This is a genomic window from Streptomyces sp. NPDC048584, from assembly GCF_043199595.1.
Taxonomy (GTDB): Bacteria; Actinomycetota; Actinomycetes; order Streptomycetales; family Streptomycetaceae; genus Streptomyces; species Streptomyces edwardsiae.
In genome coordinates, this window is record NZ_JBICWF010000005.1 from 1 (window position 1) to 54,906 (window position 54,906).

Annotated in this window: 56 protein-coding genes, 1 rRNA gene and 1 pseudogene (1 of these 58 only partly in view); 25 read left to right on the top strand and 33 right to left on the bottom strand. The window is 70.9% G+C overall.

All coding sequences use genetic code 11. The annotated features are described in order from the left end of the window. Positions 1–56 precede the first annotated feature (56 nt). Positions 57–173 (top strand): 5S ribosomal RNA (rrf, locus tag ACGFR9_RS12570). A 50-nt stretch (positions 174–223) separates the two neighbouring features. Here the strand turns inward: rrf and ACGFR9_RS12575 are convergent. The 4 genes from ACGFR9_RS12575 to ACGFR9_RS12590 are packed head-to-tail and all read right to left on the bottom strand — an operon-like array spanning position 224 to position 3,896. Then, positions 224–904, bottom strand: a complete 681-nt coding sequence (locus tag ACGFR9_RS12575; RefSeq protein WP_393206341.1) for a response regulator — start codon at positions 902–904, stop codon at positions 224–226. Then, entirely contained in the window at positions 901–2,166 is a 1,266-nt protein-coding gene (locus tag ACGFR9_RS12580; RefSeq protein WP_393207493.1) for a sensor histidine kinase, read from the bottom strand. The genes ACGFR9_RS12575 and ACGFR9_RS12580 overlap by 4 nt, the downstream gene beginning before the upstream one ends. Before the next feature lie 45 nt (positions 2,167–2,211). Next, positions 2,212–2,979 carry an ABC transporter permease gene (locus ACGFR9_RS12585; protein ID WP_393206344.1) on the bottom strand — a complete coding sequence of 256 codons (768 nt, stop codon included), beginning with the start codon at positions 2,977–2,979 and terminating at the stop codon, positions 2,212–2,214. Continuing rightward, entirely contained in the window at positions 2,976–3,896 is a 921-nt protein-coding gene (locus tag ACGFR9_RS12590) for an ATP-binding cassette domain-containing protein (protein WP_393206347.1), read from the bottom strand. Before ACGFR9_RS12590 ends, ACGFR9_RS12585 begins: the two co-directional genes overlap by 4 nt. 94 nt (positions 3,897–3,990) lie before the next feature. Between ACGFR9_RS12590 and ACGFR9_RS12595 the strand changes: the two genes are divergently transcribed. Further along, the gene (locus ACGFR9_RS12595) at positions 3,991–4,536 is read left to right on the top strand and encodes a GNAT family N-acetyltransferase (RefSeq protein WP_393206350.1); all 546 of its coding nucleotides are present in this window, start codon (positions 3,991–3,993) and stop codon (positions 4,534–4,536) included. Between the two features lie 8 nt (positions 4,537–4,544). On the opposite strand, the gene ACGFR9_RS12600 is transcribed toward ACGFR9_RS12595, so the two are convergent. From ACGFR9_RS12600 to ACGFR9_RS12635, 8 genes are all read right to left on the bottom strand, one after another. Continuing rightward, on the bottom strand, positions 4,545–6,056 hold the full coding sequence (locus ACGFR9_RS12600; RefSeq protein ID WP_393206353.1) for a type IV secretory system conjugative DNA transfer family protein: 1,512 nt from the start codon (positions 6,054–6,056) through the stop codon (positions 4,545–4,547). Positions 6,057–6,068: 12 nt separating this feature from the next. Then, entirely contained in the window at positions 6,069–7,478 is a 1,410-nt protein-coding gene (locus tag ACGFR9_RS12605; RefSeq protein ID WP_393206356.1) for an ATP-binding protein, read from the bottom strand. A gap of 13 nt (positions 7,479–7,491) precedes the next feature. Next, positions 7,492–9,033 (bottom strand): SCO6880 family protein, encoded by a 1,542-nt coding sequence (locus ACGFR9_RS12610; protein ID WP_393207496.1) that lies wholly within the window; start codon positions 9,031–9,033, stop codon positions 7,492–7,494. A gap of 14 nt (positions 9,034–9,047) precedes the next feature. Continuing rightward, positions 9,048–10,364 carry a hypothetical protein gene (locus ACGFR9_RS12615; protein WP_393206359.1) on the bottom strand — a complete coding sequence of 439 codons (1,317 nt, stop codon included), beginning with the start codon at positions 10,362–10,364 and terminating at the stop codon, positions 9,048–9,050. Beyond that, entirely contained in the window at positions 10,354–11,169 is an 816-nt protein-coding gene (locus ACGFR9_RS12620) for a hypothetical protein (RefSeq protein ID WP_393206362.1), read from the bottom strand. The genes ACGFR9_RS12615 and ACGFR9_RS12620 overlap by 11 nt, the downstream gene beginning before the upstream one ends. A gap of 200 nt (positions 11,170–11,369) precedes the next feature. Then, on the bottom strand, positions 11,370–11,678 hold the full coding sequence (locus ACGFR9_RS12625) for a hypothetical protein (RefSeq protein WP_095752152.1): 309 nt from the start codon (positions 11,676–11,678) through the stop codon (positions 11,370–11,372). 234 nt (positions 11,679–11,912) lie between these two features. Then, positions 11,913–12,197 (bottom strand): DUF397 domain-containing protein, encoded by a 285-nt coding sequence (locus tag ACGFR9_RS12630; protein WP_393206365.1) that lies wholly within the window; start codon positions 12,195–12,197, stop codon positions 11,913–11,915. 63 nt (positions 12,198–12,260) lie between these two features. Next, on the bottom strand, positions 12,261–13,112 hold the full coding sequence (locus ACGFR9_RS12635) for a helix-turn-helix domain-containing protein (RefSeq protein WP_393206368.1): 852 nt from the start codon (positions 13,110–13,112) through the stop codon (positions 12,261–12,263). Between the two features lie 200 nt (positions 13,113–13,312). Here ACGFR9_RS12635 and ACGFR9_RS12640 point away from each other — a divergent pair, with 200 nt between their 5' ends. The 4 genes from ACGFR9_RS12640 (at position 13,313) to ACGFR9_RS12655 (ending at position 20,155) form a co-directional block, all read left to right on the top strand. Further along, a complete protein-coding gene (locus tag ACGFR9_RS12640) occupies positions 13,313–13,765 on the top strand; it encodes an ATP-binding protein (protein WP_393206371.1) in 453 nt (150 codons plus the stop codon). Between the two features lie 156 nt (positions 13,766–13,921). Continuing rightward, on the top strand, positions 13,922–14,869 hold the full coding sequence (locus tag ACGFR9_RS12645) for an NlpC/P60 family protein (protein ID WP_393207500.1): 948 nt from the start codon (positions 13,922–13,924) through the stop codon (positions 14,867–14,869). A gap of 211 nt (positions 14,870–15,080) precedes the next feature. Then, positions 15,081–15,782 (top strand): phosphatase PAP2 family protein, encoded by a 702-nt coding sequence (locus ACGFR9_RS12650; RefSeq protein WP_393206374.1) that lies wholly within the window; start codon positions 15,081–15,083, stop codon positions 15,780–15,782. 413 nt (positions 15,783–16,195) lie between these two features. Further along, positions 16,196–20,155, top strand: a complete 3,960-nt coding sequence (locus ACGFR9_RS12655) for a hypothetical protein (RefSeq protein ID WP_393206377.1) — start codon at positions 16,196–16,198, stop codon at positions 20,153–20,155. Between the two features lie 199 nt (positions 20,156–20,354). Here the strand turns inward: ACGFR9_RS12655 and ACGFR9_RS12660 are convergent, their stop codons facing one another. Next, entirely contained in the window at positions 20,355–20,534 is a 180-nt protein-coding gene (locus tag ACGFR9_RS12660) for a hypothetical protein (RefSeq protein ID WP_393206380.1), read from the bottom strand. A gap of 20 nt (positions 20,535–20,554) precedes the next feature. Between ACGFR9_RS12660 and ACGFR9_RS12665 the strand changes: the two genes are divergently transcribed. Further along, a complete protein-coding gene (locus ACGFR9_RS12665; RefSeq protein ID WP_393206383.1) occupies positions 20,555–21,367 on the top strand; it encodes a hypothetical protein in 813 nt (270 codons plus the stop codon). Between the two features lie 81 nt (positions 21,368–21,448). Next, positions 21,449–21,634, top strand: a complete 186-nt coding sequence (locus tag ACGFR9_RS12670) for a hypothetical protein (protein WP_393206386.1) — start codon at positions 21,449–21,451, stop codon at positions 21,632–21,634. A 17-nt stretch (positions 21,635–21,651) separates the two neighbouring features. Here the strand turns inward: ACGFR9_RS12670 and ACGFR9_RS12675 are convergent, their stop codons facing one another. Continuing rightward, complete coding sequence (locus ACGFR9_RS12675) at positions 21,652–21,984, bottom strand: metal-sensitive transcriptional regulator (RefSeq protein ID WP_037893801.1); 333 nt, start codon at positions 21,982–21,984, stop codon at positions 21,652–21,654. A 239-nt stretch (positions 21,985–22,223) separates the two neighbouring features. Between ACGFR9_RS12675 and ACGFR9_RS12680 the strand changes: the two genes are divergently transcribed. Next, entirely contained in the window at positions 22,224–22,844 is a 621-nt protein-coding gene (locus ACGFR9_RS12680; protein ID WP_030223622.1) for a DUF47 domain-containing protein, read from the top strand. Positions 22,845–22,851: 7 nt separating this feature from the next. Then, positions 22,852–23,850 (top strand): low-affinity phosphate transporter PitH, encoded by a 999-nt coding sequence (pitH, locus tag ACGFR9_RS12685; RefSeq protein ID WP_393206390.1) that lies wholly within the window; start codon positions 22,852–22,854, stop codon positions 23,848–23,850. A gap of 236 nt (positions 23,851–24,086) precedes the next feature. Here pitH and pstB read toward each other — a convergent pair whose 3' ends face one another. The 11 genes from pstB to mshD form a co-directional block, all read right to left on the bottom strand. Further along, positions 24,087–24,863 (bottom strand): phosphate ABC transporter ATP-binding protein PstB, encoded by a 777-nt coding sequence (gene pstB / locus ACGFR9_RS12690; RefSeq protein WP_311648789.1) that lies wholly within the window; start codon positions 24,861–24,863, stop codon positions 24,087–24,089. A gap of 31 nt (positions 24,864–24,894) precedes the next feature. Continuing rightward, positions 24,895–25,956: a phosphate ABC transporter permease PstA gene (gene pstA / locus ACGFR9_RS12695; RefSeq protein ID WP_393206394.1), complete on the bottom strand. Its 1,062-nt coding sequence runs from the start codon at positions 25,954–25,956 to the stop codon at positions 24,895–24,897. Further along, positions 25,953–26,957 (bottom strand): phosphate ABC transporter permease subunit PstC, encoded by a 1,005-nt coding sequence (gene pstC / locus ACGFR9_RS12700; protein ID WP_393206397.1) that lies wholly within the window; start codon positions 26,955–26,957, stop codon positions 25,953–25,955. The genes pstA and pstC overlap by 4 nt, the downstream gene beginning before the upstream one ends. Before the next feature lie 132 nt (positions 26,958–27,089). Further along, entirely contained in the window at positions 27,090–28,217 is a 1,128-nt protein-coding gene (gene pstS, locus ACGFR9_RS12705) for a phosphate ABC transporter substrate-binding protein PstS (RefSeq protein ID WP_393206400.1), read from the bottom strand. A 230-nt stretch (positions 28,218–28,447) separates the two neighbouring features. Further along, positions 28,448–28,894: an NUDIX hydrolase gene (locus ACGFR9_RS12710; RefSeq protein ID WP_393206403.1), complete on the bottom strand. Its 447-nt coding sequence runs from the start codon at positions 28,892–28,894 to the stop codon at positions 28,448–28,450. A gap of 10 nt (positions 28,895–28,904) precedes the next feature. Beyond that, positions 28,905–30,257 (bottom strand): CHAD domain-containing protein, encoded by a 1,353-nt coding sequence (locus ACGFR9_RS12715; RefSeq protein ID WP_393206406.1) that lies wholly within the window; start codon positions 30,255–30,257, stop codon positions 28,905–28,907. Next, positions 30,238–32,607: an RNA degradosome polyphosphate kinase gene (locus tag ACGFR9_RS12720; protein WP_393206409.1), complete on the bottom strand. Its 2,370-nt coding sequence runs from the start codon at positions 32,605–32,607 to the stop codon at positions 30,238–30,240. The genes ACGFR9_RS12715 and ACGFR9_RS12720 overlap by 20 nt, the downstream gene beginning before the upstream one ends. Before the next feature lie 306 nt (positions 32,608–32,913). Continuing rightward, positions 32,914–33,921 (bottom strand): ABC transporter permease, encoded by a 1,008-nt coding sequence (locus ACGFR9_RS12725; RefSeq protein ID WP_393206412.1) that lies wholly within the window; start codon positions 33,919–33,921, stop codon positions 32,914–32,916. After that, positions 33,918–34,799: an ABC transporter ATP-binding protein gene (locus tag ACGFR9_RS12730; protein WP_393206415.1), complete on the bottom strand. Its 882-nt coding sequence runs from the start codon at positions 34,797–34,799 to the stop codon at positions 33,918–33,920. Before ACGFR9_RS12730 ends, ACGFR9_RS12725 begins: the two co-directional genes overlap by 4 nt. Then, the gene (locus ACGFR9_RS12735) at positions 34,796–35,203 is read right to left on the bottom strand and encodes a GntR family transcriptional regulator (RefSeq protein WP_393206418.1); all 408 of its coding nucleotides are present in this window, start codon (positions 35,201–35,203) and stop codon (positions 34,796–34,798) included. The genes ACGFR9_RS12730 and ACGFR9_RS12735 overlap by 4 nt, the downstream gene beginning before the upstream one ends. Positions 35,204–35,339: 136 nt before the next feature. Then, on the bottom strand, positions 35,340–36,266 hold the full coding sequence (gene mshD / locus ACGFR9_RS12740; RefSeq protein WP_393206421.1) for a mycothiol synthase: 927 nt from the start codon (positions 36,264–36,266) through the stop codon (positions 35,340–35,342). Positions 36,267–36,413: 147 nt separating this feature from the next. Between mshD and ACGFR9_RS12745 the strand changes: the two genes are divergently transcribed. Further along, positions 36,414–38,240, top strand: a complete 1,827-nt coding sequence (locus ACGFR9_RS12745) for a bifunctional metallophosphatase/5'-nucleotidase (RefSeq protein ID WP_393206424.1) — start codon at positions 36,414–36,416, stop codon at positions 38,238–38,240. A gap of 60 nt (positions 38,241–38,300) precedes the next feature. Here the strand turns inward: ACGFR9_RS12745 and ACGFR9_RS12750 are convergent, their stop codons facing one another. The 7 genes and pseudogenes from ACGFR9_RS12750 to ACGFR9_RS12780 all read right to left on the bottom strand — a co-directional run bounded on the left by ACGFR9_RS12750 (position 38,301) and on the right by ACGFR9_RS12780 (position 44,217). Next, entirely contained in the window at positions 38,301–38,489 is a 189-nt protein-coding gene (locus tag ACGFR9_RS12750) for a DUF1737 domain-containing protein (RefSeq protein ID WP_393206427.1), read from the bottom strand. A gap of 50 nt (positions 38,490–38,539) precedes the next feature. Next, positions 38,540–38,928, bottom strand: a pseudogene (locus ACGFR9_RS12755) (pectate lyase); the annotation flags it as partial. 83 nt (positions 38,929–39,011) lie between these two features. After that, positions 39,012–40,433 carry a sensor histidine kinase gene (locus ACGFR9_RS12760; protein WP_393206430.1) on the bottom strand — a complete coding sequence of 474 codons (1,422 nt, stop codon included), beginning with the start codon at positions 40,431–40,433 and terminating at the stop codon, positions 39,012–39,014. Continuing rightward, positions 40,430–41,164, bottom strand: coding sequence for a response regulator transcription factor (locus tag ACGFR9_RS12765; RefSeq protein WP_030223588.1), 735 nt, complete (start codon positions 41,162–41,164; stop codon positions 40,430–40,432). Before ACGFR9_RS12765 ends, ACGFR9_RS12760 begins: the two co-directional genes overlap by 4 nt. A gap of 80 nt (positions 41,165–41,244) precedes the next feature. Further along, a complete protein-coding gene (locus ACGFR9_RS12770; RefSeq protein WP_393206434.1) occupies positions 41,245–42,252 on the bottom strand; it encodes a S1C family serine protease in 1,008 nt (335 codons plus the stop codon). 108 nt (positions 42,253–42,360) lie between these two features. Beyond that, positions 42,361–43,383: a LacI family DNA-binding transcriptional regulator gene (locus ACGFR9_RS12775; protein WP_393206437.1), complete on the bottom strand. Its 1,023-nt coding sequence runs from the start codon at positions 43,381–43,383 to the stop codon at positions 42,361–42,363. A gap of 42 nt (positions 43,384–43,425) precedes the next feature. Then, positions 43,426–44,217 (bottom strand): response regulator transcription factor, encoded by a 792-nt coding sequence (locus ACGFR9_RS12780; RefSeq protein WP_393206439.1) that lies wholly within the window; start codon positions 44,215–44,217, stop codon positions 43,426–43,428. 215 nt (positions 44,218–44,432) lie between these two features. Between ACGFR9_RS12780 and ACGFR9_RS12785 the strand changes: the two genes are divergently transcribed. From ACGFR9_RS12785 to ACGFR9_RS12820, 8 genes are all read left to right on the top strand, one after another. Next, the gene (locus ACGFR9_RS12785; RefSeq protein ID WP_393206441.1) at positions 44,433–45,284 is read left to right on the top strand and encodes an alpha/beta hydrolase; all 852 of its coding nucleotides are present in this window, start codon (positions 44,433–44,435) and stop codon (positions 45,282–45,284) included. A 39-nt stretch (positions 45,285–45,323) separates the two neighbouring features. Further along, positions 45,324–45,578 carry a MoaD/ThiS family protein gene (locus ACGFR9_RS12790; protein WP_311647553.1) on the top strand — a complete coding sequence of 85 codons (255 nt, stop codon included), beginning with the start codon at positions 45,324–45,326 and terminating at the stop codon, positions 45,576–45,578. Between the two features lie 4 nt (positions 45,579–45,582). Further along, positions 45,583–46,605, top strand: coding sequence for a hypothetical protein (locus ACGFR9_RS12795; RefSeq protein ID WP_393206444.1), 1,023 nt, complete (start codon positions 45,583–45,585; stop codon positions 46,603–46,605). A gap of 129 nt (positions 46,606–46,734) precedes the next feature. After that, positions 46,735–47,475 carry a DUF2993 domain-containing protein gene (locus tag ACGFR9_RS12800; protein WP_393206447.1) on the top strand — a complete coding sequence of 247 codons (741 nt, stop codon included), beginning with the start codon at positions 46,735–46,737 and terminating at the stop codon, positions 47,473–47,475. A 206-nt stretch (positions 47,476–47,681) separates the two neighbouring features. Next, positions 47,682–47,789 carry a putative leader peptide gene (locus ACGFR9_RS12805; RefSeq protein WP_351998383.1) on the top strand — a complete coding sequence of 36 codons (108 nt, stop codon included), beginning with the start codon at positions 47,682–47,684 and terminating at the stop codon, positions 47,787–47,789. A gap of 127 nt (positions 47,790–47,916) precedes the next feature. Continuing rightward, complete coding sequence (locus ACGFR9_RS12810) at positions 47,917–48,762, top strand: sulfurtransferase (protein WP_030223571.1); 846 nt, start codon at positions 47,917–47,919, stop codon at positions 48,760–48,762. A 45-nt stretch (positions 48,763–48,807) separates the two neighbouring features. After that, positions 48,808–49,095 carry a DUF1416 domain-containing protein gene (locus ACGFR9_RS12815; protein WP_030223568.1) on the top strand — a complete coding sequence of 96 codons (288 nt, stop codon included), beginning with the start codon at positions 48,808–48,810 and terminating at the stop codon, positions 49,093–49,095. 87 nt (positions 49,096–49,182) lie between these two features. After that, complete coding sequence (locus ACGFR9_RS12820; protein ID WP_030223566.1) at positions 49,183–49,443, top strand: DUF3099 domain-containing protein; 261 nt, start codon at positions 49,183–49,185, stop codon at positions 49,441–49,443. 19 nt (positions 49,444–49,462) lie between these two features. On the opposite strand, the gene ACGFR9_RS12825 is transcribed toward ACGFR9_RS12820, so the two are convergent. Further along, on the bottom strand, positions 49,463–49,825 hold the full coding sequence (locus ACGFR9_RS12825; protein WP_311647542.1) for a DsrE family protein: 363 nt from the start codon (positions 49,823–49,825) through the stop codon (positions 49,463–49,465). A 338-nt stretch (positions 49,826–50,163) separates the two neighbouring features. Here ACGFR9_RS12825 and ACGFR9_RS12830 point away from each other — a divergent pair, with 338 nt between their 5' ends. From ACGFR9_RS12830 to ACGFR9_RS12855, 6 genes are all read left to right on the top strand, one after another. Further along, on the top strand, positions 50,164–50,925 hold the full coding sequence (locus ACGFR9_RS12830; protein WP_393207503.1) for a hypothetical protein: 762 nt from the start codon (positions 50,164–50,166) through the stop codon (positions 50,923–50,925). After that, a complete protein-coding gene (locus ACGFR9_RS12835) occupies positions 50,922–51,758 on the top strand; it encodes a hypothetical protein (protein ID WP_393206453.1) in 837 nt (278 codons plus the stop codon). Before ACGFR9_RS12830 ends, ACGFR9_RS12835 begins: the two co-directional genes overlap by 4 nt. Further along, on the top strand, positions 51,755–52,615 hold the full coding sequence (locus tag ACGFR9_RS12840; protein WP_393206456.1) for a hypothetical protein: 861 nt from the start codon (positions 51,755–51,757) through the stop codon (positions 52,613–52,615). Before ACGFR9_RS12835 ends, ACGFR9_RS12840 begins: the two co-directional genes overlap by 4 nt. A gap of 220 nt (positions 52,616–52,835) precedes the next feature. Further along, a complete protein-coding gene (locus ACGFR9_RS12845) occupies positions 52,836–53,411 on the top strand; it encodes an FABP family protein (RefSeq protein WP_393206459.1) in 576 nt (191 codons plus the stop codon). Positions 53,412–53,512: 101 nt separating this feature from the next. Beyond that, the gene (locus ACGFR9_RS12850) at positions 53,513–53,950 is read left to right on the top strand and encodes a Fur family transcriptional regulator (protein ID WP_393206462.1); all 438 of its coding nucleotides are present in this window, start codon (positions 53,513–53,515) and stop codon (positions 53,948–53,950) included. Between the two features lie 9 nt (positions 53,951–53,959). Continuing rightward, on the top strand, positions 53,960–54,906 hold the 5' portion of the coding sequence (locus ACGFR9_RS12855; RefSeq protein WP_393206465.1) for a YgfZ/GcvT domain-containing protein. 19 nt of this gene lie beyond the right edge of the window; 947 of the gene's 966 nt are visible here — the first part of the coding sequence; it begins with the start codon at positions 53,960–53,962; the stop codon falls past the right edge of the window.

Genomic DNA, 54,906 nt, shown 5'->3' on the forward strand with positions numbered 1-54,906 from the left:
CCACGAACAACCCCATGCCTGGTCACGGTGTGGTGCGGTTGATTGTTTCATAGTGTTTCGGTGGTCATAGCGTAGGGGAAACGCCCGGTTACATTCCGAACCCGGAAGCTAAGCCTTACAGCGCCGATGGTACTGCAGGGGGGACCCTGTGGGAGAGTAGGACGCCGCCGAACAATTCTTATAGAAAGCCCCCGTGCCATTCGGCACGGGGGCTTTCTGCGTTTCAGGACGGTTCCACCAGTTTTGTGTCGTACGCCAGGATGACCGCCTGAATACGGTCCCGGGAGCCGGTCTTCGCGAGGATGCGGCCCACGTGGGTTTTCACCGTGGATTCGGCCAGGTGCAGGCAGGTGGCGATTTCCGTGTTGGTCCAGCCCATGCCGATGACCGTGAGGATCTCGCGTTCGCGTTCGGTGAGGGAGTTCAGGCGGGAATCGTGGAGCGGGGCGTCGTTCATGTCGGGATCCGTGGCGGTCGTCGGCAGATGCTGGGCGTAGGCATCGAGGAGACGGCGGGTCAGGCCGGGAGCGACGACCGCGTCCCCGGTGGCCACATTGCGGATGCCGGAGAGGAGTTCCTCGGGCTGGGCGTCCTTGACGAGGAAGCCGGAGGCGCCCGCGCGGAGGCCGGCGTAGGCGTATTCGTCCAGGTCGAACGTGGTGAGGATGAGAACGCGGGAGCGGTCGCCGGTGGCGGCGATGCGGCGGGTCGCCTCGATGCCGTCCAGGCCGGGCATACGGATGTCCATCAGGACCACGTCGGGATGCAGTTCGGCCGTCATGCGGATCGCTTCGGTGCCGTTCGCGGCCTCGCCCAGGACCGTCAGGTCGTCCTGGCTCTCCAGAAGCATGCGGAAGCCGAAGCGCTGGAGGGGCTGGTCGTCGGCGATGAGGACGGTGGTCACTGCGGGGATTCCTCCGGAAGGTGCAGATGGACGCGCCAGCCCTGCTCGGGGTGCGGGCGCGGGCCGGCCTCGAGTGTGCCGCCGTACAGGGCCGTTCGTTCCCGCATGCCGGGAAGGCCGCGGCCGCCGGTGGGGGCGCCGGCCGGCCGTACGGCTCCCGTGTCGGTGACCGTGGCGGTGACGGCGCCCTTGCCGCCGTAGACGATACGGATCTCCGAGTAGGCGTCGGGGCCGGCGTGTTTGAGGGTGTTGGTGAGGGCCTCCTGGACGACGCGGTAGACGGTGAGCTGGCGGCCCGGGGGGAGAGCGGCCCGGCCCTCGACGGTGGCCCGGACGGGGAGGCCCGCTTCGCGGACGCCGGCGATGAGCTGGTCCAGGTCGCTGAGGGCGGGCTGGGGTGCCAGTTCGGCGGGGCGGGGCTCCCCGTCGCGCAGGACGTCCAGGAGGCGGCGGAGTTCGCCGAGGGCCTGGCGGCTGGTGGTGGCGATGGCGTCCAGGGCCTGGGCGGCGCGTTCGGGGGACTTGCCGGCCGCGTACTTGCCGCCGTCCGCGAGACCCGTGATGACGGAGAGGTTGTGGCCGATGATGTCGTGCATCTCGCGGGCGATGCGGGCGCGTTCGGCGGCGGCGGCCAGCTGGGCCTGCTGGTCGCGTTCGGTCTCCAGGCGGCGGGCGCGGTCCTCCAGGGCCTCCGTGTAGTTCTGGCGGGTGCGGACCGTGATGCCGATGAGGACGGCCACGAGGATCGACGTCAGCTGCGAGCCGATCTGCTGGCTCCACTCGCCCTCGCCGTGGCGGGCCGCGGACACCAGCACGGGGGTGAGCATCAGGGCCGGGGCCCAGAACAGATGGCGCAGGGGGAGACGCAGGGCGATGTGGTAGACGACGACGAGCTGAAGGAGTGCCGCCTGGAGGGTGGCGCCGGACCACGCGTTGACCAGGGCGAACGGGGCCATGGTGAGCAGGACCGCGGCGGGGTGCGTGCGGCGCCACAGCAGGGGGACGGACAGGCCGAGGCTCAGAGCGAGGAGAAGGGGGCCGGGAGCGTCCTGGTTGTGGGTGACGTTGCGCCAGCCGTCTCCGGTGTAGTCGATGAGGGCGGCGATCACCCAGAAGCCGGAGAAGTGCAGGTCCCACAGCAGCGGGTGGCGCCGGTCGAAGGCACGCACCCGCTGGTTGGCGCGTTGCAGGTACTGGGTGAGGGGTTCCGTCGTCCGTATCCCCGTCGTCGGAGCCTGCGGGTCGTTCGTCACGGGGTCCATGGTGGTGGGTGCGTCCGGCGGAGGGAACACGGTGGACGGCATGGCTCAGACGTCCCGGCGGCGCAGGGTCGTCGCGGCCACGGCGAGGGCGGCCGCCGCCCACAGGACGAGGGCGAGCAGGGCCGTGCCCGGTGAGGCGGTGTCGGTGGCGGTGAGGGTCTGCAGGGCCTGGGCGGGGAAGTGGTCGACGGCATCGTCGACGAAGGCGTACGGGAGCATCGCCAGAACCTCCGGCAGGATCATGAGGAGGCCGATGTGCGCGCCGATGGCGAGCGGAACGGAACGGGCCACGGCGCCGAGGCCCAGCGCCAGGACGGCGAGGAGCGTGAGGCCCGCCGCGTTGCCGGCGAGGCCCCGCAGGACGCCCGGGTCGCCGAAGGAGGCCGACTGGTCGGTGTCGCCGAGGAAGGCCTGGGCGAGCGGGAACGTGAGCAGGTTGGTCCCCAGGCACAGGGGGAAGGCGACGGCGGCCAGGACGGCGGCCTTGGACCACAGGACGGGCAGCCGGCGCGGTACGGCGGTCATGGTGGCGCGGATCTGGCCGGTGGAGTATTCGTCGGCGGTGGCGAGGATGCCCAGCACGGCCAGGGTGATGGTGGCGAACTGGGTGCCGAGGAGGACGAAGACGACCGTGTCCATGCCGCCCTCGCCGGAGCCGTCGTAGGCCGCGCTGACGCCGATGCCCATGGCGAGGGTGAGGGCGGCGGTGGCGACGAGGTTGATCCAGGTGGAGCGGAGCGTCCACAGCTTGTGCCATTCGGACCGCAGGACACGGGCCGGGGTGACCCGGTGGGACGGGGCGGCGGTGGTCATGCGGCTGCTCCTTCCAGGGCGGCGGGGTACTCGACCGCGTCGTGGGTGAGGTCCATGAACGCCTCCTCCAGGGAGGCCGTGCTGGGGGTGAGCTCGAAGAGGGGGATGCCGTGGGCGGCGGCCGTACGGCCGATGTGTTCGGCGTCGGCGCCCCGCACGGTGAGGCTGCCCGGGGCGTCCGTGGTGATCGTGACGCCGGGTGCGGCGAGTCGGCGTACGAGGGCGGCGGCGTCCGGGGTGACGACCTTGACGGTGCCCGTGCCGGAGTGGCGTACGAAGTCGGTGACCGTGGTGTCCGCGAGGAGCCGGCCGCGGCCGATGATGACCAGATGGTCGGCGGTGAGGGCCGTCTCGCTCATCAGATGCGAGGAGACCAGGACCGTACGGCCCTCGGCGGCCAGGGACTTGAGGAGGGTGCGGATCCACAGGACGCCCTCGGGGTCGAGCCCGTTGACCGGCTCGTCGAGGATGACCGTGGCCGGGTCGCCGAGCAGGGCGGCGGCGATGCCGAGGCGCTGGCCCATGCCGAGGGAGAAGCCCTTGACCCGGCGGTTCGCCACATCGGTCAGGCCGGTGAGGCCCAGGACGTGCTCGACGCGGCTCTGCGGGATGCCGTGGGTGAGGGCGAGCGCGCGCAGATGGTGGTGGGCGGTGCGGCCGGGGTGGACGGAGCGGGCCTCCAGGAGGGCGCCGACCTCGGTGAGGGGTGCGGGGTGGGCGGCGTAGGCGCGGCCGCCGACGGTGGCGTGGCCGCGCGTGGGGGCGTCCAGGCCGAGGATCATGCGCATGGTGGTGGACTTGCCGGCGCCGTTCGGGCCGAGGAAGCCGGTGACGGTGCCCGGGCGGACGGTGAAGGACAGGTCGGTGACGACGGTCCGGTCGTCGTAGCGTTTGGTGAGGTCCTGTGCCGTAATCATGCTTCGATGCTCGTCCGCGCGGGGGCGGTGGGCGTCGGACCGGGGACCGTATTCGGGATGAGGGCGGTCGTACCCCGGTACTACGGTGGCGGGCATGAATGCGAGCGTGGTGACCTTCGGGGAGTGTGTGATCCGGCCGGTGCGGGCGGAGGAGTGGCGGGCGTCGAAGGAGCTGCGGCTCGTCGCGCTGCGGGATCCGGTCGCGCACCTCGCCTATCTGGACACCCACGAGGAGGCGGCGGCCCGGCCCGATGCCTGGTGGCAGGAGCGTACGGCGAACGGGGCGCGGCAGTTCATCGCCGAGGCGCCGGACGGGAGCTGGGTCGGCAATGTCGCCGTACTGATCGAGGAGGCCGGGACGACCGACTGGGCCGGGTTCGCCGTGGAGCGGCGGCAGGGGCATCTGGTGGGGGTGTACGTGGCGCCCGGGTATCGGGGGAACGGGCTGACGAGGGCGCTGTTCGACGCGGCGCTCGAGTGGGCGTGGGGGCGCGGGGTGGAGCGTGTGCGGCTCGTGGTGCATCCGGACAACGCGCGTGCGCTGGGGTTCTATCGCAAGGCCGGGTTCGTGGAGAGCGGGGTGACCGTGCCTCGGGCGGATGAGCCGGACGAGCTGGAGATGGTGGTCGAGCGGCCGTAGGCGTGGGTTCAGACGGGTAGTTCGGTGTGTGGCCAGCGGGCTCGGGCCTGTTCGCGGGAGCGGAGCAGGGCCAGTGTGGGCAGGCCGAGGTCCGTGCCGGTGGCGAGCAGGTCGGGGAGCTGGGGGAGCGGGGCCACGGCCGCCACGTCGTCGAGGACGAGGGTGAGTGGTGGGTCGAGCCGACCGGAGGATGACCGTGCGGCCATGCGCCGGCCGTGCTCGACCACGTGCGAGGCGAGGGCCGTCAGCAGGGGCATCGCGCCCGGGCTGGTGCGGGGGTCCTCGATGGATTCGCCCACGACGTAAAGCGTGCCCCCTTCATGGATGAAGGAATCCAGGGCGAGGGCATCAGTTCGGTTGGGAGTGCAGGCTTCACGCACGTTGACCGTGGAGAGGGCGGCCAGGGCACGGGTCGTCAGCTGCTGGGCCATGTCCCGGCGTTCGGAGTGTGCGGTGAGCGCGGCCTCGAGTTCGCCGGCGGAGCCGGGGGCGGCCTTGGGGTTGGTACGGAGGATGCGTACGGCGTCGTGGACCTGGATGCCCTGGGACCAGCGGTGGACGTGGCGGATCGTACGGCCGTCCACGGCGGCGGCGTGGACGTAGCTGCGGAGGAGGGTTTCCGCAGTGTCGGCGACCGCCTGGTCGAGGCGGGAGGCGGGGCGTACGGGGCTGAGCAGTGCGACTGCTCGCGCCTTGGCCGTGTTTCGGTCCTCGCAGCCGGCTGTGGGGGACCAGTGGAGGCGGGCCGGGGTGTCGCACAGGTGGGTGGGGTCGTAGAGGTGGGTGGGGCCGAGTTTGGCGCGGGCGTCCTTGGTGTCGTGCCAGAGGGTGGGGTTGGAGGTGAGGACGAGGGCGGGGCCCTCGGCGTCGCGTACGGCCTGGGTGGCTGCGGTGTGGCGGGTGGCCGGGGGGCCGTAGTGGAGCCCCGCGGTGGCCGGGGGTCCGTAGTGGAGCCCTGCGCCTTCGGCGCGGGGTGTCTCCCACCCAGCCACCCGTTCACCGTCGGCTACAGGTGTCCGTACGGGTTCTTCCGGCACCGGAGTCCGCTTCTCAGGCTCCCTCGGGGTGGGTACCTCGTGGAGCTGCTTCGGCTCCGGTTCGGGCAGAGGCTCCCGTTCCGGTTCTGGTTGCCACTGGCGTACTGCCGGCTTCCGGTCCGTCCGGCGGCGGGACCGTAGCGCCCTCCAGCGGGCCAGCGTGCCCATCACGAACACCGCCAGGACGGTCAGGATCATCAGCTGGCCGATGAACAGGCCCCAGAAGAGGCCGTAGCCCGAGAGGGCGGACTCCGGGGTGTCCGGCCAGGCGCCCGGGAGGTTGTGGGGTTCGGCGACCAGGTGGCGCATGGCCAGGGGGGTGCGGGTGAAGGTGATGCCGTCCGGCCAGTGGCCGTGGGCGAAGAGACCCGCGAGGCCGGTGGCCGTCCACACCATCGTGGTCAGGCCGAGCAGGAACGCGAGGATGCCGACCAGCAGCCCGTCCGGGATGCCGCCCTGCTCACGCCGATCGTCCGGTCTCACGCGCGCCGCCCCCTACGCCACCGTCGATTCGGAGTCGCCGACGTGCTGCTCCATGAAGGCCGCCGCCCGTTCCTCCGCCTCCAGCTCGGCGGCGCGCAGGGCATCGTCCGAGAGGTCGGCGGACGACTCCGTCATCGCGCGGTCGGTGAAGACCAGTGGGCGTTCCGTCTCCGTGACCAGGTGTTTGACCACCTGGACATTGCCGTTGACGTCCCACACCGCGATACCGGGTGTCAGCGTCGGGATGATCTCGACCGCCCATCTGGGCAGGCCGAGTACCCGCCCCGTCGCCCTCGCCTCGTCCGCCTTCTGGGCGTAGATGGTCCGGGTCGACGCCATCTTCAGGATGGCCGCCGCCTCCTTCGCCGCCGCCCCGTCCACCACGTCGGACAGATGGTGGACGACCGCGACGAACGACAGGCCGAGCCGCCGCCCGAACTTCAGCAGCCGCTGGAACAGCTGTGCCACGAACGGGCTGTTGATGATGTGCCAGGCCTCCTCGACCAGGAAGATGCGCTTCTTCCGGTCGGGACGGATCCAGGTGTGTTCCAGCCACACCCCGACGATCGCCATCAGGATCGGCATGGCGATGGAGTTGCGGTCGATGTGGGACAGGTCGAACACGATCAGCGGTGCGTCGAGGTCGATGCCGACGGTCGTCGGCCCGTCGAACATGCCCCGCAGGTCACCGTCGACGAGTCGGTCCAGGACCAGGGCGACGTCCAGGCCCCAGGCCCGTACGTCGTCTATGGCGACGTTCATCGCCTCCGCGGACTCCGGTTCCGGGTGGCGCAGCCGCTCCACGATGTCGGAGAGGACCGGCTGGCGGTCGAGGATGGTCTCGTTGACGTAGGCGTGCGCGACCTTGAGGGCGAAGCCGGAGCGTTCGTCCAGGCCGTGGCCCATCGCGACCTCGATGATGGTCCGCAGCAGGGCGAGCTGGCCGGTCGTCGTGATGGACGGGTCGAGGGGGTTGAGCCGGATGCCGTGGTCCAGGGCGGCCATCGGGTCCAGCCGGATGGGCGTGATGCCCAGCTCCTGCGCGACGAGGTTCCACTCGCCGACGCCGTCCTCGCCCTGTGCGTCCAGGACGACGACCTGCCGGTCGCGGAAGCGCAGCTGGCGCAGGACGTACGTCTTCTCCAGGGCCGACTTGCCGTTGCCGGACTCGCCGAGGACCAGCCAGTGCGGGGCGGGGAGCTGCTGGCCGTAGAGCTGGAAGGGGTCGTAGATGTAGCCCTTGCCGGAGTAGACCTCGCGGCCGATGATGACGCCGGAGTCGCCGAGTCCGGGCGCGGCGGTCGGCAGGTAGACCGCCTGGGCCTGGCCCGTGGACGTGCGTACCGGCAGCCGTGTCGTCTCGACCTTCCCGAACAGGAAGGACGTGAAGGCGTCGGTGACGACGGACAGCGGATCCCGCATAGCGGCTCAGCCCCTACCTTCGAATGCCGGTGGCGAACGGGAGTGTGTTCACGAACGCGCGGTGGTGCTCGCGGTCGCACCACTCCACCTTCAGGTACGACTTTCCGGCCGACGCCCGTATGGTCCGCTTGTCGCGGGCCAGGGCCTCCGGATTGCGGGAGGAGACGGTGATGTAGCCGACCAGGTTGACGCCGGCCGCGCCGCTGGCCAGGTCCTCGCCGCGCTGGTCGAGGCGGCCGTGGGCGGCGATGTCGCGCGGGTCGACGGTGCGGTTCATCTTGGCGGCGCGGGACGCCTCCGCCTCGTCGTTGGTCTTCTCGGTCAGCATCCGCTCGATGGCGACCTCGGTGGGTTCGAGATCCATGGTCACGGCGACCGTACGGATCACGTCCGGGGTGTGGACGAGCAGCGGGGCCAGGAAGTTGACGCCCACCGGCGTCATCGGCCACTCCTTGATCCACGCCGTGGCGTGGCACCAGGGGGCGCGGGTCGAGGACTCGCGGGTCTTCGCCTGGAGGTAGGTGGGCTCCATGGCGTCCAGCTCGGCCGGCCAGGCGTTGCGCTGCGACATCGCCTGGATGTGGTCGATCGGGTGGTCCGGGTCGTACATGGAGTGGATCAGCGAGGACAGTCTGCTCTGGCCGAGCGGCTGCCGTACGCGGATGTCGGCCTCCTGGAGCCGGGAGCAGATGTCGGTCAGCTCACGGGCCATGACGACGGCGAGCCCCGCGTCCCGGTTCACCTTGCCGCCGCCCTGGCTGCGCATCGCGCGGGCCATGGTGTGGGCCTCGGCGGCGAGTTCGCGGTTGTAGTGCATGCAGGCGACGAGGTAGGCGCGGTGCTGCTCGCTGCTGGTCGACACCATCGACTGGAGCTGCTCGTACGACTGCCGCAGCCACCCCGGTGACCTGTCGTCGCCGCGGACGGCGACGTCCTTGGCGTGGGCGTCGGGGTCGGCGGGCAGGGTGCGGGCGAGCATCTGGATGCGGGTGACGAAGCCGTCGCCGTTGGCGACGTGCTTGAGCAGGGTGCCGAAGCGGTCGACGAGGGCCTCCTGGTCCTCGGAGTCGCGCAGGCCGACGCCCGGTCCCTCGATCTCGATGGCGGCGGTGACGGTCTTGCGGTCCGCGTGCAGCAGTACGGCGATCTCGTCGGGGCCGAAGGGGGCGGCGAGCCAGGTGATCCGCCCGATGCCGGGCGGCGACCCGATCTCCACCTCGCGTCCGTCCAGGCGGGTGCCCGCCTCGGCGGCGCCGGAGCGGTAGGTGGTGTTGCGGCGCACGGTGCGCTTGAAGCTGCGGTTGATTTCGAACCACTTGTAGAAGGTGCGGCCCTTGTAGGGCACGTACACGGCGGACAGGGCCAGCATGGGCAGGCCGGCGAGGAGCACGATCCGCACGGACAGGACGGGGACGAGGAGTCCGCACATCATGCCGAGGAACGCGCCCACGACGATCAGCGCGATCTCTCCGGTCTCGCGATTACGGCCGACGATCGCGTTCGGCCGGGCGCGGCCGATCAGATACGTACGGCGGGGCGCGATCACGTGGGACATATGGGTATCGGTCGTCAACGCCCGTCACCTCCCGTGCTGTTGGTGCTGCTGTTGCGGGTGTTTCCGGCGTGGGGGGTGTTCACCGGGCTGCTGGAGCGCGGTGCGGGGGCGGCGCCGCCGCCCCCCGTCGGCCGTGAGCTGTGGGCGGCGACTCCGCCGGAGGCGGGGTTGGAGGGGCGGGCCCCGCCTCCTCCGCCGCTGTTGTTGTCGGCGCGGGTGCTGTGCGTCTTGATGCCCTGTGAGACCAGGGTCGCCGGGGAGCTGATCACGGCGGCGGCCTTGCTCTCGGCGCCCTGCATGATGCGGTTGTTGCGGGAGCCCGCGATCTCGTCGCCGAAGCCGGGCACGAAGCGGTAGATCATCGCGCTGGCGAAGATGGCCAGCAGGATGATCGACAGTCCGGAGACCACGGCGGAGAACGCGTTGGGCCCGTCCTCGGCGGACAGCGCCCCGGCGAGACCGAGCACGATCACGATCACCGGCTTCACCAGGATCACGGCGATCATGATGCCCGCCCAGCGGCGGACGTGGCCCCACAGGTTCTTGTCGACGAGGCCCGCGTAGACGACCGTGCCGAGGAGGGCGCCGACGTAGAGCAGGGCGGCGCGGATGACGAGCTCCAGCCAGAGGACACCTGCGGCGAGGATCGACACCAGCGATACGACGATCAGCATGATCGGGCCGCCGCCGATGTCGTCGCCCTTCTCGAGCGCCTCGGCGAACGAGCCGAAGAAGATGTCCGTCTGACTGCCGGTCGCCTTCGCCAGCACCTCGCTGACGCCGTCCGTCGCCGAGACGACCGTGTAGAGGATCAGCGGGGTGAACGCGGAGGCGATCACGGTCAGCCAGAGGAAGCCGATCGCCTCGGAGAGGGCGGTGGTGAAGGGGACACCACGTACGGCCCGCTTCGTGACCGCGAGCAGCCAGAGGACGAGCGTGAGGATCGCGGACGCCCCGAAGACGATGGCGTACTGCTGCCGGAACTGGGGGTTCGTGAAGTCGACGTTCGCCGTCTCCTCCACGGCCTTGCTGAGCTGCTTGATGGTGTAGGAAGCGGCGTCGGCACAGCCCTTGGCGAGGGAGGCGAGGGGGTCGAGGGTGGTGGTGGGGTCGTTGAGGGTGCTGGATGCCCCGGTGCCCTCACCGTCTTTGCCTCGTTCGCAGTACTTCTTGGCCGGACCGGCGATGAGCGAGCAGGGGTCGGAGCTCTCTGTCGGTGTTGGCGAGGGTGAGGGATCTGCGGAGGCACGCGTGGCCAGCAGGATGGCCGTCGCTTGAACGCTCGCGACGAGGCCGGTGAGCGTGAGCGCGCGGTGTCGGCTACCGGGCATAGGTGAAGCCTCCGAACTCCTGGACCGCCTTGCTGATCTCGTCAGCGCCGGTAACCGGGTTGTCCCCGGCCACGGGGGTGGGGCCGGTCTTCTGGGAGGTCTCGAGGACCTTCCAGTCGTCCCCGCGCCAGTTCAGCTTCATGGTCACGGTGAACCAGCTGTTGGTTACGGGAGTGGTCGACTTGTCACCGGCGAGACCGAAGAGGCCGTTGCACCAGACCTCGACGGTTGCGCCGTTGCCGTTGAACGTCGTGACCTTGGTACCTGCCGGAAGCGTACGGCTGACGAAGGTGCTCCCAGCGGGAGCTGCTCCGTCCTTGTCGAGCCCGACCGCACTTAGGAAGTCCGCGGAGTAGTCGGCGTCGAAGCCGGACTGGAGCTTGCCCACTGAGCCGGGATCCGCCAGCGTCTGCACGATCTCGTGCCGTCGGGTGGGGTTGAACATGCCGTCAGACCCCAGCACGACGGAGTAGTTCGCCGCCGCGCTCTCCGCCCCCTGCTTGTCGTGGGCGAAGCCCGAGGGGATGCCGGCTGCCTTGCCGTCCACCGGCTTCGTCCCCGACGCCGCCGTCGACGACGCCTTCGGGGCGTCGCCACCGCCCCCGCCCCCGCCGTCGTCCCCGGCGGAATCCCCGCCTCCACGGTTCGCGAAGGCGATCGCCGCGATCAGGAGGACCACCACACCGACCACCGTCACCAGGCTGCGCGACGAGGAACGGCCGCCTCTGCGCGAGCCGCCGTACGGATCGCCGTCCCGTTCCGGCATGCGGGTGCGGGTCTGGCCCGTGTCGTCTCCGAGACTCATACCGCGTACGCCCCCTCAGCGTCGTGCGGAAACAGCCCGTGCTCCGTGTGTTCCATGTACGACGGTAGCCGTGCCGGGCCCTGTGCGGGCGGGGTGTGGTGACTGGACATCAGGGAAACGCAACCTCAGCCGGTGGGCACGACGGGCGGGTGGGATGGAGGGGGTGCCGGGCGTGCCCGGCCGGAAGAGGGGGAGCGGCGCTACACGGCCATGCCGTACACGATGGTGAACAGCGTGCCGAGCGAGCCGATGATGAAGACGCCCGTCAGGCCCGCGATGATCAGGCCCTTGCCCTGTTCGGCGCTGAACGTGTCCCTCAACGCGGTCGCGCCGATGCGCTGTTTGGCCGCACCCCAGATGGCGATGCCCAGGCAGAGGAGGATGGCGACCGCCATGACCACCTCGATCATCACCTTGGCCTCGTTGCCCAGGCTGCCGAAGGGCCCCCAGTCCGGGGCGATCCCGCCGATAATGGTGTTGATGTCTCCCTCGTCGGCCGCGAAGAACATGTAAGTCACCGCCCCTGTATGGGTAGTTCCGCACCCTCTGCGGTCGTGCAGAGGTCAGGCCTCATTGTCGCCGAAAATGACGCCTTCGCATGTCGACTTGGCGTCATCCGTTGGCGGGTTTCGTACGAATAGCTTGCCACCGGCGCGCGCCGGTCTCCGCGAAGGGCGCGCTCCGATGGGGGAAGAGTCGTATCGTCACTCTGTTTATCACGCTGAGTGAAACTCTTGGTGACGCTACGCCACGAAGTGGTCGAACTCGCCGGCTTGGACGCCGAGCACGAAGGCATCCCAGCGGCGGCGGTCGGTGGTGACGGTGGGAGCGCCGGGGGCGTGGACGTGGACGCTGAGGTCGTCGGCGGTCGTCACGGTGAGGGCGGGGGCCCGGTGGTCCCGATGCGGTTCTGCCTTGAGGGAGCGGAGAAGGGCGCTGAACGCGTCGGGGGTGGTGGTGAGGACGGCTCCGCTGGGGTCGGCCGACTCGGTTATGTGTATCGCGGTGGGGGTCGTGGCAACGTGCACGCAGGACTCTCCCTCCCCGCAGTACGAAGACTTCTGCCAGGTGGTAGGCGGCATGACTGCCTCTCAGGTCGACTGGATGATGCTGTGAATCAGAGCGCGTGACTCCAGCTCGATCAGACTCAGGGCCGTCAGCCGGCCGAAAACTCTGCGGTACTTGTCGAGCTGAGTCTCCGCGTCGAGCAGGGCAATGCCGTGCGACTGGTCGAGCTGCACGGTGTCGAGCTGTGGCACCGGTCCGTGGACGTAGTAGATGGGCTGTCCCGCTCCTGGGTAGCCGCCCGCGTCGAACGGGATCACGTGGATCGAGATGTTCGAGTACTCGCTCATCTTGAGCAGATGCTTCAGCTGTTGCCTGGCCACGTTCCGGCCACCGAACCGCATGTGCAGAGCAGCTTCATGAATGATCGCCTGATACGGCACGGGCGCCTTGCTGAAGATCACTGCCTGGCGCTTGATGCGGAATGACGTGCGGTGCTCCACATCGGGAGGCGAGAGCTCGGGCACAACCTGGCGGAAGATCTCCCGCGCGTGGTCCGGGGTCTGGAGAAGCCCCGGGATGCCGGATGTGTGGGCGGTTTGCAGTGCGGTGCCGTGGTGTTCCAACTCGGCCAGGTCGAGTAGGGGCGCCGGGAGGATGTCTCGGTACTCCTCCCACCAGCCGCGCTTGCGCTCGCCGGTCATCCCCGCGATCGCTTCGACCAGGTTCTTGTCTGGGCACTCGTACTGGCACGCCAGCGTGCGCACGCGATCGCCGCTGACGGCGAGTCGCCCTGTCTCCATGTTGCTGACCTGTGCCTGCTTTATGCCGAGGACCCGGGCGGCCTCCGTCGATGACAGGCCCGCTCGCTGGCGCAGCTTGCGTAGTTCGGCGCCGAACCGCAGTTGCCGTGCACTCGGGTTGGTCCTCACGGGCATGCCCGTCGCTCCTCCGTACGGTAGGTCACCCAAACCGGCGATTTCCAAATTTATTATGCCGAGACGGAAGAAGAATATATTCCGAGCCGCTACGTTGAGTTTGGCGCCGCAGGTCCCAGAAGCGCACCGCTCGACGGAGCGGCAGGCCACTGGATAACCGAGATCAAGTCACCAACTCTGCACAGTGATCGGAGACTTCCGTGTCCACCGTATCCCCGACCTGGTCCTACACCCTTCACCTCGCGCGTGATGCACGCTCACCGGGGATCGCCCGTTCGACCCTGCGATCCGTACTGTCCGCCTACAACCTCGGCGAACTCGCCCCCACGGCCGAACTGCTCGCCTCGGAGCTGCTGACCAACGCCCATCTGCACACCGGCGGCCCGTACGCCCTCCACATCCGGCCGACGGAGTCCGGCCAGCTCCGGTTGGGCGTGTGGGACAAGGACCCGGCCGTCCCCTCCGGCCTGGGCGCCGGCTTCGTCCACGGCGCCATGCCGCACGGAGCCTCGGAGGGCGGACGCGGCCTGGGCCTCGTACGGGCGTACGCCGACGCCTGGGGTGCCTCCCTGCTGGGCGAACCGGGCGGCGGGAAGGTGCTGTGGGCGGAGTGCGGCTGGCGCGGCCCGACGCGGTCGGACGCGCGCACGTAGCAACCGCGCCAAAGTCACGCGTGATCATGCCGAAGAGGGGTCGCCGCCCCTACACTGACGTGCGGTGGAGGACTGCCGTACGGCGAGGGGCGGTTGACGGTGCGTAAGGCGTGGGTCGCGGCGGGGATCGCCGTCAGTTCCGGGCTCGCCTTCGTGATGCTGCTCGTCGTCGGGGTCTACGTCATCGCCGGCAACCTAGCCAACGGGGTCGCCGGCGGGACGTCCAAGTCGCTCGCCAAGGGGAGCGTGCCCGCCGCGTACCAGGCACTCGTACAGAAGTGGGGCAGCTCCTGCCCGGCCATCAACCCGGCGCTGCTCGCCGCGCAGCTCTATCAGGAGAGCGGGTTCAACCCGAAGGCGCAGAGTCACGCGGCGGCGCAGGGCATCGCCCAGTTCATCCCCGGTACGTGGGCCACCCACGGGATCGACGGGGACGGGGACGGGGACCGCGACGTCTGGGACCCGGCGGACGCGATCCCGTCGGCGGCGATGTACGACTGCTCGCTGGCGTCCTATGTGAAGGACGTCGGCGGGAATCTGACCGAAAACATGCTGGCCTCGTACAACGCCGGGGCCTACGCGGTGATCAAGTACGGGGGTGTCCCGCCGTACAAGGAGACGCAGAACTACGTCAAGCGGATCCGGGCGCTGGAGAAGAGCTTCGCCGCGCCCGTGGGGCGGGTCGATCCCTCGAAGCAGGCCGCCGGGGCGATCTCGTACGCGCAGTCGAAGCTGGGGACGTTGTATCTGTGGGGCGGTAACGGTACGCCTGAGCAGGGCGGACGGTTCGACTGCTCGGGGTTGACGAAGGCCGCGTACGAGAGTGTCGGGATCACGCTGCCGCGTGTGGCCAACGACCAGTACAACGCGGGGCCGCATCCCAGCCGGGACGAACTGCTGCCGGGCGATCTGGTGTTCTTCTCGGACGACCTCACCAATTCCCGCGCCATCCGGCATGTGGGCATTTATGTCGGAGGCGGGTACATGATCGACGCGCCCCGGACCAATGCGGTGATCCGATTCGACCCGATCGACACTCCTGACTACTTTGGTGCCACACGCGTCACCGAAGATGGCGCGAAAGCGCTCCCCACCACCGTGTGAGCGGAGCGTCAACCGCCCCCCTGAGCTGCGGAGATGCATCTCTCTTCGATAACGTCTGAGTGATCATTCGGTGGAGTGTGGAACGTATCAATGGGGACCGTGCGTTCCTGTTGTCGTAGCCGAGCGAAAGAGCGGATCTACAAACCACGGGGGTGGCAGGAGAGGCGTGCGAACGGTGCGCCGGAACATATGACGAAGGGGCCGCAGCGACATGGCTGGACTCGCCGATTCCGGGTCGAACCCCGACGTCGACCTGCTGTATGACATCAACGGCCTCGCGAAGGCCGCGCCGCCGTGGCTGGACCACCTCATGGAGTTCGTGGGGGAGTTCGGGCTGCTGTTCGCCCTGCTCGGGCTGCTGGTGTGGTGCTGGTGGGGTGTCAGGCGGCGGGGCGGCGAGGAGGCTGCGCCGGCGGTTGCGGCGCTTGTGTGGGCGCCGCTCGCGGCGGGTGTCGCCGTGCTGGTGAACGTGCCGATCCGGGGGTTCGTGGAGAGGCGGCGGCCGTTCCTCGACCATGAGGGGCTCGAGGTTCTGGTCGACGGAAAGAACGATTACTCGTTCGTGAGTGATCACGCGACGTTGTGCATGGCGTTGGCGGTGGGGCTGTTCCTGGTCAACCGGCGGTTGGGGCTGGTCGGGCTGGTGCTGGGGCTGTTGGGCGGGTTCATCCGGGTGTACATGGGTGTGCACTATCCGACTGATGTCGTGGGTGGGCTGGCGCTCGGGACCGCGGTGGCGTTGCTGCTCTCGCCGCTGGCCATGGCCCTGCTGACGCCGCTGATGCGGGCGGTGGAGCGGTCGCCTCGGGGTGGGTGGCTGGTGTCCGCCCGGCCTCGGGTCTCGCGGGGGCGGGTTGCGTCGGGGGACGCGCGGGGGTCGGCGGGGGCGGAGAAGCGGGATCTCGCGGCGTAGGCGTGCCGCAACTCCGCCCGTCCGCGGGCAGGCGTGCCGCACTCCGCCCAGCCGCGGGCAGGCGTGCCGCAGGGCGGCACGGGTGGGCGCGACGGCACCCCGCCTGCGCCGGGCCGCGCGACGTCCCCCCGCTCAGCCGTCACCCCGGGTGACTGCTGGACGGGGGTGGGTGTGCGCTCGCCCCGTGGAGGGGGTGCCGCTGCGCCCACCCGTGCCGCCCCAGCGGCACGACTGCCCGCAGCTACGGCGGGTTACAGCGGCACGACTGCCCGCGGCTGTGTGGCAGAGGCGTACGCGGGTGTGTGGGTGGGGGGTGGGAGGGTTGGGGGATGCGTCGTGGCGGAGGTTTTGGTGTGGGGGAGCCTCGGGGGTCTGAGGTCTATGTCGAGTGGGCTCGTGCTCAGGGCGCCGAGGTGGAAGCCCGTGCGCGTGAGCTGATGCGGCAGGTCGCTCGGAAGAGGGCGGGCGCCTGGGAGAAGCCCGGGCGGTTCGTGGGGGAGGCGGAGCGGGTCGCCCGGGGGCTGCCCGGGGATCATCTGCCCTGGTTCTGGGACACCGTCGGGCACTGGATGCTGGAGGTGCACCGTCGGTCCGCCGCTCGCGCCTATGCCAAGGCCCGGGATGCCGAGCGCCTCCAGTCCCTGCCCGTCGACCCCGCCCGGCGGCAGGCGAACCTCATGCTGTTCGCCCGCTACGGGGCGCTTCCCGCCACCGAACTCGGTGCCGCCCAGGCCTGGCTGACGCACCAGGAGTTCAGGACGCTGCTGGCCGTCTGGGCCGCCTCGCCCGGTGAGCTTCCGGCCGATCTCGCCCGCCGGATCCGGGACTCCGCGCGGTCCGCCGGGCTCGGCGTTGACGAGGAGGCCGGGCTGCTGGGCGAGGTGCTCGCGGCCGCCCACGGCAAGGCCGTACCGGACCGGCTGTTCGACGCCGCGCGCGGACCGCTCGCCGCCCATCCGCCGTCCGACGATCGCGCCACCGCGCTCCTCGACCTCTTCCCCGAGTCGAAGAACGACGCGGCCGCGTGGCTGCGGCTGCTCATGGACTGCGGTGCCGCGGACGCCGCCGCGGCCGGCCGGATCAGCCCGGAGGGCGGACTCGCCGAGTGGCTGCGCCGGTACGCGTCCCGGTACGCGCACCGCACGGTCGCCGGTGGCGGAGTGACCCGGCAGGCGATGCCCGCCGAACTCCTCGGCCTGGTCACCCGGTTCGCCCCGCTGCTGAAGGCGGACGGTACCCCGGTCCGGCTGCACGAGGACCGGTACCGGTGGCAGCACCTGGACGCCGACCTGCTCGATCTCTGCCTGGCCGAGGGCATACCCGTCCACGACCCCGGTGCCGGGGTCCGGCTGGAGTTCTGGGGCGAAGCCTCCCGGCGCGATCTGAGAGCGCTTGCCGCCGACCCCGTCTTCGGGCCTCGGCTGGAGGGCACCGTCCACGACGGACCGCGCCCCGGCGGCGGTACGGCGATCAGCCGGCTCCCCGACACCCCGGAGATCGCCGCCGAGGTACGCGCCCGGATCGACAAGCTGCTCGACGCGCTGCGGGGCGGCGGACTCGCCGCCGCCGACGAGGCGGTCGACGAGCTGCGCGAACTCCTCGACCGGCCCACCGCCATCGCCCTGGACGGCATCGAGGAGGCGCTCGACGCGCTGGACCTCACCGGCCCCCTCGCCCGCGCCCTGCGCGCCGGACTGCCGGAAGAACTGGGCTGGCCCGCGCTGGACCGCGCCCTCACCGAGTTCCGGCCGGACGAGACGGTGCATGTCACCTGCACCTGGCCGGTGCTCACCGTGTACGGCGACACCCGTGCCGTCGCCGTCGACCACGCCGGCCAGGTCGACGCGTACACCCTGCGACTCCCGGACGGTGCCGGACCGCACTCCGTGCACTGGGTGGGCGGCCAGTTCCTCGTCGCCTGGGAGGGGAAGGGCGATGACGCCGGCGGGGCCTACTGGTCGGGCAGCCCCTCCGACACGCTCGGGCCGCAGTACTTCTACGGGCTGCGTCCCTACGGAGGCAGCATCCAGGGCGGCCTCGGCTACCAGTTCCGGACCCCGGACGGCGGCGGCCGCTTCGACGGTGAGCGCGTCCTGCGTCCCGGCCAAGAGCCCGGTACCCACGGACGCGACTACCAGATGTACGACGGCCGGGACTTCTGGAGCGCCGATGTGTTCGCCGAGCGGCGCGGCGGCTGGGAACGCCTGGACCCGGTCACCGGGGAACCCACCGGCGACCGTACGCTGCCCGCCTTCCACGCCCCGCAGACCTGCCCGGACGGCAAGGCGCCCTTCCTCGACCACCGCATCCTCGCCGAACTGCCGCCCGGCGCACCGCCGTCGCCACTCGGCCAGGACGGCCGGCTCACCGGCTGCCGGGTGCTGCACACCGCGCCGTACTTCGGTTACTCACCCCGCGAGTTCGTGCTGGAGTCCATCGACGGACGCACCGCGTCGTACCGCACCCGCACCTGGGGACGTCGACCGTGGGGCGTCCTCGCCCTGCCCTCAGGCGGAGAGGACGCCGTCGTCGCCGGCGGCACCGCCGTCCGCTGTCACTCCGCCGTGGACGGGTCCCTGCTCTGGCAGGTCCGGGGGTTCGCGGGAAGCCGTGACCGTACGCCGATCCGCGCCACCCTCGGTGACGGGGCCGGGCCGGTGCCGCCGCCCGCGTTCTGGCACTTCCTCACTCCCCGTGACGCGTCCTCGTCCCGTGCGCTGCGCGGCGTCACCGATACGGCCGTACGCGCGCTGCTCGCGTCCGGGGGTGCGGCGGAGCTTCCCGGTGTGGCCGAACCCACGATCCGCCAGGGGGTGGCGCGTGCCGTGCGGCTCGCCGCCGATGTGCTGCGCCGGCGGCGGGAGTTGTCGCACCGGGTGGCCGTGATGCGTGCGGGGGCGGTCGTCGAACTGCCGGAGCCGGTGCCGGACACCGTGCTTGTTCCGGCACTGGACGGGCTGTCCAACCCCCGGAGTCCGTATCGGCGGGTGGCCGCGCAGCCCCGGCCCGCGCTGCTGACCTCCGTCGCCGCCGACGGGCGTCATCTGCGCGGTGAGATCGACGACGAGGCGCGGCTGCTCGCGCTGCCCGGGCCGGTGCCCGAGTGGATCGGGCTGGTCGGGACCATCGACGCCGTGGCGTGGCGGGCCGTCGTCGCGGGCACCCCGGAGGAGCGGCGGAAGGCGGTCGGGGCGCTGCTCGAGGTCTGGAGCCGGCAGCCGTTCGCGGAGGCGGGGAGCCGCTGGCGTACGGGGTATGCGCCGGAGGAGGGGCCGGCTTCGCTTCGTTCGGCGGGGGGTGTGGTGGCCTCGCATCCGGGGAGCCGGGGGATCTCCTTCTTCGTTCAGCGTGCGGGGGATGCCGCGCCCGCTGATGCGGAGGACTGCCAGGAGCACACCGTCGGGCGGGACGACGCCGTCCGGATACCCCGGTTGCTCTCCCTGATCGAGCGGCACGGGCCGGTCGTGGTGACCGACGAGGCAGTCGATCTGTTCCGGTGGCGTACGGGGGTGCCGCGGGCGGTCGCGGCGCTCGTTCTCGACGGGATCGTGGGGAGCGAGGGGCAGAACGCGGACCGTAAGGCCCTTCGTGCGAAGCCGTACCGGGCGGACCGGGCTGTCGCGAGCGCGTACTACGAACTGCTGTGGAAGCTTGGGCATGTCGGGCGTGCGGCGGTGCTGGCCGCCGCGCTGCCCGAGGATCCCGCGGAGCTGTGGGCGCCCGGCGGGGTGACCGCGGTCGCGGAGCGGATGGCGGGGGTGTGGTCTTCGCTTCTCGGGAGCACGCCGTACGTCGATGACGGCAGCCATGCCGCCGCGCTGGCCAAGGAGCACGGGCTGTCGCGGGTGTGGGCCGACACGCTGCTCACCGGGCGGGTGGAGGAGCCGCTTGACGGTGACGGGGTTCGGGACGCCGTCACCGCTGTGATCTGGGCGCTTGCCGAGCGGCCGGTGGGGGATCCGGCCGCGGAGGGGGCTCGTGCGTTGATCGGGGGGCTTGTCGGGATTTCCGACGGGCTGAGGGACGCACTGCGTGTCCTCGCGGACCGGTCGCTCCGCACGCCGGTGCCGGCGGGACAGTATGAGGCGAATCCGCTGTTCAGTGTGCCGGAGTTGGTGGATGAGGTGGCCGCGGTGCTGGAGGTCGGGCGGGACGCGGCGGCTCTGTGGCTGCAGATACGGGCGTTGGGGCGGCCGGGGGACCGGGCGGTGCGGCGGTGGAACGGGTGGAGTGTCGAGCGGCATCGGGCTGTTCGGGGGGAGCTTGCTGGCGTGAGGGCTTCTCGGGCGGGGGCGGCTGTTTCGGGGGGTCTGCCTGTGCCTGTGCATGAGCGGTTTGTGCGGGCCTGGTCGGAGGGGGTGGGGCGTGGCTGACGGCGGGCCGGGTGATCCACGGCCTCAGACGGCCCCCGGGTGGTGCTGGGCGGGGGTGGGTGTGCGCTCGCCCCGCTGGATGGGGTGCCGCTGCGCCCACCCGTGCCGCCACAGCGGCACGATTGCCCGCAGCTGCGGCGGTGTGGCTGCCCGCGGCTCTGCGGGCTCGCGTGCTGCCCTGCGGCGCGGTTGACCGTGGCTAGGCGGGATCGGTGTGGGTTTGGGCGTCTTTTCTGGCCTGGCTTCTGGCCCGGCGGGCCGGGCCTCGCCAGCCGCAGGTGCAGCGGGCCGTGCAGAAGGGGCCCTGTTCGGTGGTCGTCGTCGTGTGGGGTGGAGGGTCGTCCTCTTGGGGCACGTCGACCACGGTAACGCGGGCCATTACCGGTCGTTAATCCTGACATGGCTCGGATGCGCGGCGTGATGGCTGGATTCGGGGTGCTGTGCTGCCTCGGGGGCTGTGGGAGCAGTGGTGCCGCGACCGCGGGGACGCCTGCCGGGGATCCGGTGCGGGTGTTGCGGGAGGCCGCCGACGCGCTCGTCGCCGCCGGGAGTTCCAAGGCGACCACCTCCCTGGAGATGGCGACCGGCGGGACCCGGGTCACCATCCGGGGCGAAGGTGTCTACGACTACCGGAGGCGGCTCGGGCGGCTGAAGGTGATGCTGCCGCAGGACCCGGCGGGCGGGACCGTACGGCGGCCCATCACCGAACTGCTCGCTCCCGGTGCGCTGTTCATGAAGAACCGGGGGGCCGGCGTGCCCGCCGACAAGTGGGTGCGGGTGGACACGGGGACGCTGTCCGACGGGAACCTCGTCACCGGCGGGGCCACCGATCCGTACGCCGCCGCCGAGGTGCTGCGCGGGACCCGGTCGGCGACGTTCGTCGGGCGGACCGAGGTCGCCGGGGCGAAGGTACGCCACTACCGGGGGACCGCCGATCTGCGGCAGGCCTCGCGGGAGGCGTCCGGCTCCAACCAGGAGTCGCTCGGCGCGGCGGCGACCGGCTTCGCCACCGCGCGGGTGCCGTTCGACGTCTACCTCGACGACGACGGGCGGATCCGCAAGCTCCGGCACCGGTTCAGCTTCGTCAACGGCCGGCAGGAGGAGCCCGTCGCGGTCGCCTCGACCACGCTGCTGTACGACTTCGGGGTCCCCGCCGACGTACGGCTGCCGCACGGCGACGACATCTACGCCGGGCGGATCGCCGAGGAGTGACCGGCCTGAACTAGCCCTTCCGTGCCATGCGCGGTGTGTGGGGCGCTCCCTACTCTAGGAAGTCGGTGACGACAGAGTGAGGTGAGGCGCGTGGCACCGCTCGGCGGTGGGACGGTTCCGGTTCAGGACCACGTGGCGCTCGCCGAGATCGAACTCTGCGGCGAGCTGATCATCGCCGCCTCCAATGCCGAGGACCGGCTCAGCCTGGAGAGCATCGACGAGGTGCTCAGGGTGGGCGAGACAGGGGACGGGGCCGCCGGCGGCTGAGGCAGGAGGCAGGGCGGTCAGGTGCGGAGCATGCGGGCGATGGCCTGCGTCGCTTCCTTGACCTTCGCGTCGATCTCGTCGCCGCCCTTGACGGCCGCGTCCGCGACGCAGTGGCGCAGGTGCTCCTCCAGCAGTTGCAGCGCGAACGACTGCAGCGCCTTCGTGGAGGCGGACACCTGGGTGAGTATGTCGATGCAGTACACGTCCTCGTCGACCATCCGCTGCAGGCCGCGGATCTGGCCCTCGATACGGCGCAGCCGTTTGAGGTGCTCCTGCTTCTGGTGGTGGTAGCCGTGGATGCCGCGGTCGTGGTCGGTCACGATGGCCGCGGCGTCTGTGGTGTCCGTCATCGCGTCCTCCTGGTGCACTGGCGGGCGACATATACCCCTGGTGGGTATATGGTACCGAACTTTGCTGGGTATAGGCCCCTTGGCCGACGGCAGACGCTACGGCCGGAAACAGGCCTCGGACCGCCCCCGTGCTCGTCACTCTGCCCGATGGGCGACACTGGTGAGCGGCCCGATAGCTGTGACCGGGTGATGCGCCTAGCATCAGCCTGACCGAAACCGATGCATACCGAGGACCCCACGTGCGCTTTCGTCTGACCCCCAGGGAGACGAGCTTCTACGACATGTTCGCCGCGTCCGCGGACAACATCGTCACGGGCTCGAAACTCCTGATGGAACTGCTCGGGGCGGACCCCTCCGCCCGGGCCGAGATCGCAGAGCGTATGCGGGCCGCGGAACACGCAGGTGACGACGCCACGCATGCGATCTTCCACCAGTTGAACTCCTCGTTCATCACGCCGTTCGACCGTGAGGACATCTACTCCCTCGCGTCGTCCCTCGACGACATCATGGACTTCATGGAGGAGGCCGTCGACCTGGTCGTCCTCTACAACATCGAGGAACTGCCCAAAGGCGTCGAGCAGCAGATCGAGGTCCTGGCGCGCGCGGCCGAGCTCACCGCGGAGGCCATGCCGCACCTGCGCACGATGGAGAACCTCACCGAGTACTGGATCGAGGTCAACCGGCTGGAGAACCAGGCCGACCAGATCCACCGCAAGCTGCTGGCCCACCTCTTCAACGGCAAGTACGACGCGATCGAGGTACTGAAGCTCAAGCAGGTCGTGGACGTGCTGGAGGAAGCGGCCGACGCCTTCGAGCACGTGGCGAACACGGTGGAGACCATCGCCGTCAAGGAGTCCTGAGCCGTTCATGGACACCTTTGCTCTGGTCGTGACCATCGGCGTCGCGCTCTTCTTCACATACACGAACGGTTTCCACGACTCCGCCAACGCGATCGCCACGTCCGTGTCGACGCGGGCGCTCACGCCACGGGCGGCGCTGGCGATGGCGGCCGTGATGAACCTCGCCGGCGCGTTCATGGGGTCCGGGGTCGCCAAGACCGTCAGTGAGGGGGTGATCCAGACGCCCGAGGGGTCGAAGGGGATGGGGATCCTCTTCGCCGCGCTCGTCGGGGCGATCGTCTGGAACCTCATCACCTGGTACTTCGGGTTGCCGTCCTCGTCGTCGCACGCGCTGTTCGGGGGCATGGTCGGGGCGGCGCTCGCCGGGGGGACGACCGTTTACTGGCACGGGGTGGTCGACAAGATCGTCATTCCGATGTTCGTGTCGCCGATCGTGGGGTTGCTGGCCGGTTATCTGGTGATGACGGCCATCCTGTGGATGTTCCGGCGGGCCAATCCGCACAAGGCGAAGCGCGGGTTCCGGATCGCGCAGACCGTCTCGGCGGCGGGGATGGCGCTGGGGCATGGTCTGCAGGACGCGCAGAAGACCATGGGCATCGTGGTGATGGCGCTGGTCATCGCGGATGTCGAGGAATACGGCGATCCGATTCCGGTGTGGGTGAAGATCGCTTGTGCGTTGATGCTGTCCGCGGGGACGTATGCGGGGGGCTGGCGGATCATGCGGACGTTGGGGCGGAAGATCATCGAGCTTGATCCGCCTCAGGGGTTCGCGGCGGAGACGACGGGGGCGTCGATCATGTTCGGATCGGCGTTCCTGTTCCACGCGCCGATTTCCACCACGCATGTGATCACGTCGGCGATCATGGGTGTGGGGGCGACGAAGCGGGTCAATGCTGTGCGGTGGGGGGTCGCCAAGAACATCGTTCTCGGCTGGTTCATCACGATGCCGGCTGCGGCGGTGGTGGCGGCGCTGTCGTTCGGACTGATCAATCTGGCTGTGCTGTAGCCGTTGGGCGCCCGGCGCTGGTGCCAGGTGGGGGTGGGTGTGCGCTCGCCCCGCTGGAGGGGGTGCCGCTGCGCCCACCCGTGCCGCCCCAGCGGCACGATTGCCCGCAGCTATGCGGCTCGGCGCAGCCGCAGGTTGTGGCTGTGCGGGAGCGTGGAAGGGCCCGCCCCCGAGGGGGCGGGCCCTTCTGGCCTCGCGGTGGCACCGCCATGCAGCACCGCGAGGGGTATGAGGGGTCAGCCGAAGCGGCCGGAGATGTAGTCCTCCGTGGCCTGGACCGACGGGTTGGAGAAGATCCGCTCCGTGTCGTCGAGCTCGATCAGCTTGCCGGGCTGGCCGACGGCCGCCAGGTTGAAGAAGGCCGTACGGTCGGAGACCCGCGCCGCCTGCTGCATGTTGTGCGTCACGATGACGATCGTGAAGCGCTCCTTCAGCTCACCGATCAGGTCCTCGATCGCGAGCGTGGAGATCGGGTCCAGGGCCGAGCAGGGCTCGTCCATGAGCAGGACCTTCGGCTCCACCGCGATCGCCCTCGCGATGCACAGACGCTGCTGCTGACCACCGGACAGGCCCGAGCCGGGCTTGTTGAGGCGGTCCTTCACCTCGTTCCAGAGGTTCGCGCCCCTGAGGGACTTCTCGACGACGTCGTCCAGCTGGGACTTCTTGTACTTGCCGTTCAGCCGCAGTCCCGCCGCCACGTTGTCGTACACCGACATCGTGGGGAACGGGTTCGGGCGCTGGAAGACCATGCCGACCTCACGCCGTACCGCCACCGGGTCGATGCCGGCGCCGTACAGGTTCTCGTCGTCCAGCATGACCTTGCCGTCGACACGGCCGCCGGGCGTGACCTCGTGCATGCGGTTGAGCGTGCGCAGGAAGGTGGACTTGCCGCAGCCGGACGGGCCGATGAAGGCCGTCACGGAGCGGGGCTCGACGGTCATCGAGATGTCCTCGATGGCCAGGAAGGAGCCGTAGTAGGCGTTGAGGCCGCTGACGTCGATGCGCTTGGCCATGGTGATCACTTCTTTCGAGTCTGGGGAGGCCTTAGCGACCGGTCTGCGGGGCCTTCCAGCGGGCGATGCCGCGGGCCACGAGGTTGAGGATCATGATGAACGCGATGAGCGTCAGGGCCGCCGCCCAGGCACGGTCGAACGCCGCGCCGGAGCCACCGCTGTTGGCCCACTGCAGGTAGATGTACATCGGCAGTGATTCCTGCGGGTCCTGGAACGGGTTGGCGTTGATGAAGTCCGTACCCCAGACCAGGAGCAGCACGGGCGCCGTCTCACCGGTGATGCGGGCGATCGCGAGCATCACGCCCGTGATGATGCCGCCGACCGACGTCGGCAGGACCACCTTCAGGATCGTGCGCCACTTCGGCACGCCGAGCGCCAGGGACGCCTCGCGCAGCTCGTTCGGGACGAGCTTGAGCATCTCCTCCGTGGAGCGGACCACGACGGGGATCATCAGGATCGACAGGGCCAGCGAACCGGCGAAGCCGGACGGGCCCATCTTCAGGATGAGGACCCACAGGCTCAGGATGAACAGACCCGCGACGATCGACGGGATGCCCGTCATCACGTCGACGAAGAAGGTGACGGCCTTGGCGAGCTTGCCGCGCCCGTACTCCACCAGGTAGATCGCGGTCAGCACACCGATCGGCACGGAGACCAGGGTGGCGAGGCCGACCTGCTCCAGGGTGCCGAGGATGGCGTGGTAGATGCCGCCGCCGGGCTCGGCGTCGGCGACCACGCCCATCGAGTGGGTGAGGAAGTAGCCGTCGAGGACCTTCACACCGCGCTCGGCCGTCTCCCACAGCAGGGAGGCGAGCGGTATCACGGCCAGCAGGAAGGCGACCCAGACCAGGCTGGTCGCGGTGCGGTCCTTGGCCTGGCGGCTGCCCTCGATCTTCGCGGAGAGGGCGTAGGAGCCGACGACGAAGAGGACCGCGGCGATCAGCGCCCACTGGATGTCGCTGTCCAGGCCGGCCGCGGCGCTGATGCCGTAGCCGAGGACGAGGGAGGCGGCGGCGACCGCCCAGGCGAACCACTTGGGCAGGGTCGCGCCGCGCAGCGAGTCGCGCTTGGGGGAAAGGGTTGCGTGGCTCATGCGTTGGCCCCCGAGTACTCCTTGCGGCGGGCGATGATCAGACGGGCACCGCCGTTGACCAGCAGCGTGATCACGAAGAGCACCATGCCGGAGGCGATCAGCGCGTCCTGGCCCATCACTGTGGCCTCGTTGAACTTGCTGGCGATGTTCTGGGCGAACGTGCCGCCGCCCGGGTCGAGCAGGCTGGCGGTGATGTCGAAGGACGGCGAGAGCACCATGGCCACGGCCATCGTCTCGCCGAGCGCGCGGCCGAGGCCCAGCATCGACGCGGAGATGACACCGGAGCGGCCGAACGGCAGCACCGACATGCGGATGACCTCCCAGCGCGTGGCGCCGAGGGCCAGGGCCGCCTCCTCGTGCATCCGCGGCACCTGGCGGAACACCTCGCGGCTGACGTTGGTGATGATCGGGAGGATCATCAGGGCGAGCAGGATGCCGACGGTGAGCAGCGACCGCGCCGGCCCGCCGTCCCAGGCGAAGAGGCCGGTCCAGCCGAGGTAGTCGTCGAGCCAGCCGTAGAGGCCGTCCATGTGCGGCACCAGGACGAGGGCGCCCCACAGGCCGTACACGATGGACGGGACGGCGGCGAGCAGGTCGATCACGTACGCGATGAGGCCGCCGAGGCGGCGCGGCGCGTAGTGCGTGATGAACAGGGCGATGCCGACCGAGATCGGTACGGCGATGGCCATGGCGATGACCGACGACACGACGGTGCCGAAGGCCAGGACCGCGATGCCGAACTCCGGCGGGACACCCGTCGGGTTCCACTCGAACGACGTGAAGAAGTTGGCCTCGTCCTTGCTGATGGCCAGCGACGCGCGGTACGTCAGGAAGGACGCGATCGCGGCCATGAGGACGAGGACGAAGATGCCGGATCCGCGGGAGAGCCCGAGGAAGATCCGGTCACCGGGGCGGGTGGCACCACGCCCGGTGCCCTTGTCGGCGGGCGCGGCGGGTCCGGGTGCGGGGGGAGCGGTGGTCTGCTGTGTGGTGGTGTCCATCGGGTTCTCCGGTCTGCGGAGCCGCCGGGTCGGGCGGCTCGGTCGGAGCCGTCCGGACGGCCGGGGGCTCCTGTTGGCGGTGCACCGGACGGTGCGGCCCACCCCCGTCCGGGGATGGGCCGCACACTCGGGTCAGGCGAGGCTCGAGATGGTCTCGCGGACCTTGGTGATGATCTCGGCGGGCATCGGGGCGTAGCCGGCGTCCGCCAGCAGGCCCTGGCCGTCCTCCGAGGCGATGTAGTTCAGGAAGGACTTGGTGGCCGGCAGGGTGTCGGCCTTGTTGCCCTTGTCGCAGACGATCTCGTACGTGACGAGGACCAGCGGGTAGGCGCCGTCGGCCTGCGGGGTGTAGTCCAGCTCCAGCGCGAGGTCGCTGCCGGTGCCGACGACCTTCGCGGCGCCGATCGCGGCGGTGGCGTTCTCGACGGTGGCCTTGACCGGCTCGGCGGCCTCGGTCTTGATGTCGACCGTCTTCACGCCGTCCTTGGCGTAGGACAGCTCGAAGTACGAGATGGAGCCGGCGGTCTGCTTGACCTGCTGGGCGAGGCCGGAGGAGCCCTGCGCGGACTGGCCGCCCTTGGCCTCCCAGGACTTGCCGCCCTCGTACTTCCAGTCGTCCGGCGCGGCGGCCTTGAGGTACTTGGTGAAGTTGTCCGTGGTGCCGGACTCGTCCGAGCGGTGGAACGCCTGGATCTTCAGGTCGGGAAGCTTCGCGTCGGGGTTGAGCTTCGCGATCGCCTCGTCGTTCCAGTTGGTGATCTTGTTGTCGAAGATCTGGGCGAGGGTCGGGGCGTCCAGGACCAGGGTGTCGACGCCGGTGACGTTGAAACCGATCGCGATCGGGCCGCCGACCATCGGCAGGTCGATGCCCTGACCGCCGGAGCAGATCTTCTTCGAGGCCTCGATCTCCTCGGGCTTCAGCGCGGAGTCCGAACCGGCGAACGCGGTCTGGCCCTGGGTGAAGGCCGTGATGCCGGCGCCCGAACCGGTCGGGTTGTAGTTGATCTGTACGCCCTTGCAGGCGGCCACATACTGCGCGACCCAAGCGTCGATCGCGTTCTTCTGAGCGGAGGAGCCGGAGGCCTGGAGCTGACCCTTGGCGTCTTCGCACTTGACGTTGCCGGCCTGCGCGCTGGCGGACGCGTCGCCGCCGTTGCTGTTGCCGGTGTCGTCGGAGCCGCACGCCGTGAGGGCCAGGGCGCCGGAGACGGCGAGAGCACCGAGAGCGAGGGCCCGCCGGTTCTTGCGCTGAAGCTTCACTTGAGTTCCTTCCAGTGGCCGCCGTCCTGAATTCGGCGGCGTGCGAAGTGTGGGTGACACGGTCACCCGGTTCTTCGGGCGATCCGCATCGCGTAAGGCCGAAATTAGGCAGAACAGGTGAAGCAGCCGATTGGCGTACATGAACGGCGGGTGAACCCCTGTGGACGGTGCGGTGAGGTCACGGAACGCTCACGTCGAGGACACGGGGAGATACCGGGTGGGAACGGGACTCACGGGGCCGGTCGGAAGGTCTCGAGCAGGGCGTCCACGAGGTCGGCGTCCCGGGGTTCGGTGAGGTGGCGGTGGGCGGCGTCCGGCGGGAGCCAGAGGATCCGGTCGACCTCGTCGTTCGGGGCGAACGTGCCGGATACGGCCTCGGCCGCCCAGTAGCGGACCCGCTTGGGGCGGCCTTTCGCCAGATAGCGCGCGCTGGGCAGCTCGGCGGCGGGGGCGGCCGAGTGTCCGGTCTCCTCGGCGACCTCGCGCAGGGCGCCGGCCAGCGGGTCCTCGCCGCGCTTCAGCTTGCCCTTGGGCCAGGACCAGTCGTCGTATTGGGGACGGTGGACCAGGCAGAGCTCCAGGGTGCCGGTCACGGGGGAGCGGCGCCACAGGACACAGCCGGCGGCCTGGATGGTGAGGGTGCGGGGTTTCTCGGTGCCGGGGGTGGGGGTGGTCACCGGGGGCCTCCTATAACGCGCCGAGGGCTTCCTTCTGCCAGGTGCGCTGGAACGCGTACCGCGCGGCCTCCACCTCGTGCCGCTGGTCGGCGTGGAGCACGCCCAGCGCGTACGCCGTGGCCGGGGCGATCCGCGGGGTGCGGGCCGCCTGCGCGGCGGCGGCCGCGGCCTCGGAGGCGTCGCGGTGCCGGTCCAGTGCCTCACCGGCGGCGAGGAGGCTCTTCGCCGGGGCGGCGGTGAGGCAGACCTCGAGGGCGTAGCGGTGCAGGCGCAGCAGGAGGCGGACCTGGTGCCAGGGGGCGTCCTGGGGGTGGGGGGCCGGGTCCGGCGAGAGGCCGTGGATCAGGGCCTCGGCGTTGTACGGGCTGCCCGCGGTGAGGAGGGGGAGTGCGGCTACGGCGTCGGCGAGGCGGGTGCGGGCCGCGTCCGCGAGGGGGCGGAGGTCGGCGGTGGTGGCCGAGGGGGAGAGGGGGACCTCGCTGGCCAGTACGGCCACCTTGTCGGCCACTGCGTGGAAGCGGGAGGAACCCAGTGCCTGGAGGGCGGTGGAGTGGGCTCGGGTTCTTGCCAGGGTGAGCTGGCGGTCCAGGAGGGCGCCGGCCTTGGCTGCGCCTACGGTGAGGTTGCCGCGGTCGGGGGTGGGGATGGCGGTGCGGGTGCCGGTGCCGGTGCCGTTGGCGAGTTCGGCGAGGACGCGGGTTGCACCCCTGTTGCCGGAGGTGCCGGGATCGGTGGGGGGTGGGATGAAGCTCGCCCCGCTGGAGGGGGTGCCGCCTGTGCCCACCCGTGCCGTCCCAGCGGCACGGCTGCCCGCGGGCTGCGGGGGTGGGGTGGTGCTGCTCGGCGTTGAGGGGGTGCCGCCTGTGCCCATCCGTGCCGTCCCAGCGGCACGACTGCCCGCGGGCTGCGGGGGTGGGGTGGCGCTGCTCGGCGTTGACGGGGTGCCGCCTGTGCCCACCCGTGCCGTCCCAGCGGCACGACTGCCCGCGGGCTGCGGGGGTGGGGGGATCAGGGGGGAGCCTGAGAGGCGGTGCAGGGCCAGGAGGAGGAGGTCGAGGCGGGTTGCGCAGGCGTGTTCCTGGGCCAGGGTGCCGGAGACCCAGGCCAGTTCCGGGCGCATCGACTCCGACCAGTCCCGTTCCAGCACCGGCTGGAACGTGTGCAGGCTGGCGCTGATGCGGCGCGCCGCGCGGCGCAGCGCGCGGGCCGCCTCAACGGAGTCCTCCGACGCGGCCGCGCCCGCACCACTCTCCCGGTGCAGGCGCAGCGCGCGGAGGAACTCGGTCGCCCGGGCCCGCAGATAGCCGGCCAGGGCGTCCGCCGGTACGGGACCGGCCGTCGGATCAAGGTGTCGCTGTGCCACGCCGGCGCCTCCGGGCGTCTATGAGCATCTCCTGGACGTTGCGCAGGGGCTGGCCGTCCGTGTCCGTCGCGTGCCGGGTCCACTCGCCGTCCGCGGCGAGGTGCCAGGACTGGGTGGTGTCCGACATACCGGTCTCCAGCAGCCGGTTCAGAGCCGCCCGGTGGGCCGGGTCGGTGACCCGTACCAGCGCCTCTATCCGGCGGTCGAGATTGCGGTGCATCATGTCCGCGCTGCCGAACCACACCTCGGGCTCGCCGCCGTTGCCGAAGGCGAACACACGCGAGTGTTCGAGGAAGCGGCCGAGGACGGACCGTACCCGTACGTTCTCCGACAGGCCCGCCACGCCCGGCCGTATCGCGCAGATGCCGCGCACCCAGATGTCCACGGGGACGCCCGCCTGCGACGCGCGGTAGCAGGCGTCGATGACGGCCTCGTCGACCATCGAGTTGACCTTGATGCGGACGTACGCGGGACGTCCGGCGCGATGGTGCTGGGCCTCCTTGTCGATGCGGGAGACCAGGCCGTCCCGCAGGGACTTGGGGGCGACCAGCAGGCGCCGGTAGGTCTCGCGGCGGGAGTAGCCGGAGAGCCGGTTGAACAGGTCGGAGAGGTCCGCGCCGACCTGCGGGTCGGCGGTGAGCAGTCCGAGGTCCTCGTAGAGGCGGGCCGTCTTCGGGTGGTAGTTGCCGGTGCCGACATGGCTGTAACGCCGTAGCGTCTCGCCCTCCTGACGGACCACCAGCGACAGCTTGCAGTGGGTCTTCAGACCGACCAGGCCGTAGACGACGTGGCAGCCGGCCTCCTCCAGCTTGCGCGCCCACTTGATGTTCGCGTGCTCGTCGAAGCGCGCCTTGATCTCGACCAGGACCAGCACCTGCTTGCCGGCCTCGGCGGCGTCGATCAGCGCGTCGACTATGGGGGAGTCGCCCGATGTGCGGTACAGCGTCTGCTTGATGGCCAGCACGTCGGGGTCCTCGGCCGCCTGCTGCAGGAACGCCTGCACCGACGTGGAGAACGAGTCGTACGGGTGGTGCAGCAGCACGTCCCGGCTGCGCATCGCGGCGAAGACGTCGGGCTGCGAGGCCGACTCGACCTCCGCCAGGTCCCGGTGCGTGCCCGCGATGAACTTCGGGTACTTCAGCTCCGGCCGGTCCAGCCCGTGGATACGGAACAGGCCGGTCAGGTCGAGCGGGCCCGGCAGCGGGTACACCTCCGCCTCACCGACCTTCAGCTCCCGCACCAGCAGGTCCAGTACCTCGCGGTCGATGGACTCCTCGACCTCCAGGCGCACCGGCGGCCCGAAGCGGCGCCGCATGAGCTCCTTCTCCAGTGCTTGGAGGAGGTTCTCCGCGTCGTCCTCCTCGACCTCGAGGTCCTCGTTGCGGGTGAGCCGGAAGGCGTGGTGCTCCAGCACCTCCATGCCCGGGAACAGCTCCTCGAGATGCGCGGCTATGACGTCCTCGATGGGGACGTACCGGCCGGGGGAGCTCTCCAGGAAGCGGGACAGCAGCGGCGGCACCTTGACCCGGGCGAAGTGCTTGTGCCCGGTGACGGGGTTGCGTACGACCACGGCCAGGTTCAGGGAGAGGCCGGAGATGTACGGGAAGGGGTGCGCGGGGTCGACCGCGAGGGGGGTGAGGACCGGGAAGATCTGGTGCCGGAAGAGCGTGAACAGGCGGGCCTGCTCCTTCTCCGCCAGCTCGTTCCAGCGGACCAGGTGGATGCCCTCCTCCGCGAGTGCGGGGGCGACGTCCTCGTGGTAGCAGGCGGCGTGCCGGGCCATCAGCTCGCGCGAGCGGGCCCAGATCATCTCCAGCACCTCGCGCGGCTGGAGGCCGGAGGCGGAGCGGGTGGCGACACCGGTGGCGATACGGCGCTTCAGACCGGCCACGCGGACCATGAAGAACTCGTCCAGGTTGCTGGCGAAGATCGCGAGGAAGTTGGCGCGCTCCAGCAGCGGGGTGGCGGGGTCCTCGGCGAGTTCGAGGACGCGTTCGTTGAACGCGAGCCAGCTGCGTTCCCGGTCGAGGAAGCGGCCCTGCGGGAGCGGGGTGGCGCCGTCGGCGGTCGACTCCTCGTAGCCGTCGAGGTCCGCGTCGATGTCGGGTTCCAGGTCGGAGACCACTCCGGCCACGGTGTGCGGCCGGTGGGCGGCGATGGAGCCCACGGAGGGCTGCGGGTGCTGTACCTGTGCCTGGGCGTTGGGCTGGCTCATGCCCCCATTGTTCCGCGCCAGGGGCGTCACGGGCGCGTCGGAATGTCCGGGTGGGAGCGGTGGTGGCCCTGAGGCGTCCCCGTTCCTCCCGTTCACCCTTCGGGGCGGCGAAGGCTCTGGCACGGCGGGATGCATTGGCCGAGCGTCGCAAGCCTGTCTGAATCAACGGTTACGACGACATGACCCCTGGGCTATCGACGGCCGACTCCCAGGTATGCGACGCCTTCGGCGGGGCGTGCCGGTCAGGCCGTACGCCCGCCCCTGACGACACCTGCGGTGAGGTTGCCCGGGGCGGGGCGAGTGACGCTCGCCCCGCTGGAGGGGGTGCCTCCCCAGAGGGGGTACCCCCAGCGCCCACCCGTGCCGCCCCAGCGGCACGACCGCCCGCGGGCTGTGGAGCCACGACCGCCCGCGGGCTGCGGGCATGCCCCCCGGCACCGCTCAGGCGGATGACCTGCCCGTACGGCGGCTCAGCAGCCGGAACGCGGCGACAGTCGCCGCCACGGCGACGACCAGCAGCAGGCCGGTAGCGACCAGCTGGAGTGGCCAGTAGTGGCTCGCGGGGTGGAAGTCCCGGTAGTAGCTCACCGCGCCGATGTCGTCCAGCGAGGCCCGGCAGCCGGACATCCCGCCGCTGTTGCAGGGCGCCGCGAGCCGGTCGCCGTCGGCGGTCAGGACGCCCTCCTCGACGGCGATGCCCGCGCCCAACGGGCCGTCCGCCAGGGCGCTGACCTTGGTCACCGGGGACCACAGGTACGGCAGGGCGGTGTGCACGAGGGCCCACAGCACGCCCAGCGCCGCCGCGGCCGTGGCGAGCGCGGCCATGGCGCGGCGCAGCACGAGCCCCGCGAGGACGCCGACGGCCAGTCCGGTCAGGGCGAGGGCCACCGGGACGGTGCCGTTGGCGTAGAAGGTGGCGGCGTCGTCCCACGGCTTGGTGGTGTCGATACGGTGCTCGCCCGTCGTCCACGCCCTGCGGTGCAGCCAGGCCGTCAGACCGGTCGCCGTGACGGTCAGCGCGGCCGGGAAGGCGAGCCGGGAGACCAGCCAGCGGGCCGGGGAGACGCCCTGGGTCCAGGCGAGGCGGACCGTGCCGGACTCCAGCTCGCGGCCGGTCAGCGAGCCGCCGGCCCAGGCGGCGACCAGGAACGGCAGCACGAGCACGGCGAACGTCGTGTAGTTGTACAGGTCCTTGTAGAGCAGGATCGAGTCCTGGTCGTAGGAGCAGCGCGGGGTGAAGCCGCAGGCGTTGTACTCCTTCCAGGCCGCCGCCGAGGCGTCGGTGAGCGGGCCGCCGAGCCACAGCAGTGCCGCGCCGAGCAGCAGGACGAGCGCCGTGCCGGTGATGAGGGCCGGGCGGTGCAGCCGCAGCAGCCAGCGCAGCTGGCGGGGCGCGGGGGCCGGGCGGCCGGTGGCGGACGGGGCCGGGGCGGTCAGGGTGGCGGTCATGCGGCGGCCTCCGTGGTGGGGTGCGCGGCGAGGGCCTCGGGGTTGCGCAGATAGGACAGGACGAGGTCCTCGAGGGACGGCGGGCCGGTGCGCCAGTCGGCGGGCAGCGGGCCCGCCGGGCGGACGAGCGCGCTGAGCTGGCGTCCGGCGGTGCGGGACTCGACGACGTCGTGCGGTGCCAGATCGGTGTCCGCGGGGACGGAGACCCGGGTGTGCGCGGCCAGCAGGTCGTCGATCTCGCCGGCCAGGCGGACCCGGCCGCCGCCGATCAGCAGCAGATGGTCGCAGGAGTCCTCCAGTTCGGCGACGACGTGCGAGGACATCACGATCGTCGTGCCGTGTTCGGCGGCCTGCCCCATCAGCACGCCCATCAGCTCGTGCCGGGCCAGCGGGTCGAGGTCGGCCATCGGCTCGTCCAGGAGCAGCAGTTCGGGCCGCTTGGCGAGGGCGAGCGCGAGGGCCACGCGGGTGCGCTGGCCGCCGGAGAGGGAGCGGATCCGTTTGCCCGGGTCCAGGTCGCCGCCGGCCACGATCCGTCCGGCGGTGTCAGAGTCCCAGCGGCCGGGGTTGAGGTCGGCGCCCATGCGCAGCGTCTCGGCGATGCTGAGCTGCGGATACAGCGGCTTGTCCTGGTCGACGAAACCGACCCTGGAGCGGGCCGACGCCGGGTCGTCGCCGAGGACGGCGATCGTGCCCTCGGTGTGGGAGAGCAGCCCGGCGGTGATCGCGAGAAGGGTGGACTTGCCCGCGCCGTTGGGGCCGACGACGGCGCAGACACGGCCGGCGGGCAGCCGGAAGGAACAGTCGCGCAGCGCCCAGGCGGCGTGCCGCCCGAAGCGCTTGCCGAGCGCGTCTGCCTCGATGGCCGGGACGGTCATGACGGTTCTCCCTCGGGGATCTTCGGATGGACGGGGTAGTGCGTCTCGAGTACGGCGGTGAAGAGCGCGGCGACGTCCTCCCGCTCCAGCCCGCTCTCACGGGCCCGCGCCGCCCACTGCTCCAGCTCCGCGCGCAGCGGGGAGTCGGCGGGGGCGGCGCCCAGGGAACGCCGTACGAAGGTGCCGAGACCACGCCGGGCCTCCACCAGGCCCTCGCGTTCCAGCTCGCGGTAGGCCTTCAGCACGGTGTTGGGGTTCACGGCGGTTGCCTCGACGACCTCACGGGCCGTGGGCAGCTTGTCGCCGGGCTCCAGCAGGCCCAGGCGCAGGGCCTGTTTCGTCTGCTGCACGATCTGGACGTAGGTGGCCACGCCGCTGTGCCGGTCGATGCGGTAGTCGACCACTCGAGCACCACCCTTTCACTAATTGAGTAGTGAAAGGGTGGTGCAAGGGCGCCCGGAAAGTCAAACGCGAAGGCGGGCGGCACCCCGGCACACGCCGGAGGCCGCCCGCCCCACGCACCCGGTCACCGGGACCGGTTCACGTCTCCGTTCGGTACATCAGGTCCGTCTCGTGGGTGACGAAGCCCAGGCGTTCGTAGACCGCCACCGCCGCCTTGTTGTCGGCGTCGACGTAGAGCATCGCCGTCGGCAGGCCCTGTGCCGCCAGGTGCCGCAGCCCGATCGTGGTGAGGGACCTGCCGAGGCCGCCGCCCTGCGCACCGGGGCTCACCCCGAGGACGTACACCTCGCCCAGCCGTTCCGCCGCGTGCACCTTGGTCCAGTGGAAGCCGACGAGGCGGCCGTCCCGCTCGGCGAGGAAGAAGCCCTCGGGGTCGAACCACGCCTCGGCCTCGCGGTCGTCGAGGTCGCGCTGGGTGAGCGAGCCCTGCTCGGGATGGTGGGCGAAGGCGGCGGCGTTCAGCGCGAGCCACGCGGTGTCGTCCTCACCGGGCACGAACGCGCGCACGGTCACGCCCTCCGGCAGTACCGGGTCGGGCAGCTCAAGGCCCTCCAACGGCCGCCGCATCTGCCGCAGTTCCCGGAACAGCGTCAGCCCGAGGACCTGCGCGAGATGCCGGGCGGCGGAGTGGCCGCCGTGCGCCCACACCCGCAGCCGCTTCCCGGAGGCGGCGAGCAGCGCCGAACCGAGCGCCCGGCCGTGCCCGTTGCCCCGGTGCGAGGGGTGCACCACCAGCTCAGCGGCGGGCGGCTCCACCGGGTCCGTGTCCTCCAGCTGGGCGTATCCGACGAGTTCGTCGCCGACGGAGAGCAGCAGATGCGAGACCCCGTCCCGTTTCCCGCCGCGCAGCTGCAGCCGGCCCTGCTCGGACACCGCCTGCTGTCCGTCGGCCCGGGCGGCGTCGGCGAGCAGTGCGAGCACCGCCCCGGTCTGCTCGGGCTCGAGTACGGCATACGTCTCGAGCGAACGGGGGCGGCCGGGCCGTGCGAAGTCGTCGCTGGTCATGCGTACGAGCGTAAAGGGGACGGGCGCAAAACGGACGGCACCGGTGTCAGCGAAAGATAAACCAGGCCGTAACCTCGAAGCCCCTGTCGCGCTACGCGCGTTGACCCTAGGCTGCGCCGGTACCCACTCGGACCCTCAGGGGGGCGCATGCCAGCCACATCCCCGGCGCACCACCAGCGCCGCAGACGCCGTACGAACCGTCTTCTCGCGACCGCCGCCGGTGTACTCACCGTGGGCGCGCTGGCCGCCGCCACCCTGCCCGGGTCGGCGAGCGCCGGCGAGAACCACGGCGGCAAGGGCACCTCGCACGGCCACCACGGCCGCTACCAGGACGTGCAGTTGCTGTCCTTCAACGACCTGCACGGCAACCTGGAGCCGCCGTCCGGCTCCTCCGGCCGGGTCACCGAACTCCAGCCCGACGGCACGACGAAGACCATCGACGCGGGCGGTGTGGAGTACCTCGCCACCCATCTGCGCGAGGCGCGCGAGGGCAACCGCTACTCCGTCACCGCCGCCGGCGGCGACATGGTGGGCGCGTCCCCGCTCATCTCGGGGCTCTTCCACGACGAGCCCACGATCGAGGCGCTGAACAAGCTCGACCTCGACGTGACGAGCGTCGGCAACCACGAGTTCGACGAGGGCGCCAGGGAACTCGGCCGCCTGCAGAACGGCGGCTGCCACCCGACCGAGGGCTGCTACACCGACAAGCGGTTCAAGGGCGCCGACTTCCCGTACCTGGCGGCGAACGTCCTGGACGAGAAGACGAAGGAGCCCATCCTCAAGCCGTACTGGGTGTGGAAGAAGCAGGGCGTCAAGGTCGGCTTCATCGGCGTGACCCTGGAGGGCACCCCGGACATCGTCTCCGCGGAGGGCGTGAAGGGCCTCGCCTTCAAGGACGAGGTCGGGACGATCAACAAGTACGCCAAGGAGCTCCAGCGCCAGGGCGTGAAGTCGATCGTCGCGCTGATCCACGAGGGCGGCTTCCCGGCCTCGTCGTCGTACAACTACGACTGTGACGCCCCCGGCGCCGGCGACGGCATCTCCGGCCCGATCGCGGACATCGCGAGGAACGTGTCGCCGCAGGTGGACGCGCTGGTCACCGGCCACACCCACAACGCGTACGTGTGCACCATCCCCGACCCGGCGGGCAAGCCCCGTATGGTCACCTCGGCCGCGTCCTTCGGCCGCCTCTACACCGACACCACGCTGACCTACGACCGCGCGACGGGCGACATCGCCCGTACGGCCGTGAAGTCCGCGAACCACGTGGTGAGCCGGGACGTCCCCAAGGCGCCCGACATGACCCGCCTGATCGAGAAGTGGAACACCCTCGCCGCGCCCATCGGCAACCGCCCGATCGGCTACATCTCCGGCGACATCGTGAAGGACGGCACCGAGTCCCCGCTCGGTGACCTCATCGCCGACGCGCAGCTGGAGTACGGCCGCACGCTGGACGCGGAGACCGACCTGGCGCTGATGAACCCCGGCGGCATCCGCGCGTCCCTCACCCACGCGGCCGGTGGGGCGGAGGGCGACGGCGTGGTGACCTTCGCCGAGGGCTTCACCGTCCAGCCGTTCGCCAACACGGTCAACCTCCAGGACTTCACCGGCGCACAGCTCATCCAGGCGCTGAAGGAGCAGGTCAGCGGGCCGAACGAGGCCGCCCCGAAGATCCTCCAGATCTCGGACGGCCTCACCTACACCCTGGACCTGACGAAGACGGGCGCGGACCGTGTCGTCACGGACTCCATCGAGCTGAACGGCTCGCCCATCGACCCGTCCGCCACCTACCGCGTCGCGACGAACAGCTTCCTCGCGGGCGGCGGCGACGGCTTCCCGACCCTGGGCCAGGGCACGAACGACCTGGTCGGCGACGACGACCTGGCGGCCCTGGAGCAGTACCTGACGGCCAACTCGACCCCCACGGCCCCGATCGCCCCGCCGAAGGCGGACCGCGTCACGATCGTGCAGTAGGTCGACGGCGGGGCCGGTACGAGGTGTGTTCAGCGCCCCGTACCGGCCCCGGCGCATGTCTCACTCCCCCATGCCGTCCCACACCACCGCCTGGGCGACGATCACCCGCTCACCGTCGAACGTCACGGCGGGCCCTTCGTGCAGGCGGTACCCCATCGCGAGCGCCTCGCTCACCCGACGGCAGAACGCGGCGTCGTCGGGTCCGGTCAGTACGCGGTAGACGGGCAGCCCGTCCGGGGGTGTCGACATGGGGGAAGCGTGCCACGAACCCCGGCGCGGCGGGCGGGGGTCAGGAGGCTGTGGGGGTCCAGCCCGGAGCCCACGATCGTCTTGGCGGAGGCGACCTTGATCTCCTTGCCGACCGGGTTCGTCGTGATCGCCCCGGCCACGACGATGACGTACGGTTCGGCGGCCGTCGCGTACTTCTCCAGGTCCGCCTGCGTCCGTACGGTGACGATCCGGCCGTCCCGGCCGCCGTACGTGCCGTTCTGGCCGAGCGTGTCGACGGAGGCGAAGCCGTCGGCCGTCGCGGTGGGGCCCAGGCGGGGGCGGCCGCGGTCGCGGCGGACGCCTGCTGGGGGGCCGGGTTGACGCCGTGGACCAGGCGTCCTGCGGTGGTGAGGGCGAGGGGGAGGCCGGCCGACAGGATTCCGTGGCCCCGGCGGGCCCTGTTGCGGTGCACGCTCATGCGGCGATCCGTTCCGTGTGGGGGAGAGGACGCGGATCGGTCGCCACCCGGCGCGGAAAGGTTGCCGCCCCTTTCGGCCGGCCCTACGGCACCTCGGGCGGCGGGGTCGCAGCGCCCGGCAGACGGATCGCGGCCGTCGTGCCGCCGCCGTCCGCCCGGGCCAGGGACACCTCGCCGCCCGCCTGCTGCACCGTACGGGCCACGATGGACAGGCCGAGCCCCGAGCCGGGCAGCGCGCGGGCGCCCGGGGAGCGCCAGAACCGGTCGAAGACGTACGGGAGCTCGTCGGCGGGGATACCGGGACCGTGATCGCGGACGGTGAGGACGCCGTCGGTGAGGCGTACGTCGACGGTGGCGCCGGCCGGGCTGAACTTCACCGCGTTGTCCAGGATGTTGACCACCGCCCGCTCCAGCGCGGACGGCTCCGCCCTTACGTACCAGGGGTGGACGTCCGCCGTGATGGTCAGCTCCGGGCCGCGCAGCCGGGCGCGGCGCAGCGCCGACTCGACCACGTCCTGCCAGGCGACGATCTGCGCCCGGCCCGCGTGCTGGCCGGTGTCCGGGCGGGACAGCTCCTGCAGATCGCCGATGAGCGCGGCGAGTTCCGTCATCTGCGCCTTGACGGAGGCGAGCAGCGCCTTGCGGTCGGCCTCCGGGATCGGGCGGCCCGTCTCCTCGCTGCGGGTGAGGAGTTCGATGTTGGTACGCAGGGAGGTGAGCGGGGTGCGCAGTTCGTGGCCCGCGTCCGCGATGAGCTGCTGCTGGAGATCGCGGGAGCTGGCGAGGGCGGACGTCATCGAGTTGAAGGAGCGGGAGAGGCGGGCGATCTCGTCCTCGGACCCGCCCTCCACGGGGATGCGTATCCCCAGGTCCTCGGTGCGGGCGACGTGTTCGACGGCCTCGGTGAGTCTGTCCACGGGACGCAGGGCGGTCCGGGCCACCCAGAGGCCCGCGGCGGCCGCGCCCACGACTCCCGCGCCCGCGACGAAGACCAGCACCAGCGCGAGGTTGCTGAGGGAGCTGTTCACCTCGCTCAGCGGCCGCGCCGCGGAGACGGCGACGTCCCGCAGGCCGGGCACGGTGTAGGTGAAGACGCGGTACTGCCCGCCGTCGGCCCCCTTCGCCTGGTGCAGCGCGTCGGTGGAGGTGCCCTCGGCCACGGCACGGTCGGCTTCGGTGAGCGGGACCTCCTCCGTGCCGATGATGAGACAGCTGCCGCCCTTGCTGTCCACGAGCTGCACGGACGAGCCGAAGGGGTTCTCCTCGTGGGTGACGGGGTCGTGAGCGCACAGACCGGTGCGCAGGTTGAGGTACTTGCTCACCTGCTGCCCGTCCATCCGGTTCGCCTTCAGGGCCTCGTCCAGCGAGTTCACCAGGACGCTCTTCACCACGAACCAGCAGGCCACCGCGACCGCCGCCACCGCGAACGCCACCGCCGCCGCCACCAGCAGCGACAGCCGCGCCCGGATGGGCAGCGCGCGGACGCGGCGGACCGGCCCGTTCACTCCGCGCCGCCCTGCCGCAGCACGTACCCCACCCCCCGCACCGTGTGCACCAGGCGCGGCTCGCCGCCCGCCTCGGTCTTGCGGCGCAGATACATGACGTACACGTCGAGCGAGTTGGACGACGGCTCGAAGTCGAAGCCCCAGACCGCCTTCAGGATCTGCTCACGCGTGAGCACCTGGCGCGGGTGCGCCATGAACATCTCCAGGAGCGTGAACTCCGTACGGGTCAGCTCCACCCGCCGTGTACCGCGCGTGACCTCGCGGGTCGACAGGTCCATGCGCAGGTCGGCGAAGGAGAGGACGTCGTCCGACTCGGCGGAGGCGGCCAGCGCCGCCGCGTACGAGCTGCGGCGCAGCAGCGCGCGGATCCGGGCGAACAGCTCGTCCAGCTCGAACGGCTTGACCAGGTAGTCGTCCGCACCCGCGTCCAGGCCGGTCACCCGGTCGCCGACCGTGTCCCGGGCGGTCAGCATCAGGATGGGTGTGGTGTCGCCTGCGGCGCGGACCCGGCGGGCGGCGGTCAGCCCGTCCATCCGGGGCATCTGGATGTCCAGGACGAACAGGTCCGGCCGGTACGCCGCCGCCTTCTCCAGGGCGTCCGCGCCGTCGACGGCGACCTCGGTGGCGTACCCCTCGAAGGCCAGGCTGCGCTGGAGCGCTTCGCGTACCGCCGGCTCGTCGTCGACGATCAGGATGCGCTGGGTGTCACGGTCGCCTTCTGCGGGGCTCATCGGCTCGGGGTTCCTCACGGGCTCTGGCGGTTCTCTGCGGTGTTCAGGCCTTCAGCGTCGCACGGCTGCCGGGCGGTCCGTCAGTTCATCGCCCCGGAGCGCAGCGCCGACAGGTCCGACTTCACCGTGTTGACCGGGATGGCGAACCCCAGGCCCACACTGCCGGCGTCGGCCGAGGACGAACCGCTGCCGCTCGCCGAGTACATGGCGGAGTTGATGCCGATGATGTTGCCGTTCATGTCGATCAGCGCGCCGCCGGAGTTGCCCGGGTTCAGGGACGCGTCGGTCTGGAGCGCCTTGTAGGTGGTCGTCGAGCCGCCCGTGTCGCCGTTGAACTGCCGGCCGCCGTACTCGAACGGCCAGCCGCCGCCCTGCTGCCCCTGCTGCTGTCCCTGGCTCTCGTCCGTCGACACCGTGACATCGCGGTCGAGGGCCGAGACGATGCCGCTGGTCACCGTGCCGGTCAGGCCCTCGGGGGAGCCGATCGCCACGACCTGGTCGCCGACCTGCACCCCGTCGGAATCGCCGAGCGTGGCCGTCGGCATGCCGGACGCCTCCCGCAGCTTGATCAGCGCGAGGTCCTTCTTGCTGTCGGTGCCGACGACCTCGGCGGTGTAGGTCTTGCCGTCGCTGGTGCGTACCTTGACCGAGGACGCCCCGGCCACGACGTGGTTGTTGGTGATGATCTCGCCGTCCGAGGTGATGATCACACCGGAGCCGGTGGAGGAGCCCGCGTTCGAGGCCGCGTTGATCTCGACGATGCTCGGAGTGACCGCCTTCGCGACGCCGGACACCGTGCCCTTCTGGCTCGACGGTACGACGTTGGTGCTGGTGGAACTGGAGGCCACCGTGTCGGGGCCCGTCAGCTCCTGGATGCCGTAGGCGGTGCCGCCGCCCACGGCCGCCGCGACGATCGCCACGGCGGCGAGCAGGACCGCCGGGCCGCGGGTCCGCTTCCGCCGTGCGCTCCGCGGCGCGTGCGAGGCCTGCCCGGCTGCCGGCGGTGCGTACGCCGGCGGGGGCGGCCACTCGGGGTTCACCTGGACGGGGCTCTCGTACTCGCCGCTCGGGCGGGGGCTCTCGGTCATGGAACAGAGCCTCGCGCCCGACGATGAGAGCATCCTGAGGGTGCGCTGAGAAGCCCGACAGAACCTCGTATGCCCGATATAAAGGCCGCCGAGGGGTGCGGCCGCCGGTTACGCGCAGCCGCAGGACTGGCGCAGCACCAGACGGGACGGGTACACCTTCAGCCGCTCCCGGCGGGAGCCCGCCACCCTCACGCCGTCGTCCAGGACGAGGTCGACCGCCGAGCGGGCCATCGCCGAACGGTCGGAGGCGACCGTGGTCAGCGGCGGATCCGCGAGCGCCGCCTCCTTGATGTCGTCGAACCCGGCGACCGCCAGCTCCCCCGGTACGTCGATGCGCAGCTCACGCGCCGCGCGCAGGATGCCGATCGCCTGGTCGTCGGTGGAGCAGAAGACGGCCGGCGGGCGGTTCGGACCGGACAGGATGTCCAGGCCGACCCGGTAGGCGTCGTAGCGGTTGTACGGAGCCTCGAAGAGACGGCCCTGCGTCGGGATGCCGGCCTCGTCCATCGCACGCCGCCAGCCCTCGACGTGGTCGGAGACCGGGTCGCCGACGGCGGGGGTGTCCGCGGTGCCGCCGACACAGGCCACATACGCGTTCCCGTGTTCCAGCAGATGGCGTACGGCGAGCTGGGCGCCGCCCAGGTCGTCGGTGACGACGGCGACGTCGTCGATCGCCTCCGGCCGCTCGTGCAGCAGGACGACCCGGGCGTCCCACGCCTCGATCTCCGCGGCGGCCTGATCGTTGAGCGCGTGGCTGACCAGGATCAGACCGGAGACCCGCATCCCGAGGAACGCCCGCAGATAGTGGACCTCGCGCTCGGCTATGTAGTCGGTGTTGCCGACCAGCACCATCTTCCCGCGCTCGGAGGCGGCCTGCTCCACCGCGTGCGCCATCTCGCCGAAGAACGGCTGACGGGCGTCCGGGATGATCAGCCCTATGAGATCCGTGCGCCGCGAGGCCATCGCCTGCGCGACCCGGTCCGGCCGGTACCCCAGCTCCTTGATCGCGGCGAGAACGCGCTCGCGCGTGGCCGGGGCGACCGGCCGGGGTCCGTTGTTGATGACATAACTGACGACGGCGGTCGACGTACCCGCGAGTCGCGCCACATCATCCCTGGTTACCTTGGCCACGCGCGGAGTCTACGCGGATATACCCGGTGCGGGCAGGGAGTATCACACCTTGGATGAGGTGGCTTCCGAGCTGTTCGCCTTTCCCGCGGTCCTGGTGTCCGCCGGGGCGCCCGGCCGTGTGTCGGCTTTCGCCGCCTTCGCCGTCTTCTCGGATTTCTCGGGCTTCTCCGGGGTGACGAAGCGATAGCCGACGTTGCGGACCGTGCCGATCAGCGACTCGTGCTCGGGACCGAGCTTGGCGCGCAGCCGCCGTACATGGACGTCGACCGTGCGGGTGCCGCCGAAGTAGTCGTAGCCCCAGACCTCCTGCAGCAGCTGGGCGCGGGTGAAGACGCGGCCGGGGTGCTGCGCGAGATATTTGAGCAGTTCGAATTCCTTGAAGGTCAGGTCGAGGACCCTGCCCTTGAGTTTCGCGGAGTACGTCGCCTCGTCGACGGACAGATCGCCGTTGCGGATCTCCATCGGGGAGTCGTCGTTCACGATCTGCTGACGGCCCATGGCCAGGCGCAGCCGCGCCTCCACCTCGGCCGGGCCGGCGGTGTCGAGGAGTACGTCGTCGATGCCCCAGTCCGCGGTGACGGCGGCGAGTCCGCCCTCCGTCACGACCAGGACGAGCGGGCAGCCGGGGCCGGTGGAGCGCAGCAGCTGGCAGAGGCTGCGGACCTGGGGGAGGTCGCGGCGGCCGTCGACCAGGATGACGTCGGCGCCGGGTGTGTCGACGAGCGCCGGGCCCTCCGCGGGCGCCACCCGCACGCTGTGCAGCAGCAGGCCGAGGGCGGGGAGCACCTCCGTCGAGGGCTGGAGCGCGTTGGTCAGGAGCAGCAGAGAGCTCATCGCACCCCACCGGCCCGGTTCGTCGTCGTTCGCTCATGCACGGTTCGCTCGCCCATAACGTCTGGTTCCTCCCTGCGAGGACGTTTACGGCCTTGCCTCGTGCGTTCGACGGCCCGTACGTCGGCGGTTTCCCGCTTCGTATACAACGCTTCCGAAAGCACAAAAGGACCCGGGGGCTTCGCTGCCCGAGTCCTCTTCGCAGCAGAATAGCCGACATGAGCACCGGTCCGGCAGGTCATGTGGCGCGTTCCACCGATCGTTCCGTCGTCCGTCCGTATTCCGGGACGGGTGGTGTAACGCGGCGCGGTGCGCCAATACGGACGTTCTTGCGTACCGCGGACGGTGTGGCGATCGATTCCGTATACGAGCCCGGAGCCGGCGCGGATTCTTCCGGTGATCTTGTGTTCGTGATCGCGCACGGGTTCACCGGCGACGCGGACCGGCCGCACATACGGCGGGTGGCGCGGGCGTTCGCGCGGTACGGCGCCGTCGTCACGTTCTCCTTCCGGGGGCACGGGGCGTCGGGCGGGCGGTCGACCGTCGGGGACCGGGAGGTGCTCGACCTCGCCGCGGTGGTCGCGTGGGCGCGTGAGCTCGGGTGTGCGCGGGTGGCCACCGTGGGGTTCTCCATGGGCGGTTCCGTCGTGCTGCGGCATGCCGCGGCGGGCCGGGACGCCGGGGTCGACGCCGTCGTCTCCGTGAGCGCGCCCGCGCGCTGGTTCTACCGGGGGACCGCGCCCATGCGGCGGGTGCACTGGCTGGTCACCCGGCCCTCCGGGCGGCTCGTCGGGCGGTACGGGCTGCGGACCCGGATCCATCACCGGCAGTGGGACCCGGTGCCGCTGTCGCCCGTCGAGTCGGTGCCGCGGATCGCGCCGACGCCGCTGCTGATCGTGCACGGGGACGTGGACGGGTACTTCCCGCTGGACCATCCGCGGATGCTGGCGGCCGCCGCCGGGGAGCACGGCGAACTGTGGGTCGAGCCCGGCATGGGGCACGCGGAGAACGCGGCGCCCGACGCGTTGCTGGGGCGGATCGGGGACTGGGCGGTGGGCCGGGCGGGCTAGCCTGACGGTGTTCACCGTCAACCGATTGAGGATCTGCAGATGGCAAAGGTCACGGTGCGGTACTGGGCCGCCGCCAAGGCCGCGGCCGGGGTGGCCGAGGAGCCGTACGAGGCGGCCACGCTCGCCGAGGCGCTCGACACCGTGCGCGGGCGGCATCCCGGCGAGCTCACTCGCGTGCTGCTGCGGTGCTCGTTCCTCGTCGACGGTGATCCCGTGGGCAAGCGCCCGCATGAGACGGTACGGCTGGCCGACGGCGGCACGGTCGAGGTGCTCCCGCCGTTCGCAGGAGGGTGAGGCGATGACGAACCAGCCGTACGGGGCGTACGACCCGTATCAGGAGCCGTATCAGGCACCGCAGCAGCCTCAGGGGCACGCCGGGCCTCAGGGGCACGCGGAGCCGCAGGGATACGCCGGGCCGCAGGGATACGCCGAGCCGTACGCGGATCAGCAGTACACGCAGCAGTGGCAGGGGCAGACCTGGGACACCCGGCTGCAGCCGCCGGTGGCCGAGGCTCCGGCGGTGCCCGCTCCGGCGCCGGTGGCCGCCGACGGGTACGGGCCGGCCACGCTGGGCGGGAACTCCCGGCTCACCGCGGCCCAGCGGGCGCGCGCCGAGGGGCGGTCGCCGGTCATCGAGCCCGGTATCCAGCCTGCCGCGCTCACCGCGGTGCTGGGGCTGCTGCTGGCGGGCGGGGCGGCGCTGGGGACGTACGCGCTGCTGGTGCCGTTGGTGCTGCTCCAGGGGCTGACGGCGGCGGGCTGGTTCCGGCTGAACGGGATGTGGCCGGCCCGGCAGGGGATCGCGCTCGGCTTCCTGGGCGCGCTGGCCGCGGACGTGGCGCTGCTGGTCTCGGACCGGTCGCCCGGGGCGATCCTGGGGACGCTGGGCGTGTGGGTGCTGCTGTCGCTGGTGCTGCAGCTGCGGTCGCACGCGGATCCCGACGAGCGGATGTACGGCCTCACGGCGACGGTCGTCGCGGCGGCGCTGGCGGTCATGGCGGGCGGCCATCTGGCGGCGGACGCGTCCGCGGTGACCGTGGGCACGGTGGCCGTGGCGGCGGGGATCGTGGTCCGTGCGCTGCCGTCGCCGACACCGGTGTCCGTGCTGGTCGCGCTCGCGGCCGCGGCGGGGGCGGGTTTCGCGCTCGACGGCCCCGACGGGGCACTGCTGGGGGCGGGCGCGGCACTCTGCGCCCTGATCGGCCACAGGGTGGCGAGCTACGACTACCCGTCCCGCTTCGTCCACTTCACCGCGGGCGTGGCCCTGCCGCTCGCGGCCGCGGCCCCGGCGATCTGGATCGTGCCCCGCCTGACGGGCTGACCGCGCACGTGACAGGGGGGTGACGCGCCCCCCTGTCACAAGTGATCCACAATTCCCCGGTTCCCGTCCCTCCCGGCGTTACGCTCGCGAAACGACGTCGTCGAGAAACCGCCTGGTGGGGGACACCGCATGCGTGCACTGCGAATACTGCTCATCGTCATGGCGATACTCGCCGGCATCTTCGTCGTCATCGACCGCATAGCCGTCAACATCGCCGAGGGCGAGGCCGCCGACCGTCTGAAGGCGACCGAGAACCTCGCGACCACCCCCGACGTGTCCATCAAGGGCTTCCCCTTCCTCACCCAGCTCGCCGGCGGCACCCTCGACGAGGTGGAGGTCGGCATCGAGGACTACGAGGCCGGCACCGGCGACGGCGCCAAGAAGATCCGCATCGCCGACCTGCGCGCCGATCTGCACGGCGTCGACTTCTCCACCGACTTCAGCTCCGCCGTCGCCGACAGCGCCACCGGCACGGCCACCATCGCCTACGACGATCTGCTGAAGACCGCCAAGTCCGAGCCCGGCCGGGTGGCCCCGGGCATCACCGCCCGCGTCGTCGGCCTCTCCGACGGCGGCAACGGGAAGATCAAGGTTGAGGTCGAGGCCACCGTGCTCGGCACCAAGCTGCCCAAGCCGGTCGCCGTGCTCAGCTCGGTGGCTGTCGTGGACGGCGACACCGTGCGGGTGAAGGCGGACGCGGTCCCCGAGTTCGGCGGAGTGCAGATCGTCGAGTCCAGCCTGCGGCAGATCACCGACTTCGAGCAGCGGATCGACGGACTGCCCGGCGGCATCCGCCTGGACAAGGTCGAGGCGGCGCAGGACGGCGTGGAGATCACGGTGAAGGGTTCCGACGTCCGTCTGGTCGGGTAGGGACGGGTTTGACGGGGTGTGCCCGGGACGGTGTCCGACAGGCGAGACGCAGGTGTCCGCAGGGTAAGTGAGGTGGCGGCCGGCCGTCGGGGACGGGCGGGGGAACGGTGACTTCCGGGGTGAGTGGTCCCACATCGCGGACGATCGTGTCTCACCATACGACACACCGGTGACACGGCCGCCTGTCCGTCCTTACGATCGGCACCATGCAGTGTCAGACGAGCGTCCTCCGGTCGAGGGGACAGGCGGATCTCACGAAGCGGCGGGCAGTGGACCTGTGCCGTGTCGCCGCCATGCTCTGTCGCACTTTCTGAAGCGGGCGCGTCACCGCGTCCGCGTCCCCGCACCGCCCCGCTGAGGGCATCCGTGCACCGGCCCCACCGCGGCCGCGCACCCTCTCACCCGCACGCCCCGCCGCAACTGCCCCGGAGGAGAAGAAGCATGAGCCGCAGCGACGTCCTGGTCGACGCCGACTGGGTCCAGGAGCACCTGGACGACCCCACCATCGCCCTCGTCGAGGTGGACGAGGACACGTCCGCCTACGAGAAGAACCACATCAAGAACGCCATCCGGATCGACTGGACCAAGGACCTCCAGGACCCGGTCCGCCGTGACTTCGTCGACCAGGCCGGCTTCGAGAAGCTCCTGTCCGACAAGGGCATCGGCAACGACCACACGGTCGTCCTCTACGGCGGCAACAACAACTGGTTCGCGTCGTACGCCTACTGGTACTTCAAGCTGTACGGCCACGACAGCGTCAAGCTCCTCGACGGCGGCCGCAAGAAGTGGGAGCTCGACGCCCGCGAGCTGGTCCCCGGCGACGAGGTGCCGGAGCGCCCGAAGACCGACTACCGGGCCAAGCCGCAGGACGCGTCCATCCGCGCCTTCCGCGACGACGTCGTGGCCGCCATCGGCAACCAGAACATCGTCGACGTGCGCTCCCCCGACGAGTTCTCCGGCAAGCTGCTCGCCCCGGCCCACCTGCCGCAGGAGCAGTCGCAGCGCCCCGGCCACGTGCCGAGCTCCCGCAACATCCCGTGGTCCAAGAACGCCAACGACGACGGCACGTTCAAGTCCGACGACGAGCTCAAGGCGCTCTACGAGGACGAGCAGGTCGACCTGGCCAAGGACACCATCGCCCTGTGCCGCATCGGTGAGCGCTCCGCGCTGACCTGGTTCGTGCTGCACGAGCTGCTCGGCGTGGAGAACGTCAAGAACTACGACGGCTCCTGGACCGAGTACGGCTCCCTCGTCGGCGTGCCGATCGAGCTCGGCTCCGGCAAGTAGTCCTCCCCCGACCGACCTTTCCAGACCCCCCTTCAGGAGTAAGACATGTGCGGTGCGAAGGCCGGCGGCCCGGACGCCTCGACGATCAAGCCCGGTGAGACCACGATCCAGGGTCAGGTGACCCGTGACGGGGAGCCGGTGACGGGCTACGTCCGTCTGCTGGACTCGACCGGCGAGTTCACCGCGGAGGTCCCGACCTCCGCCACCGGACAGTTCCGCTTCTACGCGGCGGAAGGCACCTGGACCCTCCGTGCCCTGGTGCCCGGAGGCACCGCCGACCGCACGGTCGTCGCCGAGCAGGGCGGTCTGGCCGAGGTCGCGATCGCGGTCTGAGGAGACGGGAACGGCCGAGGGGCCGCACCCCACGGGTTGGACGCCCGGGGTGCGGCCCCTCGGCGTGCCCGGACCTACGCTGGACGTATGTACGCGCGCAGGCGTCACGTCTACTTCGCCATGATGGGCACCTGTATCGGGCTGTTCGTCCTGGCCTGGGGTGTGGTGCGGCTGTGGTCGGTGCCGGCGGCCGTGGGCATGTGCCTGGCGGCGATGGTCATCCCGCCGGTCGCCGCGATGGTCGCCAACCGGCGGGGGCCGGAGGACCGCTGGTGGGACGATCCGTCCGGCGACCCGAAGTCCGACGAGTGGTGGGACGAACTGGACGGCAGGAAGCGGCCCCGGTGAGCGGCCGGGACCGGCGGGCTCAGTAGACGAGTGCCTGGGTGTCGTCCGCCATGGACTCCTGTACGAAGACCTGGGCGCCGGCGATCCGTACGCCCTCGACGACGTCCTTCTCCGTGATGTCGCGGCGGGCCGCGCACTGCGTGCACAGGGTGACCCGGCCGGCCGCCAGGACCGAGTCCAGCAGGTCGGACAGCGGGGCGGAGTGCTCCAGTTCGAACTCGGCGGCGCGGCCCGGCAGCGCGAACCACGCGGACTCGCCGGTGAGCCAGAGGGACACCTCGACCCCGCTGGCCGCGGCCACCGCCGCCACCGTGAACGCCTGCGAGCAGCGCTCGCGTGCGTCGGTCCCCGCCGTCACTTTGATCACAAGCTTCTTCGCCATGACCGAATCGTAATCATGACCGCTACAACTTCGGTCGGCTCCTGTGGGTCTTCTGTGCGCGCGTAGTCGGAATACGCGCTTCACCTTCTGTGGGGGACGTCTTGCAACAACCCGAAGAACCAGCGGACAGACCACCGGCCACACCACCCCCGCCCCCGGAGACCCCGGCGGACGAGGCGCCGGCAGCCCCGGCCGCGGAGACACCGGCGGCCGCCTCGGACGCCCCGGGAGACGCGGCCCCGGAGGCCCCGGCGGGTGACGTGCCGGGCGCCTCGACTCCGGAGGCCCCGGTGGGCGACACCCCGGAGCCGGTCGCGGGACAGGCGCCGGAGAATCCGGTGGGCGTGGCCGTTGCCGGCGAGGGTCCGGGGGCTTGCACTGCTCCCGGCGCGTCCCCGAAGCGGCGCGGACGGACCGTCGCCCTCGTCGCCGTCGCCGCCGTGCTCGGTGTGGTCGCCGGTACCTGTGCCGGGTATCTCGTGCAGGCCGACCGGGAGCCCACCGCGCTGCCCCCGCTGTCACAGCCCGTGCTCGCCCAGGCGAAGGGCGAGGCGCCCGAGCCGTTGCCGGCCGCACAGGACCGGCGGGTGAAGACCGACGGTGATCTGCGCAAGCTGCTGATCAAGAAGCCGCGCGGGGCCGAGGAGCCCGACTGGCCGTTGGGCACTGACGGCTGGCTGGAGCTCACCGAGTTCGCCGGGTACTACGAAGAGTCCGGGGACGTGTTCGGGCAGTTCGTCATGGACGGGTTCCGCCGTGCCGCCGTCACCGGGTGGTCCGACAACGACCACAGCGTGGAGATCCGGCTCGTCCAGTTCCGCCAGGAGGAGACCCTGGCCGCCGCCGAGACGGTCGACGACAGCCAGTACTGGGCGGACGAGGAGGACGACACCGACAGCTGGCTCGTGCCCGGCACCGGGGAAGGCCGGGTGTACGTCCACAAGAGCCCCGACCGGGAGCCCGGCTACGAGCCCGTGTACGGCGCGGAGGCACACATCTGGCGTGGGGACGTCGCCGTGGAGATCTGGGTGTACGGGTCCAAGCCCGTCCCCAAGAAAATGATCATGGATCTGGCCGAGCGGCAGATGGAGCGGCTGTGAGCGAGACAGAGACCCCGCCCGAGGAGCAGACGCCCGAGCCGGTCGCCGAGCCGGTCGCTGAGCCGGCCGCCGAGCCCGCCGTGAAGGGGCCCGTGCGATGGGGGCGGATCGCCGCCGTCGCCGGGACCGTACTCCTGGCCGGGGCCGTGGTCGCCGGAGTGGGCTACACCGTCGTGACCGTGAACGGCGCGGACCGCGACGCCGGCGCACCCCGCTGGAAGCTGCCCAAGGCGTCCGCCGCCGAGACGGGGAAGCCCGACGCGCGGGGGCTGGCCGGAATGCTCGTGCCGTACGGGTACGACAACCTGCTCCCGGGACCCGACCTCTCCGAGTTCGGCAGGGACGAACAGTTCGACGGGGCCAGGGCCGCCGCACTGCACAAGAGGGCGCTGAGCGGTCTCCCGCGCTCCGAGCGCAAGGAGCTGGAGAAGGAGATCGACAGCTGGCGTGTGCAGGGGATGGCGATGCGCAGCTACACCAGCGGATCGACCAGCGTCTACAGCCCGATAGACGTCTACACCGTGGGCATCGTGCTCACCCGGATGAAGGACCGGGAGGCCGTGCGGGACCTCGCGACGTACCAGGACGGCCTCATCGAGGCCCTCGACATCTTCCGCGAGGGCCCGAAGATCAAGGGCCACAAGAACGCCAGGTGCTTCCTGCCGCCCGAGGACGAGGAGTCCGGGATCGACTCGATGGAGTGCTCCGCCCACGTCGGGGACGTCCTGGTCACCCTCACGGCCGCGGGCGGCAAGCCGCTCGACACCAAGAGCGTCGCCACGCTGTTCGGTCAGCAGCTGGACCGTATCGACGAACCCGGGAAGGCCGTATGAGCGAGCAGCAGGTCCTCCCCGAGGCCGAGGGCTTCCCCACCGCACCGCCCGTCCCCACCGCACCGCCCGTCCCCACCGCACCGCCCGCACGCGGCGACCGCCGCGTGCTGCGCGCCGCCCTGCGCTGGACCGCCGCGGTCGTGGTCTTCGCCGTAGCCGGCGCGGGCACGGCGTACGGGATCACCCGGATGGAGCGCACGGACGTACCCGGACTCGCGACGGAGTCCGACGGACGGTGGGACTACCCGCGGCTGACCAAGCCGCCGCTGCCCGCCGGCAGCCCCGGACCCGCGGCCGAGTCCAACCCGGCCGGTACCCACCACGCCGACCTGCGCGCCCTGCTGCTGCCCGCCCCGAAGGGGGCGAAGGAGGACAAGGCGCTGCGCGGCGAGGACGGCTGGCTCGCGACGGACGACTTCCTGAAGGAGTACGGCGAGAAGGACGACCGGGACGAGTTCCGGCAGCAGCTCACCGACGCCGGCCTCCGGCACATCGCGGCACGCGGCTGGACCACCGGGGACGGCACCAGGACCCGTGTCTACCTGCTGCAGTTCGACTCCGCGGCCATGGTGGAGGACTCCTTCTTCAACAAGTACTTCTCGTTCTTCGACCCGCTCTACTCCGTGCGGGGCACCGAGAGCATGGGCTTCGACAAGGGCTTCTCGGAGAAGATCGTGATCCCGGGCGTCCAACGCACCCCCTACGTCGAGGCCAAGCCGTACGGCAAGGAGCAGGAGCGTTACGCCTACCTCGCGGCCGGTGACGTACTCGCCCTGGTGGCGCAGTCCCGTGAGGGCACCGCGCACGCCGTGCCGTTCCGGCAGACGGTCGTCCTGCAGAGCCAGCTGCTGGGGTAGACCCCGGCGGACCTCGGCCGACAGGGGCGGGCCCCGGCCGCGTAAGCTGGGGCCCGGCCCTGTGGACACCACCGCACCCCGCTCAAGGAGCACCCCGTGACACTCTTCTTCGAAATTCTCCTGGTCCTGGTCTGCGTCGGCGTTCTCGCCTTCGCCGGACTGACCGTGAAGAAGCTGTACCAGGGCCAGCGCTGATCACCGACGCCAGGAAGTACCGCTCATGATCGAGATCCCGTCCGACCTGCACAAGGACCTCGTCCCGCTCGCCTTCCTGCTCGGCGACTGGGCCGGCGCGGGCGTGCACGACTTCCCGGGCGCCGAGAAGTGCAACTTCGGCCAGGAGGTCACCTTCCGCCACGACGGCCGGGACTTCCTTGAGTACGCCTCCCACACCTGGGTGCTGGACGGCGAAGGCGACAAGATCCGTCCGCTGGAGTCCGAGCACGGCTTCTGGCGTATCGACGCGGACCGCAAGGTCGAGGTGACGATGACCCGCGACAACGGCGTCATCGAGATCTGGTACGGCGAACTGGCCGACCGGAAGCCGCAGATCGACCTGGTCACGGACGCGGTGGCGCGCACGGCCGCCTCGGGCCCCTACACCGGCGGCAAGCGGCTGTACGGCTACGTCAAGAGCGACCTGATGTGGGTCGGCGAGAAGCAGACCCCCGAGGTCGAGCTGCGCCCCTACATGTCGGCGCACCTGAAGAAGGTCGTCACGCCGGAGGAGGTCGAGCGCTGGGCCAAGGCCCTGCCCGACGACATGCCCGACGACGGCATCGCTTTCTTCAAGTAGCCCATAGGGCCTGTCCGGCGGATCACGCCGGAGACCCGGGCTGCGATGAGCCGCCGGCTTCCTCCGGCCTGCTCCGCCGGACAGGCCCTAGACTCGTCGGTGTGGTGAGCACCGACTGGAAGAGCGACCTCAGGCAGCGCGGCTACCGGCTGACCCCGCAGCGGCAGCTGGTGCTCGAAGCCGTGGACACCCTCGAACACGCGACCCCCGACGACATCCTCTGCGAAGTACGGAAGACGGCGTCGGGGGTCAACATCTCCACCGTGTACCGCACCCTGGAGCTCCTCGAGGAGCTCGGCCTCGTCAGCCATGCCCACCTCGGTCACGGGGCGCCGACGTACCACCTCGCCGACCGGCACCACCACATCCACCTGGTCTGCCGGGACTGTACGAACGTGATCGAGGCGGATGTGTCCGTGGCCGCCGAGTTCATGGCGAAGCTGCGCGAGCAGTTCGGGTTCGACACCGACATGAAGCACTTCGCGATCTTCGGACGGTGCGAGGACTGCGACCCGAAGGGTTCAACTACCGAGTCGTAGGCTAGGCATATGAAGAGCCCCCTGCTGACCCTGCCCGGCGCCGTCCCCGCCGAGGGCGTGGACGAAGGCGTGGCCGCCCACTACGGCGACCTGTTCCGCGAGCAGCGCGCCCTCGCCGACGGTTCCGGTTTCGTCGACCTGTCCCACCGTGGGGTCGTCACCGTGTCCGGCTCCGACCGGCTGACCTGGCTGCATCTGCTGCTCACCCAGCACGTCACGGACCTCCCGCCGCACCGGGCCACCGAGGCGCTGATACTTTCCGCGAACGGCCACATCGAGCACGCGCTCTATCTGGTCGACGACGGGGAGACGGTCTGGGCGCATGTCGAACCCGGCAGCCAGGAGGCGCTGATCTCCTACCTGGAGTCGATGAAGTTCTTCTACCGGGTCGAGGTCGCCGACCGCACCGCCGACACCGCCGTGGTGCATCTGCCGGCCGGGTCCATCGCGGACGTGCCCGAGGGCGTCGTCGTCCGCGAGACACCGTACGGGCGGGACGTGTTCCTGCCGCGCGCCGATCTGGAGTCGTACACCGGCAAGACCGGGCCGGCCGCCGGGATCCTCGCCTACGAGGCGCTGCGGGTCGAGCAGCACCGGCCGCGGGTCGGCTTCGAGACCGACCACCGCACCATCCCGCACGAGCTGGGCTGGATCGGCACCGCCGTGCATCTGCAGAAGGGCTGCTACCGGGGCCAGGAGACGGTCGCCCGGGTGCAGAACCTGGGGAAGCCGCCGCGCCGCCTCGTTTTCCTGCACCTGGACGGCAGCGAGGTCCATCTGCCGCCGGCCGGGACCGGGATCCGGCTCGCCGAAGACGGTCCGGACGGGCGGAAGATCGGCTTCATCACGACGTCCGTACGCCACCACGAGCTGGGCCCCGTCGCGCTGGCGCTGGTGAAGCGGAACGTGCCGGTGGACGCCCGGCTGCTCGCGGGGGACACCGCGGCGGCCCAGGA

Excerpts from the sequence above, each read along its gene's own strand:
- ACGFR9_RS12650 (WP_393206374.1), top strand. The coding sequence starts at position 15,081 with ATGGCTGGACTCGCCGATTCCGGGTCGAACCCCGACGTCGACCTGCTG.
- ACGFR9_RS12720 (WP_393206409.1), bottom strand. The coding sequence starts at position 32,607 with ATGCATCCCGCCGTGCCAGAGCCTTCGCCGCCCCGAAGGGTGAACGGG.
- ACGFR9_RS12625 (WP_095752152.1), bottom strand. The coding sequence starts at position 11,678 with ATGTTCTTCGCGGCCGACGAGGGAGACATCAACACCATTATCGGCGGG.
- ACGFR9_RS12795 (WP_393206444.1), top strand. The coding sequence starts at position 45,583 with ATGACGAACCAGCCGTACGGGGCGTACGACCCGTATCAGGAGCCGTAT.
- ACGFR9_RS12845 (WP_393206459.1), top strand. The coding sequence starts at position 52,836 with ATGATCGAGATCCCGTCCGACCTGCACAAGGACCTCGTCCCGCTCGCC.
- ACGFR9_RS12815 (WP_030223568.1), top strand. The coding sequence starts at position 48,808 with ATGTGCGGTGCGAAGGCCGGCGGCCCGGACGCCTCGACGATCAAGCCC.
- ACGFR9_RS12610 (WP_393207496.1), bottom strand. The coding sequence starts at position 9,033 with ATGTCCCACGTGATCGCGCCCCGCCGTACGTATCTGATCGGCCGCGCC.
- ACGFR9_RS12810 (WP_030223571.1), top strand. The coding sequence starts at position 47,917 with ATGAGCCGCAGCGACGTCCTGGTCGACGCCGACTGGGTCCAGGAGCAC.
- ACGFR9_RS12615 (WP_393206359.1), bottom strand. The coding sequence starts at position 10,364 with ATGCCCGGTAGCCGACACCGCGCGCTCACGCTCACCGGCCTCGTCGCG.
- ACGFR9_RS12620 (WP_393206362.1), bottom strand. The coding sequence starts at position 11,169 with ATGAGTCTCGGAGACGACACGGGCCAGACCCGCACCCGCATGCCGGAA.
- ACGFR9_RS12840 (WP_393206456.1), top strand. The coding sequence starts at position 51,755 with ATGAGCGAGCAGCAGGTCCTCCCCGAGGCCGAGGGCTTCCCCACCGCA.
- ACGFR9_RS12665 (WP_393206383.1), top strand. The coding sequence starts at position 20,555 with ATGGCTCGGATGCGCGGCGTGATGGCTGGATTCGGGGTGCTGTGCTGC.
- ACGFR9_RS12750 (WP_393206427.1), bottom strand. The coding sequence starts at position 38,489 with ATGTCGACACCCCCGGACGGGCTGCCCGTCTACCGCGTACTGACCGGA.
- ACGFR9_RS12805 (WP_351998383.1), top strand. The coding sequence starts at position 47,682 with ATGCAGTGTCAGACGAGCGTCCTCCGGTCGAGGGGACAGGCGGATCTC.
- ACGFR9_RS12725 (WP_393206412.1), bottom strand. The coding sequence starts at position 33,921 with ATGACCGCCACCCTGACCGCCCCGGCCCCGTCCGCCACCGGCCGCCCG.
- ACGFR9_RS12765 (WP_030223588.1), bottom strand. The coding sequence starts at position 41,164 with ATGAGCCCCGCAGAAGGCGACCGTGACACCCAGCGCATCCTGATCGTC.
- ACGFR9_RS12785 (WP_393206441.1), top strand. The coding sequence starts at position 44,433 with ATGAGCACCGGTCCGGCAGGTCATGTGGCGCGTTCCACCGATCGTTCC.
- ACGFR9_RS12770 (WP_393206434.1), bottom strand. The coding sequence starts at position 42,252 with ATGACCGAGAGCCCCCGCCCGAGCGGCGAGTACGAGAGCCCCGTCCAG.
- ACGFR9_RS12730 (WP_393206415.1), bottom strand. The coding sequence starts at position 34,799 with ATGACCGTCCCGGCCATCGAGGCAGACGCGCTCGGCAAGCGCTTCGGG.
- ACGFR9_RS12820 (WP_030223566.1), top strand. The coding sequence starts at position 49,183 with ATGTACGCGCGCAGGCGTCACGTCTACTTCGCCATGATGGGCACCTGT.
- ACGFR9_RS12590 (WP_393206347.1), bottom strand. The coding sequence starts at position 3,896 with ATGATTACGGCACAGGACCTCACCAAACGCTACGACGACCGGACCGTC.
- ACGFR9_RS12660 (WP_393206380.1), bottom strand. The coding sequence starts at position 20,534 with ATGGCCCGCGTTACCGTGGTCGACGTGCCCCAAGAGGACGACCCTCCA.
- ACGFR9_RS12580 (WP_393207493.1), bottom strand. The coding sequence starts at position 2,166 with ATGGACCCCGTGACGAACGACCCGCAGGCTCCGACGACGGGGATACGG.
- ACGFR9_RS12645 (WP_393207500.1), top strand. The coding sequence starts at position 13,922 with ATGCTGCTCGTCGTCGGGGTCTACGTCATCGCCGGCAACCTAGCCAAC.
- pstA (WP_393206394.1), bottom strand. The coding sequence starts at position 25,956 with ATGAGCCACGCAACCCTTTCCCCCAAGCGCGACTCGCTGCGCGGCGCG.
- ACGFR9_RS12800 (WP_393206447.1), top strand. The coding sequence starts at position 46,735 with ATGCGTGCACTGCGAATACTGCTCATCGTCATGGCGATACTCGCCGGC.
- ACGFR9_RS12585 (WP_393206344.1), bottom strand. The coding sequence starts at position 2,979 with ATGACCACCGCCGCCCCGTCCCACCGGGTCACCCCGGCCCGTGTCCTG.
- ACGFR9_RS12605 (WP_393206356.1), bottom strand. The coding sequence starts at position 7,478 with ATGCGGGATCCGCTGTCCGTCGTCACCGACGCCTTCACGTCCTTCCTG.
- ACGFR9_RS12790 (WP_311647553.1), top strand. The coding sequence starts at position 45,324 with ATGGCAAAGGTCACGGTGCGGTACTGGGCCGCCGCCAAGGCCGCGGCC.
- pstC (WP_393206397.1), bottom strand. The coding sequence starts at position 26,957 with ATGGACACCACCACACAGCAGACCACCGCTCCCCCCGCACCCGGACCC.
- ACGFR9_RS12780 (WP_393206439.1), bottom strand. The coding sequence starts at position 44,217 with ATGAGCTCTCTGCTGCTCCTGACCAACGCGCTCCAGCCCTCGACGGAG.
- mshD (WP_393206421.1), bottom strand. The coding sequence starts at position 36,266 with ATGACCAGCGACGACTTCGCACGGCCCGGCCGCCCCCGTTCGCTCGAG.
- ACGFR9_RS12745 (WP_393206424.1), top strand. The coding sequence starts at position 36,414 with ATGCCAGCCACATCCCCGGCGCACCACCAGCGCCGCAGACGCCGTACG.
- pitH (WP_393206390.1), top strand. The coding sequence starts at position 22,852 with ATGGACACCTTTGCTCTGGTCGTGACCATCGGCGTCGCGCTCTTCTTC.
- ACGFR9_RS12825 (WP_311647542.1), bottom strand. The coding sequence starts at position 49,825 with ATGGCGAAGAAGCTTGTGATCAAAGTGACGGCGGGGACCGACGCACGC.
- ACGFR9_RS12595 (WP_393206350.1), top strand. The coding sequence starts at position 3,991 with ATGAATGCGAGCGTGGTGACCTTCGGGGAGTGTGTGATCCGGCCGGTG.
- ACGFR9_RS12635 (WP_393206368.1), bottom strand. The coding sequence starts at position 13,112 with ATGCCCGTGAGGACCAACCCGAGTGCACGGCAACTGCGGTTCGGCGCC.
- pstB (WP_311648789.1), bottom strand. The coding sequence starts at position 24,863 with ATGGCCAAGCGCATCGACGTCAGCGGCCTCAACGCCTACTACGGCTCC.
- ACGFR9_RS12675 (WP_037893801.1), bottom strand. The coding sequence starts at position 21,984 with ATGACGGACACCACAGACGCCGCGGCCATCGTGACCGACCACGACCGC.